The organism is Rubrivivax rivuli (assembly GCF_004016505.1).
GTDB lineage: Bacteria > Pseudomonadota > Gammaproteobacteria > Burkholderiales > Burkholderiaceae_C > Rubrivivax > Rubrivivax rivuli.
Genome location: NZ_SACR01000001.1, coordinates 113,081 through 170,273, shown reverse-complemented (window position 1 = coordinate 170,273; position 57,193 = coordinate 113,081). Strand labels below are relative to the sequence as shown.

Here is a 57,193-nt window from a genome sequence, read left to right as displayed (position 1 = left end):
ACAGCGCCTGGCGGCCCAGGCCGAGCGCTCGCTGCGCACGGCCCAGCTGCAGCAGGAGAACGACCGCCTGCGCGCCCTGCTCGAACTGCGCCAGGCCGTGGCCGTGCGCTCGCGCCCGGCGGAGGTGCTGTACGAGGCGGCCGACCCGTATTCGCGCAAGGTGATCATCGACCGCGGCGCCACGCAGGGCGTCGTGCTGGGCGCGCCCGTCATCAACGAAGCCGGCGTGCTGGGCCAGGTGACGCGCCTGTACCCGCTGACGGCCGAGGTCACGCTGCTGGCCGACAAGGACGCGGCCATCCCGGTGCTGAACGTGCGCACGCAGCAGCGCAACGCGGCTTTCGGCGGTGCGGCCGGGGGCATGGAGCTGCGTTACGCCTCGGCCAACGCCGACGTGAAGGTGGGCGACGAACTGCAGACCAGCGGGCTCGACGGGGTGTACCCGCCGGGCTTGCCCGTGGCGCGCGTGGCCAACGTCGAGCGGCGCGTGGAATCGGGTTTTGCGCGCGTGCTGCTCACGCCCGTGGCGCAGGCCGACGGCGTTCGCCACGTGCTGGTGCTGGAGCCGGTGGCCGCGCAACTGCCTGCCCGCCCCGAGCCCGAGGCCGTCGAGAAGACCGGCCGGCCCGACCACCAGCTGAAGACGCCGCGACGCGCGGCGAGCACGCCATGAATGCGCGCCTGCAGGAGCTGGCCCGATGATCATGCCGCGCGGTTCCGACCAGCTGCTGCTGCCGGTCAACCCCTTCTTCATTGCCTTCACGCTGGCCGTGGCGGCGGCCTTCAACATGCTGCCGCTGGGCCGCGTGCCGGCCATGCCCGACCTGCTGGCCGTGGTGCTGGTGTTCTGGAGCGTGCACCAGCCGCGCCGCGTGGGTGTGGGCCTTGCGTTCCTCTTCGGGTTGCTGATGGACGTGCACCAGGGCGCGTTGCTCGGCCAGCATGCGCTGGCCTACACCTTGCTCGGTTTCGCCGGCATCAGCATCCACCGGCGCTTGCTGTGGTTCGGGGTGGTGGAGCAGGCGCTGCAGATCCTGCCGGTGTTCGTGCTCGCGCACGCGGTCTCGCTGGCCGTGCGCATGGCCGCCGGCGACATGTTCCCGGGCTGGAGCCTGCTGTTGGCGCCCGTGTTCGAGGCGCTGCTGTGGCCGGTGGCCACGCTGCTGCTGCTGGCACCGCAGCGCCGCGCGCCCGACCCCGATCAGAATAGGCCGCTGTGATGACCATCCTGCGCGATGTCGAGGAGGAAGTCGGTCGCTTCCGCGGCCGGCTGCTCGCCGCCGCGGCCTTCGTGCTGCTGGCCTTCGCGCTGCTGGCCGCGCGGCTGATCTACCTGCAGGTCATCCGTCACGACGAACTGGCCACGCAGGCCGAGGCCAACCGCATCGCGGTGGTACCCATCGTGCCCAACCGCGGCCTCATCGTCGACCGCAATGGCGTGGTGCTGGCCACCAACTACTCGGCCTACACGCTGGAGATCTCGCCGCAGCGCGGGCGGTCTTCGGCCGCCGAGCTCGATGCGCTGATGGACGAGCTGGCCGAGGTGGTGACCATCGAGCCGCGCGACCGCCGCCGCTTCAGGCGCCTGCAGGAAGAACTCAAGGGCGCCGAGAGCCTGCCCATCCGCACCAAGCTGAGCGACGAAGAGGTGGCGCGCTTCATGGCGCAGCGTTTCCGCTTCCCCGGCGTGGAGGTCAAGGCGCGGCTCTTCCGAAGCTACCCGCTGGGAGAGACGGGCAGCCACCTGCTGGGCTACATCGGCCGCATCAACCAGGCCGAGAAGAAGGCCATGGAAGAGTGGGACGAAGAGGCCCAGGGCAACTACAAGGGCACCGAGTACATCGGCAAGCTGGGCCTGGAGCAGGCGTACGAGAGCGTGCTGCACGGCACCGCCGGCTTCGAAGAGGTGGAGACCAGCGCCGGCGGTCGCGCCGTGCGGCGCCTGAAGAGCCACCCGCCCACGCCGGGCGACAAGCTCGTGCTCAGCATCGACATCAAGCTGCAGGCGCTGGTGGAGCAGCTCTTCGGTGACCGTCGCGGCGCGCTGGTGGCGCTCGACCCGCGCACGGGCGAGGTGCTGGCCTTCGTGAGCAAGCCCACCTTCGACCCCAACCTCTTCGTCGACGGCATCGATGTGGAGAGCTGGCGCGAACTGAATGAAAGCATCGACAAGCCGCTGCTGAACCGGGCCCTGCGCGGCACCTACCCGCCGGGCAGCACCTTCAAGCCTTTCATGGCGATGGCCGCGCTCACCTCGGGCAAGCGCAGCGCCAGCACCGTCATCCAGGACGGCGGTACCTTCCAGTTCGGCAACCACACCTTCCGCAGCCACGGCGACAAGGGCCTGGGGCCGGTGGACATGCACCGCAGCATCGTCAAGAGCAGCAACGTCTACTACTACTCGCTGGCCAACGAGATGGGCGTGGACCTGATGCACGAGCAGCTTTCGCCCTTTGGTTTTGGCGTGCGAACGGGCATCGACCTGGAGAACGAAGTGGCCGGCGTGCTGCCTTCCACCGATTGGAAACGCCGCTACTACAAGAAACCCGAGCAGCAGCGATGGTACGCCGGCGAAACCATCTCGCTGGGCATCGGCCAGGGCTACAACAACTTCACCATGCTGCAGCTGGCCAGCGCCACCGCCACGCTGGTCAGCGGCGGCCAGCGCTACCAGCCGCGCCTGGTGCGCGAGGTGGAGAACGTGCTGAGCGGCGAGCGCAAGCCCGTCGCCGGCCAGGCGCTGCCGCCGCTGGCGCTGAAGCCCGAGCACGTGGAGATCATCCGCCGCGCGCTGGCCGGCGTGACGACCGAGGGCACCTCCACACGCAGCTTTGCCGGGGCGTCCTATGCCAGCGGCGGCAAGACCGGCACCGCGCAGGCCGTGGGCGTGCGCCAGAACGAGAAATACAACGCCGCCAAGCTGGAAGAGCACAAGCGCGACCACGCGCTCTACATGGCCGCTGCGCCCATCGATGCGCCCACCGTGGCCCTGGCCGTGGTGGTGGAGAACGCCGGCTTTGGCGGTGACGCCGCGGCTCCCATCGCGCGGCGCGTGTTCGATTACCTGCTGCTGGGCCTGTACCCGAGCGAAGAAGATCTCGCCGGCGTGCGCGAAGGCCGCGTGCTCACGCCCATCGGCACGCCGCGCCGTGCGGTGGACGTGCCGCTGCCAGGCCAGCAGGCCGCACCGCTGCCGCCCGTCGCAGCGGCCTCGGCGCCCGCGGCCCCTGCCGTGCCCGGCGCGCCGGCTGCGCCGGCTTCGGCGCCGCAGCGTGTGGCCGCCCTGCCGCCGTTGCTGGTGAACACAGCGGTCCAGCGGCGATGAACGCCGTCTTCCAACGCCCCTCGCCCTGGCTGTTGCTGCGCCGGGTGTTCAGCGGCTTCGACGCGGCGCTGGCCGTGGCGATTGCGCTGCTGGCCGCCATCGGCCTGGTGGCCATGTACTCCGCGGGCTACGACCACGGCACGCGTTTCGTCGACCACGGCCGCAACATGCTGCTGGCGCTGGCGGTGCTGTTCGTGGTGGCCCAGGTGCCGCCGCAGAAGCTGCAGCAGCTGGCGGTGCCGCTGTACGTGGCGGGGCTGGTGCTGCTGGTGGCCACGGCCATGTTCGGCATCACGCGCAAGGGCGCCGAGCGCTGGCTGAACATCGGCTTCATGGTCATCCAGCCCAGCGAGATCATGAAGATCGCGATGCCGCTGATGATGGCGTGGTGGTTCCAGAAGCGCGAAGGCCAGCTCCGCGTGCCCGATTTCGTCATCGCGGGCCTGCTGGTGGGGGTGCCGGTGCTGATCGTGGCCAAGCAGCCCGACCTGGGCACCTCGCTGCTGATCCTGGGCAGCGGCCTTTACGTGATGTTCTTCGCCGGCCTGAGCTGGAAGCTGGTGATCCCGGCGCTGGTGGTCGGCGCCCTGGGTCTGCTGGCCATCGTGCTGACGGGCGACACCATCTGCCAGCCCGGCGTGGAATGGCCGGTGCTGCGCGAGTACCAGCGCAACCGCGTCTGCACGCTGCTCGACCCCACGCGCGATCCGCTGGGCAAGGGCTTCCACATCATCCAGGGCATGATCGCGATCGGCTCTGGCGGGCTCGGTGGCAAGGGCTTCATGCAGGGTACGCAGACGCACCTCGAGTTCATCCCCGAACGCACCACCGACTTCATCTTTGCGGCGTTCAGTGAAGAGTTCGGCCTGGCGGGCGTGCTGATCCTGTTGGCGGCCTTCACCTTCCTGATCTTCCGTGGCTTGATGATCGCGGCGGAGGCGCCCACCGTCTTCACGCGGCTGCTGGCCGGCGCGGTGAGCTTGAGCTTCTTCACCTACGCCTTCGTCAACATGGGCATGGTCAGCGGCATCCTGCCCGTGGTGGGCGTGCCCTTGCCCTTCGTCAGCTATGGCGGTACGGCCATGGTCTCGCTGGGGCTGGGGCTGGGCATCCTGATGTCCATCGCCCGCAGCCGCCGCCTGATGCAGAGCTGAAGCCCCCAGGCTCGCTGGCGCTCGCCACCCCGACCCTGACGAGGGCCCCTGCTTGGCCTAGGGGCCGTCCGCGAGCGGCCCGGCAGCGCCGGTTCCGCCGCGGGAAGCTGGGTCCGAAGCATTCGTCGCCGCCAGAGGGAAGCGCACCGTGAACAACGCGCCAGGCGTGGTGCCTGGCGCGCCGCCCATGCTGGGGCGCGGGCGGGCGTCGGTGACGGTGATGTCGGCGCCGTGGCGCTGCGCCACCTCGGCGACGATGGCCAGGCCCAGGCCGCTGCCATCCACCTGCGTGCCCAGGGCGCGGTAGAAGGGCCGGAAGATCGCTTCGCGCTCGCCCGGCGCAATGCCGGGGCCTGTGTCTTCCACCTGCAGCACCACCACCTGGCCGAAGGGGTCGGTGAGCACGCGCGCCGTGACGGTGCCCCCCTGCGGTGTGTACTGCAGCGCGTTGTCGACGAGGTTGCGCACCATCTCGCTCAGCAGCACCGGTTCTGCGCGCAGGCGGGTGGAGACCGGTCGGGTGTCGCGGTCGCCGCTGGTGTCGGCCGGGCCTTCATAGCCGAGGTCGATGCGCCGCTCGATGGCGCGCGGCACGAAGTCGCGCACCACGGCGCGCGTGATGGCCGCGAGGTCCACGTCCTGGTGGCGCGCCGCCTGGCCGGTGTCTTCGGCGCGCGCCATGGCCAGCAACTGGTTGACCATGTGCGCTGCGCGCTGCGTGCTCAGCGCGATCTGGCGCAACGTGTGCTTCATCGAGGCCGGGTCGCCGCGACCGCTGTCGATCTCGCGCGCGGCCAGTTCCGCCTGCATGCGCAGGCCGGCCAGCGGCGTCTTCAGCTGGTGCGCCGCGTCGGCGAGGAAGTGGCGCTGCGTGGCGATGGTCTTGTCCAGTCGCTGCAGCAGGTCGTTGATCGCGCCCACCAGGGGCGCCACCTCGTCGGGCACGTCGCCATCGGGAATGGGAGACAGATCGGTGCTTTCGCGCCTGCGTATGCGCTGCTGCAACTCGGCCAGGGGGCGGATGCCGCGGGTGAGGGCGAACCACACCAGCAGCACCGCCAGCGGCAGGATCACGAACTGCGGCAGGATCACGCCCTTGATGATCTCGGTGGCCAGCTTGCTGCGTTTGCCCAGGGTCTCGGCCACCTGCACCAGCGCTTCGCTGCGCGTGTCGCCAGGCGCGGGTGGCAGCCAGAGGTAGGCCACGCGCACAGGTTCGTCGCCGATGGTGTCGTCACGGAAGCGCACGCCACCTTCCGGCATCGGGGTGGTCTCGCCGCCGGGCTCGGTGGGCACGGCCAGCGCGGCCTCGCCGGCCAGCAGTTCGCCGCGGCGGCCCAGCACCTGGTAGTAGCTGCGGTCGTCGTCGTCATCGCGCTTGAGCGTGGCGGCTGCACGCTCCAGCTCGGCCCGCACGCTGCCCACTGGCAGGTCGACGGTGGAGGTCTGCACCGTGGCCTGGCGGGCCAGGGCGCGCGCGGCATCGGCCAGTTCGCGGTCGTAGGGGCGGGCGGCGATGGACTGCGCCACCACCCAGGTCAAGCCCAGGCTCATGGACCACAGCAGCAGCAGCGGCGCCAGCATCCAGTCGAGGATTTCGCCGAACAGCGAGCGCTGTTCGCGGTAGGGGGCTGTGGCCGGAGTGGCCGCCGGCCGCGCTTCGAGCGCAGCGGTGCTGGTGGCGGGCGGGGCGGCTTCGGCCAAGTCAGGCCGCGATCTTTTCCAGGCAGTAGCCCAGGCCTCGCACGGTGGCGATGCGCACCGGCCCCTGCTCGATCTTCTTGCGCAGGCGGTGGATGTACACCTCGATGGCGTTGTTGCTGACCTCTTCGCCCCACTCGCACAGGCGCTCCACCAGCTGGTCCTTGCTGACCAGCCGGCCGGCGCGCTGCAGCAGCACCTCCAGCAGGCTGAGTTCACGCGCGCTCAGTTCGACCATCTGGTCGTTGAGGTAGGCCACGCGGCCGGTGGCGTCGAAGGTCAGCGGGCCGTGCTTGAGCACGCTGCTGGCGGTGCCCAGGCCGCGGCGCGTGAGCGCGCGCACCCGCGCCTCCAGCTCCTGCAGCGAGAAGGGCTTGGCCATGTAGTCGTCGGCGCCCAGGTCCAGGCCCTTGACGCGCTGCTCCACGCTGTCGGCCGCTGTGAGGATGAGCACTGGCACGCTGCTGCCGCGCGCGCGCATCTTGCGCAGCACTTCGAAGCCGTGCATCTTGGGCAGGCCCAGATCGAGGATCACGAGGTCGAACTCGTGCCCGGCGATGGCGGCATCGGCTTCGCTGCCCGTGCCCACCTGGTCCACCGCGTAGCCCCCGGCCCGCAACGAACGCAAGAGGCCGTCGGCCAACACCTGGTCGTCTTCGGCAATGAGGATGCGCATGAGCCTGTCTCCTTTGCGGCACGTGAACCGTGCCTGTGGCCGGCAGCGTGCCCGGCGGTCCGGAAATTCTAGGCAGGCCGTCGGGCCCCGCCTTGATCAGCGTCTATGCTGCGGTTCCCTCGGCCGGGTGCCCCCACGGGGTTACCCCAAAAGGACTGTACGCATATCCAGTCTTCGCGGCATAATCGCTGCCAACCGAGGAGAACCCAGCATGGACGCACCCGTGAAAGCACTGAACACCGAGAAAGCCAAGGCCCTGCAGGCGGCGCTGGCCCAGATTGAAAAGCAGTTCGGCAAGGGCTCGATCATGCGCCTGGGCGAAGGCGAGGTGATCGAAGACATCCAGGTCGTCTCCACCGGCAGCCTGGGCCTGGACATCGCTTTAGGCGTCGGCGGCCTGCCGCGCGGCCGCGTCGTCGAGATCTACGGCCCTGAAAGCTCGGGCAAGACCACGCTCACGCTGCAGGTCATCGCCGAGATGCAGAAGCAGGGCGGCACCGCCGCCTTCATCGATGCCGAACACGCGCTCGACATCCAGTATGCGCAGAAGCTGGGCGTCAACCTGCAAGATCTGCTGATCAGCCAGCCCGACACCGGCGAGCAGGCGCTCGAAATCGTCGATGCCCTGGTGCGCAGCGGCAGCATCGACCTCATCGTCGTCGACTCGGTGGCCGCGCTCACGCCCAAGGCCGAACTCGAAGGCGAGATGGGCGACAGCCTGCCCGGCCTGCAGGCCCGCCTGATGAGCCAGGCGCTGCGCAAGCTCACCGCCACGATCAAGAAGACCAACACCATGGTCATCTTCATCAACCAGATCCGCATGAAGATCGGCGTGATGTTCGGCAACCCCGAAACCACCACCGGCGGCAATGCGCTGAAGTTCTACGCCAGCGTCCGCCTGGACATCCGCCGCACCGGCAACATCAAGAAGGGCGAAGAGGTCATCGGTTCCGAGACCAAGGTCAAGGTCGTCAAGAACAAGGTGAGCCCGCCCTTCAAGACCGCCGAGTTCGACATCCTCTACGGTGAAGGCATCAGCCGCGAAGGCGAGATCATCGACATGGGTGTCGAAGCCCGCGTGCTCGAGAAGAGCGGCGCCTGGTACGCCTACAACGGCGAGAAGATCGGCCAGGGCAAGGACAACGCCCGCGAGTTCCTGCGCGAGAACAGCGACGTGGCCCGCGAGATCGAGAACAAGGTGCGTGAGCACATGGGCATCCCGCTGCTCAACGCCGAAGCGTCCGAGTAAGGCACGGGCGGCGGCCCGCGGTGGGCTTCGGCGCGCTGTCGGTCAAGGGCCGCGCGCTGCGCCACTTGGCGCAGCGCGAGCACTCGCGTGCCGAGCTGGAGCGCAAGCTCGGTCGGTTCGTGCAAGACACCGAGGACGTCACCGCAGCCGCACAAATCGCCGCTGCGCTGGACGAGCTGGCTGCCAAGGGGCTGCTGAGCGAAGTGCGCACGGCCGAGTCCGTGCTCCAGGGCCAGGGTCGCCGACATGGTGTGCGGCGCCTCAAGCAGATCTTGCAGCACAAGGGCCTCGCGCCGGCGCTGGTGGCCAGCACGCTGCAGCAGGCCCGGGCCACCGAGTACGAGCGCGCGCTGGAGGTCTGGCGGCGGCGTTTCGGCGAGCCGCCCGCCGACGCCACCGAGCGCGCGAAGCAGATGCGCTTCCTCGCCGGCCGCGGCTTCGAGGGCGATGTCATCCAGCGCGTGGTGCGCGGCGGTGGTGACGAGACCGAGGGCTGATTCCCGCGCACTTTCTTCCCGCACGATCGTGCACTTCGGGCTTCGCTGTAAGTTTTTGCTGCAGCGCCACATGCTAAATTCGCCGCCGCGCTGCCCCAGCGCCCTGCAGCGTCTGCCTCCGAAGTCCCCCCATGACCCTTCCGCAAGCGGCGGCCCAACGCCAGCTGAAGCACCGCCGTCAGATCGACGTGCAGGTGTATGCGCGTGGTGATGGCTTGTGGGAAGTGGATGCCACGCTCACCGACACCAAGACCCGCACGACGCAGCTTGGCAGCGGTCCCCGGCCCGCTGGCGTGCCCATCCACGACATGCTGCTGCGCCTGGTGGTGAACGAGAAGCTCGACATCCTCGAGGCCGGCTCCGAGACCCGCTGGATGCCTTACACGGGCCAGTGCAACGACCACGGCGACATCTACGCGCGCCTGGCTGGCCTGAACCTCATGGACCACTTCCGCCTGCGCCTGCGCGAACGCGTGGGCGGTGTGCTGGGCTGCACCCACATCACCGAGCTGGCGCAGGTGCTGCCTACCGCGGTGGTGCAGGCTTTCGCGGGCGAAGTGATCGACACCCGCGGTGACACCGAGGGCGCCAGCCGGCCCTTCCAGATCGACCGCTGTCACGCATTGCGCAGCAATGGCGCCGTGGTGGCCCGTTTCTATCCCCGCTGGGCGCAAGCCGCACCCAGCGCCTGACCCATTCCCGACGACACACCGCACGAGCGAAGAGGAGCCCTCCCGATGAAGATCCACGAATACCAGGCCAAGGAGCTGCTGCGCGCCCATGGCGTGCCGGTGCCGCGCGGTTATGCCGCCTTCACCGTGCGCGAAGCGCAGGAAGCCGCGCAGAAGCTCGGCGGCAGCGTCTGGGTGGTGAAGGCGCAGATCCACGCCGGCGGCCGCGGCAAGGGCGGTGGCGTGAAGCTGGCGCGCAGCCTGGCCGAAGTGGAAACGCTGGCCGGTCAGATCCTGGGCATGCAGCTCAAGACGCACCAGACCGGCCCTGAAGGTCAGAAGGTTCGCCGCCTCTACATCGAAGAAGGCGCCGACATCCAGAAGGAGTACTACGTCTCGCTGGTGACCGACCGTGCGACGCAGAAGGTGGCCTTCATCGCCAGCAGCGAAGGCGGCATGGACATCGAGGAAGTGGCGCACAGCACGCCCGAGAAGATCATCACCGAGTTCATCGACCCGCTGACCGGCCTGGGCGCCGAGCAGGCCAAGAAGATTGCCGACAGCATCGGTCTGCCCGCCAACAGCACGGCGCAGGCCATCGACCTGTTCCAGAAGCTCTACACCTGCTACATGGCCACCGACGCCAGCCTGGTGGAAATCAACCCGCTGAACCGCGACAGCCAGGGCAACCTGATCGCGCTGGACGCCAAGTTCAACTTCGACAGCAACGCGCTCTTCCGCCACCCCGAGATCGTGGCCTACCGCGACCTGGACGAAGAAGACCCGGCCGAGGTGGAAGCGAGCAAGTTCGACCTGGCCTACATCAGCCTGGACGGCAACATCGGTTGCCTCGTCAACGGCGCCGGCCTGGCCATGGCCACGATGGACACCATCAAGCTCTTCGGCGGCGAGCCGGCGAACTTCCTGGACGTGGGCGGTGGCGCCACGGCCGAGAAGGTCACCGAGGCCTTCAAGATCATGCTGAAGAACCCCGAGGTCAAAGGCATCCTCGTCAACATCTTCGGCGGCATCATGAAGTGCGACACCATCGCCGAGGGCGTGATCACCGCCTGCAAGGCCGTGAACCTGAGCGTGCCGCTGGTGGTGCGCATGAAGGGCACCAACGAAGACCTGGGCAAGAAGATGCTGGCCGACAGCGGCCTGCCCATCATTGCCGCCGACACGATGGCCGAAGCCGCCACCAAGATCGTCGCCGCCGTTGCCTGACCCGGAGAACAAGACATGTCCATCTTCATCAACAAAGACACCCGCGTCATCACGCAAGGCATCACCGGCAAGACCGGCCAGTTCCACACCCTGGGCTGCCAGGCCTATGCCAACGGCAAGGCTGCGTTCGTGGCTGGCGTGAACCCGAAGAAGGCCGGCGAGAAGTTCAGCGACATCCCCATCTACGCCAGCGTCAAGGAAGCCAAGAGCGAGACCGGCGCCACCGTCAGCGTGATCTACGTGCCGCCCGCCGGCGCGGCAGCTGCCATCTGGGAAGCCGTGGAAGCCGACCTCGACCTGGCCATCTGCATCACCGAAGGCATCCCCGTGCGCGACATGCTGGATGTGCGCAACAAGATGAAGGCCAAGGAAGCGGCCGGCGGCAAGAAGACGCTGCTGCTGGGCCCGAACTGCCCCGGCCTGATCACGCCTGAAGAGATCAAGATCGGCATCATGCCGGGCCACATCCACCGCAAGGGTCGCATCGGTGTCGTCAGCCGCTCGGGCACGCTCACCTATGAAGCCGTGGCGCAGCTCACCGAGATCGGCCTGGGCCAGAGCAGCGCGGTCGGCATCGGCGGCGACCCTATCAACGGCCTCAAGCACATCGACGTGATGAAGGCCTTCAACGACGACCCGGACACCGACGCCGTCATCATGATCGGCGAGATCGGCGGCCCTGACGAAGCCGACGCCGCCCGCTGGGTGAAGGCGAACATGAAGAAGCCGGTGGTGGGCTTCATCGCGGGCGTGACCGCGCCTCCCGGCAAGCGCATGGGCCACGCTGGCGCGCTGATCAGTGGCGGTGCCGACACCGCCGATGCCAAGCTCGCCATCATGGAAGAGTGCGGCTTCACCGTCACGCGCAACCCCAGCGAGATGGCGCGCCTGCTCAAGGCCTTGCTCTGATCTAGCGGGCCTCGGCGGCCCGCGCGGGCGGTCGTAATTTCCACAGTCGGCGCCCCTGGGGCGCCGACTACACTTTTGGGCCTATCCGGGCTGGGCTTTTTCGCCCGCGCCACCGTTTCCCTGCTGAAAGCGCCCACCCTCTCATGGACATGTTCACTGACCCCGCGTTCTGGATCGCCGTCGGCCAGATCATCATGATCGACATCCTGCTCGGGGGTGACAACGCCGTGGTCATTGCCCTGGCCTGCCGCAAGCTGCCGCCAGCGCAGCGCACCAAGGGCATCATCTGGGGCACCGCGGGCGCCATCGTCCTGCGCGTCATCCTGATCTTCTTCGCGCTGACGTTGCTGGCCATTCCTTTCCTCAAGCTGGTGGGCGCGGCGCTGCTGGTGTGGATCGGCGTCAAGCTGCTGGCGCCCGATGAAGAGGGCCATGGCGACATCAACGCCTCCGACAAGCTCTGGGCCGCCGTGAAGACCATCATCGTGGCCGACCTCGTGATGAGCGTGGACAACGTCATTGCCATCGCCGGCGCCGCGCAAAGCGCGGGTGAGCACCAGATGGCGCTGGTGATCTTCGGCCTGGTCGTCAGCATTCCCATCATCGTCTGGGGCAGCCAGCTCGTGATCAAGCTCATGGACCGCTTCCCGATGATCATCACCGCCGGCGGCATGCTGCTGGGATGGATTGCCGGCACGATGGCCGTCACCGACCCGGCCATCGTCGGCCACATGCCTCTGGCCAGCGAGCTGGTGGAAGGCAAGCTCCCTGAGGTCGTGGCCAGCGTGAAGTACAGCGCCGGCGTTGCGGGTGCGCTGCTCGTGCTGGCGATCGGCGTGCTGGTGAAGCGCAAGCGCGCCAGCGCTGCGGCCTGACCGCCCTCTGATGCAAGAAGGCTGGCGCCTCGGCCAGACGGTCGCCGGCTTCCGCTTGCAGCGGCTGCTGGGGCGGGGCGCCAGCGGCGAGGTCTACCTGGCCGAAGGTGCTGGCGGGCCCCCTGTGGCCCTCAAGTTGTCGACCGTGCCAACGGGCGACGCCGCAGCCGGATGGAAAGAAGGATTCGTCGCGGCTGCGCGCAACGCGCAGCGACTCGTGCATCCGGACATCGTGGCTGTGCATGGCGCCGGGATCGAAGGCCGCCTCGCGTGGCTGGCGATGGAGTTGGTGCCGGGCGACGACCTGTCCCGCTACACCAGCCACAACCGCCTGCTGCCGGAGGCGCTGGTGCTGGCCTTGGCCAGCCGCATGGCGGCGGCCGTGGCACACGCGCACCGCCACGGCGTCATGCACCGCGACCTGAAGCCAGCGAACGTGCTGGTGCATCTGCCGGGCAATGTCGTCAAGCTGGCCGACTTCGGCATCGCCCGCGCCGCCGACGCCGCGCAGACCGGCACTGGTGTCGTGATGGGCACACCGGCTTACATGGCGCCAGAGCAACTGGCAGGCAATCCGCCCACCCCTGCCACCGATCTTTACGCGCTGGGCGTGATCCTGTTCCAGCTGTTGAGTGGACGCCTGCCGCACGAAGCCAGTTCGATGGGTGAACTGCTGCGCGACGTGGCGTCCACGCCGGCCCCCGACCTGCGAACGCTGGTGCCTGGCGTCTCGGCGGCCACGGCCGAGCTGGTGGCACGGCTGCTGGCCAAACAGCCCTCTCAACGTCCGGCCTCCTGCGAGCTGCTGGTGGCCGAGCTTCAGGCGGTCATGGTGCAGCTGCCGGGGCCTGAACCCGGGCATGGGGGGGCGCAGCAGGCTCCGCGTTCCGATGCACAATCCCAGGGCACTTCACTCCGCGCGACGCCGACCTTCCCCGTGCCCATGACGATCGAACTCTTTGCTGCGGTGGACCCCGGCCGGGCGCGCAGCAACAACGAGGATTCGGTGGCCACCGACGACGGCGTCGCGCTGGCCGTGCTGGCCGATGGCATGGGCGGCTACAACGCCGGTGAGGTGGCCAGCAGCATGGCCACTTCGTTCATCCGCACCGAGCTCGGTCGCTGGCTGCGTGAGGCCAGCAAGCAGGCCAGCGATGCCGAAGTGCGCCGGGCAATGGACATCTGCGTGGACAACGCCAACCGCGCCATCTTCAACGCCTCGACTTCCAACCCGCAGTACGCGGGCATGGGCACCACGCTGGTGGTGGCTGTCTTCCGAGATGACCGCGTGCTGCTCGGCCACGTCGGCGATTCACGCTGCTACCGGCTGCGCGCAGGCAAGCTGCAGCAGGTCACGCGCGACCACTCACTGCTGCAGGAGCAACTCGACGCCGGCCTCATCACGCCCGAGCAGGCTGCCTTCTCTTCGAACAAGAACCTCGTCACGCGTGCCGTCGGCGTGGAGGATTCGGTGCTGCTGGAGACCCACCAGCACGACGTGTTGCCGGGCGATGTGTTCCTGCTGTGCTCGGACGGCCTGTCCGACATGCTGGACGACGCCGGCATTGCCCAGGTGTTGCTGGCGCACGACTCGCTGGAAACAAGGGGGAAGGCGCTGATCGACGCGGCCAATGATGCGGGGGGAAAGGATAATATCTCTGTCATCCTGGCGCGCGCTTCAGGCGGCGCGAGCGCTCCGGCGCGGTCTTGGTGGCCTTTCAGGCGCTGAGCCGCGAGCCGGTGGGCCAGGGAAGACACAGACGCCGCAGGCGCATTGAGGCAGCTGCGGTCGGCAGCGGATTGAATCGAGGGTAGGCATGGGCAAGCTGGTGGTTTCGCTCGACGGTGTGGTCATCAAGGAAGTCCAGATCACGAAGGACAAGACCACGCTCGGCCGCCGGCCCTACAACGACATCGTCATCGACAACCTCGCTGTCAGCGGCGAGCACGCCGTGTTGCAGATGGTGGGGGCCGACGTCTTCATCGAAGACCTTAACAGCACCAACGGCACCTACATCAACGGCAAGGCGATCAAGAAGCAGCTGCTCACGCACAACGACACGGTCGAGATCGGCAAGTACAAGATCAAGTTCCTGGTCGACGAGAGCGGCGAGTACGAAAAGACCATGATCATGCGGCCGGGCAGCAGCAGCGCCTCGGCCGGGCACAGCGTGCCGCCCACGCAGCCGGCGCCCACCTATGCGAGCACGCCGTCCAGCTTTGGCGGCCTGGGCACGTTGCCGCCAGCGCCGCCCCCCGTGCCCACGCAGCCGGCCTCGATCAAGGTGCTGAACGGCGCCGCCGCCGGCCGCGAGGTCTCGCTGACGAAGGTGGTCACCACCGTGGGCAAGCCGGGCGTGCAGGTGGCTTCCATCACCAAGCGCCCGAACGGTTACGCCTTCGCCCACGTCGAAGGCGCCACCCGGCCGAGCATCAACGGTGTGCCCCTGGTGGGTGACTCGGTGCCACTGCGCAATGGCGACGTGATCGAACTCGCCGGCACGCAGATGCAGTTCATCTACCGCTGAGCCAGCACAAAGGCCGCGGGCGCGCCTGCGCTCGAGGCGAGTGCTCAGCGTGACGGGCTTCACGCCGGCCTTGCACTGCCCGCGCGGACAGGCCACAAAGCTGTCACCTTGCCTTGCCGGAGATCGCCGGCCCGATCAGCATGCGGGCCTTGCCTGCAGTGCCGCGGGTCCACGCTTCACCCTTCCATGCAGATCCGCGTCCTCGGTTGCTCGGGTTCGATTGCCGCTGGCAACCGCACCACGTCCTTCCTGCTCGACGACGACGTGCTCGTCGACGCCGGTACCGGCGTGGGCGACCTCACGCTCGACGAAATGGCGCGCGTGGACCACATCCTCGTCACCCACTCGCATCTCGACCACGTGCTCGCCATCGGCCTGCTGGCCGACAGCGTGACGCGCCGGCGCCATGCGGCGCAGCGCCCGCCCGTGGTGGTTCATGCCTTGCAAGACACCATCGCCGCCCTGCGCACGCACGTGTTCAACGGCGTGATCTGGCCCGACTTCACCCGCCTGCCCGACACCGTGAACCCGGTGCTGGCCTTCCAACCGCTGGCCGTGGGCGAGGTGCTTTCGCTGGGCCGCCACCGCATCGAGGTGCTGCCGGCCAGCCACACGGTGCCGGCGGTGGGTTATGCCGTGCACGGCAGCCAAGGCGCCTGGGTGTTCACGGGCGACACCGGGCCAAACCCTGCGCTGTGGGCGCGGCTGCGCAGCCTGCCGGTGGCCGTGCTGGTCATCGAGACCGCCTTCCGGGATGACGAACATGCGCTGGCCACCATCAGCCAGCACCTGTGCCCGTCGCAACTGCAGCGCGAACTCGAGGGCTTCGAGCAGGGCGCCGAGGTCTACATCACCCACATCAAGCCTGGCGAACTGGATGCGGTGATGACCGAAGTGGGCGCTCAGGCCGGACGGCACCGCATCCAGGCGCTCACGACCGGCCAAGTGCTGTCGCTGGCTGACTGACAGGAATTGTCAACACAGGCGCTTGCGAGCGTGGCGCGGACAGGCCGGGTGACAAATCTCGTCAATGGCTGTGCGAAAACACCGCCTGCAGAGCCACCGCATCGCTGGCACGCACCCTGCATCCAAGGGGGATGTCCGTCCACCCCCCCTTCTTTGCCCCACAGGAGTTCCTGACATGAAGCGCGTCCAACAAGGTTTCACCCTGATCGAACTGATGATCGTCGTGGCGATCATCGGCATCCTGGCTGCCGTGGCCTTGCCGGCTTACCAGGACTACACCGTCAAGGCCAAGGTTTCCGAGGTCGTCCTGGCCGCGTCGACTTGCCGTACCGCCATCACCGAGACCGTGCAGACCTCGCCGTCCGCCAGCCTGCCGGGCGACAACGAGTGGGGTTGCGAGTCGGCCTCGTCGACATCGCGGTATGTCGCTTCCATCGCCACGAAGGGCACCACCGGCAAGGTGAAGGTCACGACGCAAGGCCTGCCCATTGCTGGCGACGTCATTCTCGAGCCGACGATCGCCAGCGGTCGCGTCGAGTCGTGGAAGTGCGGCACCAGCGTGAGCGACTTCAAGAAGTACCTGCCGGGTTCCTGCAAGGAAACCATGACGTTCTGAGCCCCCAGGGCTCTGGCAAAGGCAGCCCCGTGCTGCCTTTTTTGCTTTTGGCACCGGTGTGATCAAGCTCTTCGCGGTCCTGTTGCCGTTTGCGTGGCTGCTGCCCAACCACTACCCGCCCTGGCTGTCGGCGTGGCAGGACGGTTGGGCGCTGGCGATGCTCGCGTTGGGGCTGCTCTTCCTGCGAAGTCGCCCGGTGGTGCCGCTGCCTTGGCTGCTGGCCCTTGGCCTGGCGGGCAGCAGCGTGATGCTGCAACAGGGGCTGGGTCTCCTCCCCTTCTCCGGCGATGCGGTGATGGTGGCGCTCTACCTTGCCGCAACGGCAGGAGCCATCGTCTGGGGCCGTGAACTGGTGTCGGCCACGACCCAGCCGGCATGGGACGGGGTGTGCGCCTTCGCCGCGGGCATTCTGGTCGCCGCCACACTGTCGGTCGGCATCGCCCTGGTTCAATGGACCCAGGTGTTTTCGCTCGGCATCTACGGCGTCGAGATGCCTGCTCTCGGCCGCCCCTTCGGCAATCTTGCCCAGGCGAACCATCTGAGCACGGTCACCTTCCTGGGGCTGTGCGCATTGGCCGTACTGCGCGAGCAGGGGCGGTTCAGCGCTGTCGGGTTCGCGTTCGCCGGCCTTTTTCTCATCCTAGGCATGGCTGCCACGGTCTCGCGTACGGCCTGGGTCCAGTGGCTGTTGTTGCTTGCCGCGATGACGTGGGTCGCGCGCGGGAACGGGGCGCGTGGCCAGGTGCGCTGGTTGCATGTGGTCGCAGGTGGCGGCGCCTTCGCGCTGCTGACGGCCTGCTGGCCTGCCATCAACGCCGGGCTCGCGCTGGACGAAGGTCGCCCCCCTCTGGCCTCGATCGAGGGCGGCAATGGTCGGCTGCCGCTCTGGGGCGCGCTGCTGCAGGCGGTTGGCCGGTCGCCGCTCGGCGGCTATGGCTGGTTGCAGACCTCACAGGCGCAGGCTGCGGCGTCGGCAGACCTTCCCCCGCTGCACGCGCATTACGAGTACAGCCACAACCTGCTGATCGATCTGATGGTCTGGGTGGGTGTGCCCCTGGCCGTTGTGCTGATCGCGCTGATGGCCTGGGGTTTTCTGCAACTGTGGGTGAAGGCTGCGCACGAACCTGATCGTCGTGCCTTCTGGCTCTTCATGATGGTGTTGGCTTTCGGTGCGCACGCGATGCTGGAGATGCCGCACGCCTATGCCTATTTTCTGTTGCCGGTGGGCGTGGCCATCGGTGCAGTGCATGCCCTGGGCAGAGCGCCCGCCCGGTTGATGAAGTTCCAGGCCGTCTGGGCCTCGCTCGTCTTGGGCGCATTGGGCCTGCTGGGTGTCATCGCCGGCGACTACCTGAGCGCCGAGCAGAGCCACCGCCTGCTGCGCTTGGAGTCGGCCAAGATCGGCGATCGGACGTCCAGCAGCACCGCGCCTGAGTTGCGAGTCTTGGATCAACTCGAATCCTTCCTTCTCTTCGCGCGGACGCCGCCGAGCCCGGCGATGACCGGAGCTCAGATGGAGTTGATGCGCCGGGTCTCCGACCGCTACGCCTACCCTTCGGTGATGTACCGGTACGCCTTGGCCGCGGGGCTCAACGGGCAACCGGACAGCGCCGAAAGGATGCTGCGGGCCCTTTGCAGCATGCACACGCCCCGGCGTTGCGACGAGGCCCGGGAAGCGTGGCAGGCCGCACAACTGCGTTACCCTGCGCTCGCGTCGATACGGTTCCCCGGGCCTTGACCTGAGCGAGGCTGCGGCGCCGCTGGCCAGCCTTGGCTCGCCATCACTGAAACAAGAGGGTTGTCCTTGCTTACCGAGAAGCTCGATCACCGATTCGTGATCACCGCTGGAGCGGCCGCTGCCATCCTCCCCGCCCTGCTCGCCTACAACGTCAGCCCCTCCCCCACCTACCTCAACCAGGCCCTGGCCTTCCTGCTGTGGGCAGGTTTCGTGGCCGTCAGTGCCCCTGCGCGGCCGGGCCGGGGGCCTTGGGCGGTGTGGGCTGTACTGGCCGTGTTGGCCGGTGCGGCACTGTGGTCCTGGGGCCCGGGCTCGCTGCCGTCCAGCCTGGCGATGTCGGCGCTGGCCACGCTTTTCGCGGCCGCGGTGGTGCTGGCCGGCGGTGCAGGCGCGCGGGCCCGGCCCGAGGGCGTGGCGCTGTTCACCGCCTTCGCCTGGGCCTGGGTCGCCGCCGGTGTGTTCAACATCGCCATCGCGCTGGTGCAGGTCTTCGCCCCCGGCGTGCCCGATGGTGAATGGCTTGCCGCCTCGGGAATCCCCGGCCGCGCGGTGGGCAACCTGCGCCAGCCCAACCACCTCAGCAGCCTGCTGCTGTGGCACTGCATCGCCGTGGTTGCGCTGTTCGAGTTGGGCCGCCTGCGCCGCGTGTGGGCAGGCGTGCTGCTGGCGCTGGGCGTCTTCGCGGTGGTGCTCACGGCCTCGCGCACGGGCCTGGTCAGCGTATTGCTGCTGGCCTGCTGGGGCCTTCTGGACAGGCGCCTCTCGCGCACGGCCCGCGTGCTGCTGCTGGCGGCGCCGCTGGTCTACGCGCTGTCGTGGCTGGGCATGGCGCAATGGGCGGCGCTCACGCAGCACACCTTCGGCGGTGCGCAGCGCCTGGCCGAGGCCGACGTGGGCGGCTCGCGCGTGGCCATCTGGCGCGACACGCTGACGATGATCGCCCAGCAGCCCTGGGCGGGCGTGGGCTTCGGCGAGTTCAACCTCGCCTGGACCCTGACCCCGCTGCCGCAGCGCCCCCTGGCCTTCTTCGACCACACGCACAACCTGCCGTTGCAGTTGGCGGTGGAACTGGGCCTGCCATTGGCGGTGCTGGTGACGGGCCTGTTGCTGTGGGCGTTGTGGGCCGCCGGCCGGGCCGCATGGCGCGCAAGCGGCGATGCTGGCACTGCGCAGCGCGCCGCCGTGCTGATGGTGGTGATGATCGGCCTGCACAGCCTGCTGGAGTATCCGCTCTGGTACAGCTACTTCCTGCTGCCGGCGGCCTGGGCCTGGGGCTACGCGCTGCAGCCTGCTGCCAAGCCTGTATCGGCATCGCTATCTGGGCCTGCATCGGCTGCCGCGGTGGTGGCGCAGCGGTTGGCGCCACCTTCGCGCGCGCTGGCTGCTGCGGCTGCGCTGGTGGCTGCCGGGGCCGTGTTCTCCGTGGTCGACTACCTGCGCGTGGCCGCAATCTTCAGCGCTTCGGCCGGCAGCAAGCCCCTGGCCGTGCGCGTGGCCGAAGGGCAGCAGAGCGTCTTCTTCGCCCACCACGCCGACTACGCCGCCGTCACCGCCGGCCTGCCGGTGCCCGATCCCGAGCGCGCCTTCGCACGGGCCGTTCACTTCCTGCTGGATGCGCGCCTCATGATGGCCTGGGCCGACTCGCTGGCCAAACGCGGCAAGCTCGACGAAGCCAGCCACATTGCCGAACGCCTGCGCGAGTTCCGCAGAACCGACGCCGAGGAATTCTTCGCCGTGTGCGAAACCGCAGCCTCGGCGCCTGCCGCGCCGATGCCGGCGGCCTCCACCTTCGCCTGCCGCCCGCCGACCCGGGCGCTGGGCTGGCGCGCCTTCACCGCAGCCGATTGACGGCGAAGGGCGCGGCCCTCAGACCGCCGCCACCCACTCGCCGCTCTTGCCGCCGCGCTTTTCCAGCACGCGGATGTTGGTCATCACCATGCCGCGGTCGGCGGCCTTGCACATGTCGTACACGGTGAGCAGGCCCACCTGCACGGCCGTCAGCGCTTCCATCTCCACGCCGGTGCGCCCCAGCGTTTCCACTTGGGCCCTGCAGTGCACGGTGCTCGTGGCGCGGTCGAGTTCGAAGTCCACCGCCACGCGGGTGATGGGCAGCGGGTGGCACAGCGGGATCAGCTCGGCCGTGCGCTTGGCGCCCTGGATGGCGGCGATGCGCGCAATGCCGATGACGTCGCCCTTCTTGGCCTGGCCGCTGGCGATGAGTTCGAAAGTGGCCGGCTGCATGCGGATGCTGCCGGCGGCACGCGCCACGCGGTGGGTCTCGGCCTTGGCGGCCACGTCCACCATGTGGGCCTGGCCCTGGGCGTCGAAATGCGTCAGCGGGCCGGCGGTGTTGGCATCGTTCGTGGGGGCACTCATGGCAGCAGGGTCGGCAGGCGGCTTCACGTTCAGCAACAGGGCGGTGTCATGATAGCCAGAGGGAACGCTGCGCCCCTCGCGCGGCTCCAAGGCCCTCCCGCCGCCTGCCGAGACACCGCTTGCCCATCACCCGCCCCTCTCACGCCGCCCCGGTGAACCCCGGGGCCGCCCCCCAGGCCCTGCCCCGCTGGCGGCGGCACATGGCCGCTGCGCTGGCCGCCGCGATGCTGTTGCCCGCCCTGAACCTGCCCGCGCACGCGCAGGTGCGCTTGCCGGCGCTGGGCGAGAGCGCCTCGCGCGACCTGAGCGTGGGCGACGAGCGCCGGCTTGGCGAGCAGATCATGCGCGAGGCCCGGCGCGACCCGGTCTACCTCGACGACCCGGTGCTGCTGGAGTACCTGCAGTCGATCTGGAACCCGCTGGTGGCCGCCGCGCGCCAGATCGGCCAGATCGACGCCGACACCGACCAGCTCTTCGCCTGGGAAACCTTCCTGGTGCGTGACCGCAGCGTCAACGCCTTCGCGCTGCCGGGGGGCTTCGTCGGCGCGCACCTCGGCTTGATCGCCATCACCACCACGCGCGACCAGCTCGCCAGCGTGATGGCGCACGAGCTCAGCCACGTCACGCAGCGCCACATCGCCCGCAGCATCGCGCCGCAGCAGCAGGCCTCGCTGATCGCGGTGGCCACCATCCTGCTGGGCATCCTGGCGGCCAGCCGCGCCAACAACGTCGACCTCGCCAACGCCGCCATCATGGGCGGGCAGGGCGCGGCCATCCAGTCACAGCTGAACTTCTCGCGCGACATGGAGCGCGAGGCCGACCGCATCGGCTACGGCCTGCTCGGGCTGGCGGGTTTTGCGCCGGCGGGCCAGGCGCAGATGTTCGACCGCATGGACGCGGCCACGCGGCTGTCCGACAACGGCGGGTTCCCCTACCTGCGCAGCCATCCACTCACCATCGACCGCATCAGCGAGGCGCGCAGCCGCACGCTGCTGGGCGACAACCGCGCCTCGCAGCCCACGCTGCAGCACGCGCTGATGCAGATGCGCTCGCGTGTGTTGATGGATGAAAGCGTCACCGGCCTGCAGCGCCTGAGCGGCACCACGTCCTCGCCCGCGCTCACCGACCGCGTGGCCGCGCTCTACGGCGGCGCGATGGCGGCATCGCTGCTGAAGGAGCACGACCGCGCCGAACGGCAGGTGGCGCTGGCGCTGCAACTGGCGGCCACGGCCGTGCCGCGCGAGCCCGCGGCCGAACGCGCGCTGCGCCTGCTGCAGGCGCAGGTGCTGCTGAACGCAGGTGATGCTGCGGGCGCCCTGCAGGTGCTGGACACGCTGGGCGCGGCCCACGAACGCCCGGCGCTGCTGCTGCGCACACAGGCTGCGCTGCGCCTGCACGACAGCAAGCCCGACGCGGCGGCCGAGCCGCTGCGACGCAGCGTCGAGAACCTGCAGACCTGGGTCTCCGAACAGAAGAACGACGCCGCCGCCTGGGAACTGCTGGCCAGCGGCAGCGAAGCCCTGGGCCTGAAGTTGCGCGCCCTGCGCGCAGGTGCCGAGGCCCGCGCCGCGGTAGGCGACCTCACGGGGGCCATCGACCGCCTGCGCCGGGCGCAGGCTGCCTCGCGCGGGCCCGGCCCCACCGACTTCATCGAAGCCTCGGTCATCGACGCACGCCTGCGCCAGGTGCTGCAGCAGCGCCGCGAGATCGCGGCCGAGATGCGCGGCGAGGGCCGTGGCGGCCCGCCGCCGGGCGAAGGGCCGAACTGATCAGCTGGGGCTGCGCGTGAACAGGCGCTCCACGGCCACGTCGATGACCATGCCGCACAGGCTGTAGAGCAGCGAGCCGATCAGCGCGGCGCTGAAGCCGGTGACGTTGAAGCCGTCCAGCACGCTGGCCGAGGCCCAGAACATCAGCGCGTTGATGACGAAGAGGAACAGCCCCAGCGTCAGCAATGTCACCGGCAGTGTCAGCAGCACCAGCAGCGGTCGCACCAGCGTGTTGAACAAACCGAGCACGAATGCGGCGACGAGGGCTGCGGTGAAACTGGCCACCTGCACGCCGCTGTAGAGGTGGGCCACCAGCAGCAGCGCTGCGGCCAGGAGCAACCAACGCACGATGATCTTCATGCACCCAGCATAACGCGGCGCAAATCGTGGTGCGAAAGCAGCTTTTGCCTGGGAAAACCGCTTCTCAGTGCCAAACAGGCGCATTACCATCGCGCCTGCACGTTTCCCAGGAAAGACAGGCCCGCGCACGAAGGTGATGCAGGGCTTGCGCGGCAAGCGGCATCCCTCATCCACTGATGGAGAACATCCAAATGGCAACTGCGAAAAAAGCCCCGGCGAAAGCCCCTGCGAAAACGGCCGCGAAGAAGGCCGCTCCGGCCAAGAAGGCCGCTGCTCACGCGAAGAAGGCCGCTCCGGCCAAGAAGGCGGCAGCGCCCGCGAAGAAGGCGGCTCCGGCGAAGAAGGCGGCCGCTCCGGCCAAGAAGGCCGCGGCCCCCGCGAAGAAGCGCACCCCCAGCGCCGCCTTCATGAAGCCCCTGACCCCCAGCGCCGCGCTGGCCGGCATCATCGGTTCGGCGGCCCTGCCGCGCACCGAGGTGACCAAGAAGGTCTGGGAGTACATCAAGAAGAACGGCCTGCAGGACAAGGCCAAGAAGACCCTGATCAACGCCGACGCCAAGCTCAAGGAAGTGCTGGGCAAGGCGCAGGTCTCGATGTTCGAGATGACCAAGCTGATCAGCAGCCACCTCAAGTGAAACGGGCTTCGGCCTGTTGAACGCCAAAGGCCCCTCGGGGCCTTTTTTCATGGCCTGCCCGTCGGGGCCTTTTCATGGGCTGCTGCGGCGCGGGGCGCGCGCGGCTTACGATGCGCGCCCCGCGCCGCCAACCGCCCTGGAGGGCCCATGCTGATCCGCCTGATCTACGCCAGCCGCAGCGCCGGCATGCTCTCACCCGTGGAGGTGAAGGACATCGTGCGCAGCTCGCAGCGCAACAACGGCCCGCTGGGCGTGACGGGCGCGCTGATCCTCAGCAATGGCATCTTCCTGCAGTGCTTGGAGGGCGACCACCGCGTCGTGAACGCGCTGTACCACCGCATCCTGCTCGACCCGCGCCACCGCGAGCCGGCCATCCTGTCGTACAAGGAAATCGACCAGCGTCTCTATGGCGCCTGGGCCATGGGCCTGGTCAGCACCACCGAGGCCCACCGTGCCATCTTCCTGAAGTACGGCGCGCAGGCCGAGTTCGACCCCTACGAGATGCGGCCCGCCGCGCTGGAACTGCTGTTCACCGACATGGTGGAACACGCGCGGCCCATCACGGCCTGAGCACCGCGCCCTCAGGCCTCGTCGAGCAGCGCCTTGAGGAAGCGGCCGGTGTGGCTCTCTGCGCAGGCCGCCACCTCTTCCGGCGTGCCGGCCACCACCACGCGGCCACCACCGCTGCCGCCCTCCGGCCCCATGTCCACCAACCAGTCGGCCGTCTTGATGACGTCGAGGTTGTGCTCGATGACGACGATGGTGTTGCCCGCGTCGCGCAGCTGGTGCAGCACCTTCAGCAGCAGCCGCACGTCGTGGAAGTGCAGGCCCGTGGTGGGTTCATCCAGGATGTAGAGCGTGCGGCCGGTGTCGCGCTTGCTCAGTTCCAGCGCCAGCTTCACGCGCTGCGCCTCGCCCCCGCTGAGCGTGGTGGCGGCCTGGCCCAGGCGGATGTAGCCGAGGCCCACGTCGAGCAGCGTCTGCAGCTTGCGCGCGATGTTGGGCACGGCGCTGAAGAAGCCGTGCGCGTCTTCCACCGTCAGTTCCAGCACCTGGGTGATGTTCTTGCCCTTGTACAGAACCTCCAGCGTCTCGCGGTTGTAGCGCGCGCCATGGCAAACGTCGCAGGGCACGTAGACATCGGGCAGGAAGTGCATTTCCACCTTGATGACGCCGTCGCCCTCGCAGGCCTCGCAGCGCCCGCCGCCTGAAGAGGCGCTGACGTTGAAGCTGAAGCGGCCCGCGCCGTAGCCGCGCTCGCGCGCCATGGGCACTTCCGCGAAGAGCTCGCGGATGGGCGTGAACAGGCCCGTGTAGGTGGCCGGGTTGCTGCGCGGCGTGCGGCCGATGGGGCTCTGGTCGACGTTGATGACCTTGTCGAAATGCTCCAGGCCTTCGATGCGGTCGTGCGTCGCCGGCTCGGCATGGCTCTGGTAGAGCTTGCGCGCCACCGCGGCGTAGAGCGTGTCGTTGATCAGCGTGCTCTTGCCGCTGCCGCTGACACCCGTCACGCAGGTCAGCAGGCCCACCGGGATGTCGACGTTCACGCCCTGGCCGTCGGGTCCGCGCAGGTTGTTGCCGCGCGCATTGACGATGCTCAAGCGAAAGGGCGCCGCGCCGAAGCCGCTGGCCGGCCGGCGCTTCTTCGGCACCTCGATGCGCAGCGCGCGGCCCAGGTACTGGCCGGTCAGCGAATCGGGGTGGTCGGCGACCTCGCGCGGCGTGCCTTGCGCCATCACGCGGCCGCCGTGCACGCCAGCGCCCGGGCCCATGTCCACCACGTGGTCGGCGGCCCAGATCATGTCCTCGTCGTGTTCCACCACCAGCACGCTGTTGCCCAGGTCGCGCAGGTGCAGCAGCGTGCCGATGAGGCGTTCGTTGTCGCGCTGGTGCAGGCCGATGCTGGGTTCGTCCAGCACGTACATCACGCCCGAGAGGCCGCTGCCGATCTGGCTGGCCAGGCGGATGCGCTGAGCCTCGCCGCCGCTGAGCGTGTCGGCACCGCGGTCCAGGCTGAGGTAGTTCAGGCCCACGTCGTTCAGGAAGCGCAGCCGGCTGCGGATCTCGCGCACGATCTTCTCGGCGATCTCGGCCTTGGCGCCCTGCAGCTTCAGGCTCTCGAAGGTGGCCAGCGCGCGCGCCAGCGTGGCGTGCTCCACCTCGTAGATGGGCGGGCCCTTGTCGCCGTTGGCGTGCTGCAGGAACACATGCCGCGCCTCGCGGCGCAGGCGCGAGCCTTCGCACTGCGGGCAGGCGCGCGAGGCCTGGTAACGCGCCAGCTCTTCGCGCACGGCAGCCGAGTCGGTTTCGCGGAAGCGGCGCTCGAAGTTCGGGATGATCCCTTCGAAGGGGTGGCTGCGCTTCACGGCACGCGGCTTGCGGCCGCCCTTGCCAGCGCTCTCGGCCTCGTAGATGAACTCGATCTCTTCGCTGCCACTGCCGTACAGCAGCACCTGGCGCGCGCGCTCGGGCAGTTGCTCGAAGGGCGTGTCGATGTCGAAGCCCAGGTGCTTGGCCACGGCCTCCAGCATCGAGTGCGTGTAGGCGTTGCGCCGGTCCCAGCCCTTCACCGCGCCCGAGGCCAGGCTCAGGCTGGGGAAGGCGACCACGCGCTCGGGGTCCATCACCGTCACCTGGCCCAGGCCGTCGCAGGCCGGGCAGGCGCCCACGGGGCTGTTGAAGCTGAAGAGGCGCGGCTCCAGTTCGCTCAGCGAGTAGCTGCACACCGGGCAGCCGAACCTGCTGCTGAAGAGGTGTTCGCGGCCGGTGTCCATCTCCAGCGCGATGGCGCGGCCGTCGGCGATCCGAAGGCTGGCCTCGAAGCTCTCGGCCAGGCGTTGCTTGACGTCGGGCTTGGTCTTCAGCCGGTCGATGACGACGTCGATGTCGTGCTTGTCGTTCTTCTTCAGCGTGGGCAGGGCCTCGGCCTCCACCACCTGGCCACCCACGCGGAAGCGCACGTAGCCGCGCGCCTGCATGTCGGCGAAGAGGTCCTCGAACTCGCCCTTGCGGTCGCGCACCACCGGCGCCAGCACCATGAGCTTGGTGTCTTCGGGCAAGGCCAGCACGGCATCGACCATCTGGCTCACGCTCTGCGCCTGCAACGGCAGGCCGTGGTCGGGGCAGTAGGGCGTGCCGGCGCGCGCGTAGAGCAGGCGCAGGTAGTCGTGGATCTCGGTGATGGTGCCGACCGTGCTGCGCGGGTTGTGGCTGGTGGCCTTCTGCTCGATGCTGATGGCCGGGCTCAGGCCTTCGATGACATCGACATCGGGCTTGTCCATCAGCTGCAGGAACTGCCGCGCATAAGCCGACAGGCTTTCCACGTACCGGCGCTGGCCCTCGGCATACAGCGTGTCGAAGGCCAGGCTGCTCTTGCCCGAACCGCTGAGCCCCGTGATCACCACCAGCGCGTGCTTGGGGATGTCGAGGTCGATGTTCTTCAGGTTGTGGGTGCGTGCGCCGCGCACCTTCAGAAAGCGGCTTTCCTGCGCTCGCTCTTGCGGTGCGCGGGGCGGGGCAGGTTGATCGTCTGGAGGCTGGGGCATGGCGGCGGCTGAGGGCAACCGGCCATGATAGCCATGCGGGCCGTTTTCAGCCCTGAGGCGCACCCGGCAGCCGCACCGTGACCGTCGTGCCTTCGCCCGGTGCGCTGGTCAGCGTGATCTGCCCGCCCATCAGCTCGATGAAGCGGCGGCTGACAAAGAGGCCCATGCCCGAACCCTCGATGCCCGAGCTTTCGGCGCCCACGCGGTTGAAAGGCTGGAACAGCTCGGCCTGCTGGGCGGCGCTGAGACCCACGCCAGTGTCGGCCACGTGAAGCAGCACCTTTTCTTCCTGCAGTTCGATGCTGCAGTCGACCCGCCCGCCCGGCACGTTGTACTTGATGGCGTTGGAAACCAGGTTGATGAGCACCTCGCGCAACCTCAGGCCGTCGGCCATCACCCAGCAGGCGCTTCCCTGTCCGGCCTGGTCGTCGAGCTGCACACCCAGGCGCTCGGCCAGGCCCTGCACCATGGGCAGGGCTTCGGTGAGGCAGCGGCGCAGGTCGACAGGGGCCAGTTGCACGGCCACCCTGCCGGCCTCGATGCGCGAGACGTCGAGCACCTCATTGACCAGCTCCAGCAGGTGTCGCGCGGCGTTTTCGATCAGCGTCACGCGGTGGGGCTTGAGCACCAGATCGCCGGCCTGCGCTTCCAGACGCATCAGCTGCGCGAAGCCAAGGATGGCGTTCAGCGGCGTGCGCAGTTCGTGACTCATGCGCGAAAGGAAGGCGCTCTTGGCCTGGTTGGCGCTTTCGGCGGCCTCTTTCGCCGCCAGCAGGCGCAAGGCCTCGTGTTCGGGGCTGCTGTCCCAGGCGCAGCCGATCACGCGCTGCACGCGGCCCTGGGCATCGGCATGGGCGCGGCCGGTCACGTGCAGCCAGCGCTCGGCGCCCGCCTCGTCGGCGCGCTGCAACTCCACGTTGAGCGGCTCCAGGCGGCTCAGCGCCACGCCCAGCGCGGCGTGCAGGTGGTCGCGTTCGTGCGGCAGCAAGAGCGGCGCCAGGGCGTCCAGCAGCGTGCCAGACGGCGTGGCCCGCACGCCCAGCAGTTCGCAGAGGCGTGCGTCGAAATCCAGCGTGCCGTCGGCGAGGTTCCAGTCCCAGACGCCGATGCCGCCGGCCTCGTTGGCGATGGCCAGGCGTTCGGTCAGGTCGCCGAGTTGCCGGCGCACGTGATGCTGGCTGGTGATGTCCTGCAGCGCACCGCTGACCCGCAGCACCTGGCCGTCGGCGATGTGGGCCGAGCCCACGGCCAGCACGCGCAACGCACGATGCTGCGCCGTGAGCATGTCGATCTCGATCTCGAAGGGCTGGCCCAGCTCGGCCCGCGCCACCGCACCGGCGAAACTCTTGCGGTCGTAGGGCGCGCACAGCGCCAGCGTGGCTTCCAGCGAGGCCGGCGCGTCGGCCGGCAGCTCCAGCATCTGTCGCAGCTGGGCCGACCAGCGCAGCGTGTGCGGCCGCAGCGTGAGTTCCCAGCCGCCCACGCGCGCCAGGCGCGCCGATTCGGCCAGGAAGGCCTCGCTCTGGCGCAGCGCTTCTTCCGAGGCTTCGAGTGCGCGCAGGTCCTGCAGGTGCTCGGTGCGGTCGATCACGGCGCAGACGTACTGGCCAGGGTCGTCGGCGGGCGTGCCGGCGGTGCCGGGCAGGCGCGAGATGTAGAGATCGCCGCTGAAGCGCCGGCCGCCTTCGCCGAAGAAGCCGACGTTGTCCAGCGCGCTGGCGCCGGTGGCCTGGGCTTCGTGCAGGGCGGGTCGCACGCGATCCTGGTAGTCGGCGCTGTCCAGCAGGCGGTGCAGAAAAACCGATCCGGTCTGCCGGTTCGGCAGCTTCAGCAGCCGCGTGGCCAGCTCGTTGCACTCGAGCAGCTCGCCATTGAAGGTGACGAGGATGCAGGCCACGGGCATGCCCGCGAACAGCGTCGCGAAACGTTCGGCCAGGGCCTCGGTGCGGGCCTGGCTGGCCTGCAGCTCATCGGCCTGTGCGTGAAGCTCGGCCTGGTAGATGCGCAGGTTCTCGGTCAGCTCGCCCAGCTTCGCATCGTGGCGGCGTGCTGCCTCTTCGATCAGACCCAGCTCGCCGCGGGCCACCGCGCCCAGCAGTTGCTCGTTGAGCAGTTGCCCAACGCTTTCGGCCTGCATGAGCAGGCGGTCGCGCGCTTCGACGCGCTGCTTCAGGCCGTGCACGCTCATCGGGCAGGGTCCTCCAGGGGGGTGCCCGTGCCGGGCTGGAGCTGGGCGTCCACCCAGGCCGTGATCTCGATGTGGCTGACCACTGCCCCGCCGCCCGCGTGAGCCACGGGTGCGGCATGCATCAGGAACCACAGGCGCTGGCCTTTGCTGTCACAGGGGTACTGCATCGTGAAGCGGGGCAGGTGGCCACGCAGCACGGCAGTCACGCCTTCGTGGGCGCGGCGGGCGTCGGGGTCGACGAGCGCCGCGCTGGCGCAGGCGCTGAGGTAGTTGTGGCCGGGGCCGCTGTGCCGCAGGTCGGGGTCGCCGTTGTCGGCCGCGAAGCGCCGCCAGGCCTCGTTCACGCGCACGATGTTGCCCTGCGCATCCAGCACGGCCAGGTGCTCGGCCAGCGAGTCCAGGATGGACTGCATGCGCTGGCTGTCCTTCAGCGAAGTGACGTTGACGAAGCTCATCACCGCCTTGGTGCTGCCCGGCACACGCGCTGCGTAGGGCTGCATGCGCGCCAGCCACCACTGGCCGTCGCGGCTTCTCACCTCGCGCTCGTTGACCACCTTGTCGGCCATCGTGCGGCGCAGGTCGTTGAAGAGTTCGGGGTAATCCAGCAGGTTCGCGAAGTCTTCCAGCGAACGGCCGCGGTCGCCTTCGCGCACCTTGAACAGCTGCATCAGCTCGGGCGTGAAGCGCAGCAGGCGCAACTGCTCGTCGACGAAGAGCGTGGGCGTGGCCGTGGCCTTGGCGACGTTCTCCAGGTCGGCGTTCACCGAGTTCAGCACGTCCACCTTCTCCTGGTACTCGGAGTTCACGGTGTACAGCTCTTCGTTGACCGACTGCAGCTCTTCGTTGGTGCTCTGCAGCTCCTCGTTGCTGGCCATCAGCTCCTCGTTGGTGGCCTGCAGTTCCTCGTTGGCGGTTTCGAGCTCTTCGATGGTGGCCTGCAGGCTCTCGTGCGTGAGATCGAGTTCGCGTTCGAGGGCCTCGACACGCTTGCGCTGCTCTTCATCGAGTTCGGCGGCCTGCGCTGCGCCCAGCATGGGCAGTTCCAACGGCTCGAAGCTCAGCAGCGTGACAGGGGCGCCGCCGGCATCGGCCGTGCCGCTGGTCTCGCCCATGCGGCGCGCCACCACGCGCAGCTGGCGCGCACCTTCGCCCTGGCCCAGCCGCACCGGCGCGGAACTCTCGGCGCGGTCTTCAGTGGCCACGGCCTGCAGCAGCAGGCCGGCAGCCCAGGACAGCTCGCGCGGCAGCAGCTTCAGCACGTCCAGCGTCATCTGGCCTTCGCTGATCTGCAGCAGCTCGCTGGCGCTGCCATACACGTGCAGCAGCTCGCGCGAGGGGCCCACCAGCAGCGAGGGTGGCAAGTAGACCTGCTGCAGCTGGCGCTCGCCCTGGGTCACCCAGGCCTGCGCCGACGGCGGTGCCACCTCGGGCGGGCGGCGCCGCGTCGCGCGGCGCTGCGACGAAGTCTCGTGGCGCGAGTTGCTGTCGAGCTGCAGGCCCAGGCGATCGCGCCGGAGCAGGCGGTAGATCTTGCCGCGGCCCGGCAGCGCCGCGAAGTCGCGGTGCAGCACGCCCAGCGACTCGCTGGGCCCCAGCAACAGGTGGCCACCGGGCTGCAGCGCGTATTGCAGCCGCCGCATCGCCCGCTCTTGCGCGCCGGGCTGGAAGTAGATCAGCGCGTTGCGGCAGGTCACGAGGTCCATGCGCGTGAAGGGCGGGTCGGCCACGAGGTTGTGCCGCGCGAAGATCACCATCTGGCGGATCTCGGGCCGCACCGTCCAGCCGCCGTCGCGCTCCATGAACCAGCGCTCCAGGCGCTGGCCCGAAACCTCGGCGGCGATGGTGTCGGGGTAGTGGCCGGCGCCGGCCTGGTCGAGGTAGTGCTGCTCGACGTCGGTGGCGAAGATCTTCACCGGCCGCATGCGGCCCAGGCGCTGGAAGGCCTCCGCGAAGAGGATGGCGATGGAATAGGCCTCTTCGCCGGTGGCGCAGCAGGCCACCCACACGCGGATGGGCTCCATCGTGGCTTCGCGGCCGACCAGCGGCCCGATCACCTGCTCGGCCAGGTGCTCGAAGACATCGGCATCGCGGAAGAAGCGCGTCACCGGGATCAGCAGCTCGCGCCGCAGCACGGCCTGTTCCTCGACCGACCCGGCCAGGGCCTCGCGGTAGGCCGGCAACGAGGCCGTGCGCTGCACCTGCATGCGGCGCTCGATGCGGCGCAGCACCGTGGTGGGCTTGTAATCGCGGAAATCGATGCCGCTGCTGCCCAGCAGCAGTTCGAGGATGCCTTCCAGCGGCTCGGCCACGCCCGGTGGCGGGCTGCCGGCCAGCAGTCGCATCGAGGCGTGCCGCGGTGCGCGCAAGTGCGTGCTCAGGCGCTCGGCCAAAGCCTCGGCCGGGGCCACCACGTCGGCCAGCCCGGTGCCCACGGCGCTGCGCGGCATGCCGTCGAACTTGGCATCGGCGGGCTCCTGCACGAAGACGAAGCCGCCGGCGGCGTTGACGGCCGGGATGCCGCGCGAGCCGTCGCTGCCGGTGCCGGAGAGCACCACCGCGATGCCGCGGTCGGCGCACTGCTCGGCCATGCTCGTGAAGAACACGTCGATGGGCAGGGAGAGCCCGTGCTCCGGCTTGGGTGTGAGCAGCAGCCGGTCGCCGGCGATGCGCATGCTCTTGGCCGGCGGGATCAGGAACACCGCGTTGGGCGCCAGCGGCATGTCGTGGCCGGCCACCTGCACCGGCATCGCGGTGTAGCGCGCCAGCAGGTTGTCCATCATCGACTTGTGATCGGGCGACAGGTGCTGGATCACCACGAAGGCGGCGCCGGTGTCCACCGGCAGCGCGCCGAACAGGCGCTCCAGCGCGTCCAGCCCGCCGGCCGAGGCGCCTATGGCCACGACGAAACCACCAAAGGTGAGGGGCTGCTCGCCGATGACGGTGTCTGCCAACCCCGCTTCGGGCAGCAGGACAGGGTCCACAGCGTCGCCAGATGGCGCGTCAGGCATAGGCGGCAAGTTGGTGCTGCTCCTGGCCGTCCCGGCATGCCCGGGCACAGAGGCTCACCGTCGTGAGCGACCGGCGGAGTATGCCCCCGTCGACCCGCCCATTGCTTAGATTTTGCGTGCCGCCGACATAAATGAGGAGGCCTCAGCCGCCCAGCACCCGCAGGATCTCGGCGCCGTAGGCCTCCAGCTTCTTGGCGCCCACGCCGCTGATGCCGGCCAGCGCGTCCAGCGAGGCCGGCTGCGCGCGCGCCATCTCGGCCAGCGTGGCGTCGTGGAACACCACGTAGGCCGGCAGGTTGTGCTCGCGCGCGACCTCGGCCCGCCAGGCCTTCAGGGCCGCAAAACGCTCGGTCGCGGCCTCGTCCAGCGGCAGGGGCGGTGGCTTGCCCGCGGCACCCCGGCTGCTGCTGCGGTCGCCGCGCGGGCCCTTGCCCCGCGCCTTGGTCTCGGTGGGCACGCGCAGGCGCACCGGCACCTCGCCGCGCAGCACCTCGCGGGCGCTCTCGGCCAGGGCCAGGGTGTTGTATTCGCCCTCGGCTTCCACATGGCCCAGCGCGATGAGCTGGCGCAGCACCAGGCGCCACTGGGCCTCGCTGACGTCGGCACCCACGCCGAAGGTCGACAGGCCCTGGTGCCCATGCTGCGTGACCTTCTCCGTGGTCTTGCCGCGCAGCACGTCGATGAGGTGCCCGGCACCGTAGCGCTGACCCCCCGCCTGGCGGAACCGGTAGATGCCGCTGAGCGCCTTGCGCGCGGCTTCGGTGGCGTCCCAGGTCTCGGGGGTTTCGAGGCAGTTGTCGCAATTGCCGCAGGGCGTGCTCGGCTGGCCAAAATAGCCCAGCAGCCGCACGCGCCGGCAGTCGATGGCCTCGCACAGCGCCAGCAGCGCGTCGAGCTTGCTGCGCTGCAGGCGCTTGAAGTCTTCGCCGGCTTCGCTCTCGTCGATCATGCGGCGCTGGTTGACGACGTCGGCCAGACCGTAGGCCATCCAGGCGTTGGCCGGCAGGCCGTCGCGGCCGGCGCGGCCGGTCTCCTGGTAGTAGGCCTCGATGTTCTTGGGCAGGTCGAGGTGGGCGACGAAGCGCACGTCGGGTTTGTCGATGCCCATGCCGAAGGCGATGGTGGCCACCACGACGATGCCGTCCTCGCGCAGGAAGCGGTCTTGGTGGCGGCGGCGCACCTCGGCGTCCAGGCCCGCGTGGTAGGGCAGGGCGTTGATGCCTTCGGTCTGCAGCCAGCCGGCGGTTTCTTCCACTCGTCTGCGGCTCTGGCAGTAGACGACGCCCGCGTCGCCCTCGTGCTCGTCGCGGATGAAGCGCAGCAGCTGCTTCTTCGGCTCGTCCTTCTCGACGATGGTGTAGCGGATGTTGGGCCGGTCGAAGCTGGCGACAAACAGCCGCGCTTCCTGCAGCTGCAGGCGCTCGACGATGTCGGCGCGCGTGTGGCTGTCGGCCGTGGCCGTGAGCGCCACCCTCGGCACGCCCGGGAACTGCTCGTGCAGCGCGGAGAGGCCCAGGTACTCCTCGCGGAAGTCGTGGCCCCACTGGCTGACGCAGTGCGCCTCGTCGATGGCGAACAGGCTCAGCAGCCCGCGTTCGTGCAGGCTCTGCAGCATGGCCAGGAAACGCGGCGTGAGGATCCGCTCGGGCGCGGCGTACAGCAGCACCAGCTGGCCGCTCATCAGCTCGCGTTCGATGCGGCGCGCCTCGTCGCCTTCCAGCGAGGAGTTCAGGTAGGCCGCGGCCACGCCGGCTTCGTGCAGCGCGCCCACCTGGTCGTGCATCAGCGCGATGAGCGGGCTGACGACGATGGCCACGCCCTGGCCGGCGCGGTGGCGCACGATGGCCGGCACCTGGTAGCACAGGCTCTTGCCGCCGCCGGTGGGCATGAGCACCAGCGCGTCGCCGCCGGCGGTGACGTGATCGACGATCTCCTGCTGCGCGCCGCGGAAGGCGGCGTAGCCGAAAACCTGCTGCAGCATCTGCAGCGGGCGGGGGTCGGGCGGGGCCGAGGCAGCAGCGGCGGCTTGGGGTTTCGTCGGGGTGTCCATGGCAGGGTCGGGATCGTAGCCCGGCCCTGGCCGCAGGCCACCCGCGTGCGGGGGCCCCGGTGGGCGGGGGCCCGCCTGGCAAGGCCTGCCGGCCCGGCGGGCGCGCGCTCAGCCTGCGGGGCCCGCGGCCTCTTCGAGCGCCTGGCCGAGATCGGCGAGGCTCAGCGCCGCGGCCGCCTGCCGCGCCGCGGCGGCTTCGGCCTCGCTGGGGCGCAGCAGGCTCCACAGCCGCGCGCCTTCGCGGCGGTCAGCGTCCCATTGCGCGGGTTGCTGCTGCTGCCAGGCCAGCCAGGCCAGCGCACGGGCGCGCTGCCCGGCCGCCGCCCAGGCCTGCACCGCGCCCAGCACCAGGCCGAGCTGCAGCGGCTGCAGGCCCAGCGCCACGGCATCGCGCCAGCCGGCCTGCAGCGGTGCCCAGGCTTCGAGCGGGTCGCCATGGCGCGCGTGCAGCAGGGCCTCGGCCTGGCGCAGCGCCACGCGCAGCGCGGCCTCACCGGCCGGCAGCGCGGCCTGCAGGCGGGGCAGCAGGGCCCGCAGCGCGGCCACGGCTTCCGCGTCGCCGATCTCCAGCAGCGCACCGGCCAGGTTGGCCAGCACATGGGGCACCAGCGAATGCAGGCCGTGGGCGTCCAGCAGCGCCAGGGCCGCCTGCAGCGCCTCACGCGCGGCGCGCCCGCGGCCGGCGGGGTGCAGCAGCGAGCCCAGGTTCAGCAGCGCCAGCGCCTGCAGGCGCACCGAGCCGCGGGCCTGCGCCAGCTGCGCCACGCGGCGGTAGCCGCGCTCGGCCTCGGCTTCGCGGCCGGCCATGTGGTCCACCAGGGCCAGGTTGTTGATGGCCTCGGGCACGAGGTCGTCGCAGCCGTGTTCGACGGCCAGCGCATGGGCGCGTTCGAAGGCCCGCCGCGCCGCGGGCAGTTCGCCACGCCCCCAGTGCACCAGGCCCACCGTGCGGGCCGCGGTGGCACGTTCACGCGGGGCGGCACGCGCCAGGCCGCGGGCGAGCAGCAGCGCTGCTTCGTGGTGGCCGGCGCGGTAGCACAGCAGCGCGCGGGCCGACTGCAGCGGCGCGCGCACCGCCCCTCGGCGGCCGGCCGGTGCCGCGGCCAGGCGCGCGGCCACATCGGCCAGCAGCGCCAGGCCTTCATTGCGGCGGCCGCGCAGCTCGAACAGCGCTGCCAGCGCCCGCACCAGCGCGGCCAGCGCCTCGGCGTCGGCCCGGGCCACGGCCAGGTCCAGCGCCAGGCGCAGCATCGGCAGCTCGATCTCCAGGCGGTCGAGCGCGCCGGGGCGGTCGGTGCCGCCCGGCGCCAGCAGGCTTTGCAGCTCGGCCATCACCGCGGCCGCCGCGGCCTGCTGCGCGGCAGCGGCCGTGGCGGCATCGGCGGCGTGGTGGCGCCGCAGCCAGGCGCGCAGCAGCGGGTGCAGGCGCCAGCGTGTGGGGGCGGCGTCGGGGCGGCCTGCGGCGGTGCCATCGTCAGTGGTGGGGTGGGGCGCCGCGGCCCCGTCACTCGCCGGCTCGGGCTCTAGCCAGGAACGCAGCACGATGGCCTGCAGCCGCTCGGGCCGCAGCCCACCACCGGCCAGCAGCGCGGCGCGCGACAGGCTCGCCGGCAGCACCGCCACACGCACCAGCGCGGCCTGCAAGGGCGGGGGCAGCGTGCGCCAGGCGGCGGCGAGCAGGGCCTCCAGCGCCGCGGGGGCGTCGCCAGCCTCGGCCTCGGCGGCCAGGGTGGCGGCGGGGGTGCTGCGCAGCTGCGCCGCCACCAGCTCCAGCGCCAGCGGGTGGCCCGCCAGGGCCCGCGCCAGCCGGCCCAGCCCGGCGGCCTGCGGCCGCGCCTCGAAGCCCGGCTGCAGCGCGCTGGCGCGGGCCACCAGCAGCCGCACGGCGGCGCTGCGCAGCACGGCGCCCGGTGGGTCGGCAGGGTCGGGCAGGTCCAGCCCGCCGACGGCGACGTCGTGCACACCGTCCAGCGCCGCGGCCTGGCGCGAGGTGATCAGCCAGCGCACCTCGGGGGCGGCACTCGCCAGGGCCTGCAGCGCCGCCGTGAAGCCTGAGGCCGCAGCGCTCGCCGGTTCGCGGTCCGGCGCTTCCAGCAGGTGCTCGGCGTTGTCGGCCACCACCAGCGTGGGGCGGCGGCGCAGCGCGGCGGCCAGTGCTGCGATCTCGGCGCCCGGCGGGCCCAGGTCGGCCCCCAGTTCGGCGGCCAGGCGGCCGAGCGCGGCGGCGGTGCTGTCGGCCTCGGCCAAGGGCCACCACACCAGCGCCAGCCCGAAGCGGGCGGCCTGCCGCGCCAGCTCGGCCGCCAGGCGCGTCTTGCCGACACCGCCGGGCCCGCGCAGCTGCAGACGCAGACCCGGGCGGGCCAGCAACGGCTGCAGGCGTTCGAGTTCGTCGTCGCGGCCGATGAAGCCGGGCGTAGCCGCCGCGGGCGGGGCGCGGCGGTCGTCGGGCGCCGGGCCGGGGTCGGCCGGCAACGCCGTGCAGCGCGTGCCTTGGGCCGCCTGCAGGCGTTGTTCATGCAGGCGCCGCTCGCGCAACCAGGCTTCGCGCCGCCCGGCGGCGGCCAGCCGTTCGAGGTGGGCGCGCAGCAGCGGTTCGTCCAGCGGGTCCAGCGCCCGCAGGCGTTCGAGTTCGGCCTCGGCGCGCGCGGCGTCCAGCGTCGGCAGCGCCGCGAGCAGCACGCGCCGCCACCGCGCCAGGGCCTGATCGCGGGCCGCCTGCAGCCAGGGCGGCGCGGCTTCGTCGGCGCAGAGGCCTTCGGCCAAGGGCCCGTGCAGCCGGCCCAGCGCCTCGGCGGCACGGCCCTCCCGCAGTGCGGCTTCGATGGCGGCCACGTCGGTGGCGGCCAGCAGCTGCAGGCGCGAGGGCTCGGCCGCCAGGGGCGCATCGCCGTGCTGCTGGCGCAGCCGGTGCAGCGTCTTGCGCAGGTTGCGCAGGCGCGCGGCCTCGTCCAGCGCCGGCCACAGCTGCGCGGCCGCTTCGTGGCGCGGCAGCACCCCGCCGCGGCAGGCCAGCAGCACCAGCAGCTGCGTCGGGCGCTCGTCGGGCAGCACGCGCCCGGCCAGGCGCACCGGGCCGTGCAAGGCCAGCTCGGGGGCAGGGCGAAGGGGGCTCTGGAGCAGCACGGCCGGCAGCGAGGTCTACGCGGGGATGAAGGCGGAACGGCGCTCGCGCCAGTGTAGGCAAGGGCCAGGGAACGGCCAGGGAACGCGGCCCCTCGGCGGAGGGAGCCCCGCTCGCGCAGCGCCTGCCCAGACTGACCCGGTCGTAGCCCCCTTTGGAGATCCACGCCATGTCTGTCTTGCACCGGGGCCTGCCTTGGCGGGCCTGCTTCCTCCCCTCATCTCTCTGGATGGCGCTGGCCGTGCCCATGGCCCAGGCCACCGCGGCCCCACCCGGGGCGGACCCCGCGGCAGCCCCGGCCGCCGTGATCGTCAACGGCCGCGTGCTGGCCCCCGCGCAGCGCCAGGCCCTCGAAAGCCGCACGGGCGTGCCGCTGCAGCCCGGGCGCTGGTGGTACGACCCGCGCTCGGGCCTGTGGGGCGCCGAAGGCCACGGCGCCGCGGGCTTCGCGCCCGCGGGGCTGGACGTGGGGGCGCCGTTGCCACCCCAGGTTTCGGGCGGCCGGGCCGGCGTGTTCTTCAACGGCCGCAACCTCGCCGACGCCGAGATCACCTGGCTGCGCACCCTGGGCCCGGTGTGGCCCGGCCGCTACTGGCTGGACGCCAGCGGCAACGTCGGCCTGGAGGGCCAGCCGCGGCCCTTCGCCAACCTGTGGCTGCTGGCCCAGGCGCGCGGCGCGGGCGGCAACGCCAGCAGCACCACGCCCAGCGGCACCTGGATTGCCAGCAGCGGCGGTTGTGTCGCCATCAGTGCGAAGTCGTCCAGCGGCATCGGTTCCTTCGGTGCTTCCAACTGCTGAGGTGGCCATGAACCCACGCATCCTCGTCACCCTGTTCGGCGCGTTGCCGTTGGCCGGCTGCATCTTCGGCAGCGGTGCCCCCGATGCCGAAGATCCCTACCCCCGCAAGGCCAGCATCACCACCAGCTGGCAGGCCGCCACGCTCCCTCGCGGGGGCACCGTGAGCGGGCGGCTGGTGCATTGCCCCGAGGTCATCTTGCAGCGCGCCGCCAACCGCTACGTCTACGTCAGTGGCCGCTACCGGCTGAACCTCGCCGACTTGCCGGCGGGCGTGAGCATCAGTTTCCCCGAGGGCGACACCGTGGATGTGCCCTCGCCCGAACAACCGGCCTACGCCACCGTGCCTTCGCCGCTGAACCTGAACGAGCGCTTTTGCCAGTCGCGCGCCTTCACGCTGTCGCGCGCCGTCGGCAGCGATTTCGGGGCCGTGGCCCTGGTCGCGCCCACGGCCCAGCACGAGGTGGAGTCGGCCCTGCTGCGGGGCGAGCAGGTGCGGCTGAACGATGCCCCCGTGGCCGTGCCACCGCCGGCGGTGGCGGGCGCCTGCGCCGTGGGCCGCTGGACGGCCGCCAGCACGCCCGTGCAGTCGCTGGTCAGCACGCTGGAGTTCGACCTCGCGCTGGACAAGGTGGAGCCCGACCGGGTGACCCTGGCGCGCGCCACCGAACGCAGCATCCTGGTCGACGAAGACTTCGGCGGCTGGCGCCAGAGCGTCATCGCCACCGCGGCGACCCCCGAGAACGTGCGCGTGGCGCGCAGCCCCGCCCAGGGCCTGCTCAACCGCACGCTGGTGGCCTGGCGCGAAACCGACTTCAGGCGTCCGCTCACCGAACAGACGCGCGTGATGCTCGCCTGGGAAACCGGCAGCGCCGGCTGGCAGCCCGAGATGATGGCCGCGGACCAGGCGGCGAACCTGCGCGGCCTGCAGCTCGCCACCTCGCAGAGCGAGGCGGTGGTGGGCTGGGTGGGCGATGCCGGCCCCCGCCTGCGCACCGCCGATGTCCTGACGCGCACGCTTGGCGATCTGGCGCTGCCGGCCGACCTGCCTGCCAGCGGCAGCGTGCGTGTGATGCGCCTGGCCACCGACCCGCTGGACCAGAGCCTGCTGCTGGCGCTGGCCGTGCGCGAAGCCGATGGCGTGACGCGCTTGCGCGTGTGGCGCCGCGCCCTGCCCGGCGCCGGCTGGGTGCCGCTGCAGGTGCTGGACGCCGGTGTGCCCGGCGCCGACGTGACGCTGGGCGACACCGCGCTCACCGCCGCCAACGGCGAGGTGCTGCTGGCCTGGAGCTGGGGGCAGACCGCGTTCTCCAGCAGCAATGCGCGCCAGCAGCTGCAGCTGCAGCGCTGGACCCCCGCCACCGGTTGGCGGGCGGTGGCCGACACCGGCCTGCTGGCCGATGCCGCCAGGCGCTACGCGCTGCAGCCGCAGTCGCTGCAGGTGGGGGCCGGCTGCGGCGGTGCTGCCTTCCTGGCCTGGGGCGAACCGGCCGACTACCCCCGCGGGGCGGTGTTCGGTGCCGTGGCCGCCGAGAACCGCTGGGACACCTTCGGCCGCGACAACCTGGCCCCGCTGCCGGATGGCACCGGCGCCTTCGCGAGCCAGGTGCGGCTGCGGGTGGGCGAGGACGGGCGCCCCGTGCTGGCCGTGCTGCTGGCGTCGCCCAACGGCGGGCCGCCGCCCGTGGTGCTGTTGCGCTACACGCCCTGAAGGTGGCCCCCGGCAGCGGGGTGCCCCGGGCCGCCACCCGGTGGACGCCCTGCGGGGGTGGGGCGCGGCGGGGGCTGGGCGGATAATCTGCGTTCATTCCCCACCCGTCTTTCCCCTGTCCCCCAGCCCGGAGCCCCGCCATGGCCAGCGTCAACAAAGTCATCCTCGTCGGCAACTGCGGCCGCGACCCCGAAGTGCGCTACGCGCCCAGCGGCGCGGCCATCGCCAACGTCAGCATCGCCACCAGCAGCCGGCGCAAGGACAAGAACACCGGCGAAAGCGTCGAAGAGACGCAGTGGCACCGCGTCACCTTCTACGACCGCCTGGCCGAGATCGCCGGCGAGTACCTGAAGAAGGGCCGTCCGGTCTACATCGAAGGCCGCCTGAAGTACGGCAAGTACACCGACAAGGACGGCATCGAGCGCAACACCGTCGACATCGTCGCCAACGAGATGCAGCTGCTCGGCGGCCGTGAGGGCGGCGGCATGGGCGGTGGCATGGGTGGCGACGACATGGGCGAGCCGCCCGCGCGCGCCCCGCGCAGCGCGCCGCCGGCCCGCAGCGCCGCCCCCGCGCCGGCCCAGCGCCCCGCGCCCAAGGCCAGCACGGGCTTTGACGACATGGACGACGACATCCCCTTCTGACCGCGCCCGTTCCCTTGACGGCCCCCCACCGCCCCGGCCCGGCCGGGGCCCCCCACTACCTCGCCGGTGTCGACGGCGGCGGCACCGGCACCCGCGTGCGCCTGCAAGACGCCGCCGGCCGCACCCTGGGCCAGGGCGAAGCCGGGCCCTCGGGCCTGGGCCAGGGGGTCGAGCAGGCCTGGCGCCACGTACAGCAGGCTTTGCTGGCGGCTTTCCAGGCCGCTGGGCTGGCGCCGGCCGTGCCGGCCGAAGTGGCCCTGGGCCTGGGCCTGGCCGGCGCAGGCGTCGCGGCGCAGCGCGCCGCCTTCCTGCAGGCCGACCCGGGTTTTGCCCGCTGCGTGCTCGACAACGACGGCGTCACGCAGCTGCTGGGCGCCTTCGGTGGCGGCCCGGGCATCGTGCTGGCCGCCGGCACCGGCAGCGTGGCCGCCAGCCGCGACGAAGCCGGGCGCGTGCGCCAGTGCGGCGGCTGGGGCTTCCCGGTGGGGGACGAAGGCAGCGGCGCCTGGCTGGGCCTGCGTGCCATGGCCCACGCCCACGCCGTGCTGGACGGCCGCGCGGATGCCAGCGCGCTGTCGGCGGCCGTGTTCAAGACCGCAGGCGCCGATGCCCCGGCGCTGCTGGCCTGGTGCGCCGGCGCGGGTGCGCGGCGCTATGCCGAGCTCGCGCCCTGGGTCTTTGCCAGTGCCGACGGCGGCTGTCGCACAGCCCAGGCGCTGCTGCAGTCGGCGGCCGACGCGCTGGCGGCGATGGTGGCCGCGCTGCAGCCCGAGGGCGCCGCAGCGCCCTGGCCCGTGGTGGCCAGCGGCAGCATCGGCACGCGCCTGGCGCGGCTCTGGCCGCCGGCCCTGCAGGCGCACCTGGTGCCCGCGGCCGGCGACAGCATGGACGGCGCGCTGCAGCTCTTGCGCGCGGCCCTGGCCGCCGATGCGCACCCGGCCTGAGCGGCCGCGACGCTTCCTTCCTCTCATCCCGCGATCCCGCTTCCCATGACCCTCCACGGCCACCTGCTCACCCCCGAAGGCTTCGTGCGCGGCACGCTCGCGCACGCAGGCGGCCGCATCACCGTGCTGCAGGGCACGCCGGTCAGCGAAGCCGCGGTGCGTGCCGACACGGCCACGCCCGTCTTCCTGCCCGGCTTCATCGACCTGCACGTGCACGGCGGCGGCGGCGCCGACACCATGGAAGCCGGCGAAGCGGTGGCCACGCTGGCGCGCCTGCACGCGCAGCACGGCACCACCTCGCTGCTGGCCACCACGATGACGGCACCGCTGGCCGACATCGAGGCCGCGCTGCACGCGCTGGCGCCGGCGGTGGCGCAGCGTCTGCCCGGAGCGGCGCGCGTGCTGGGTGTGCATCTCGAAGGGCCCTACATCAGCCCCGACAAGCTCGGTGCGCAGCCGCCTTTCGCGCGGCCGCCTTCGCTGGCCGAGATCCTGGCACTGCACGCCATCGCGCCCATCCGCCTGGTGACGGTGGCGCCCGAGGTGGCCGGCAACCTGGCGCTGATCCCGCAGCTGGTGCAGGCCGGCATGCGCGTGCAACTCGGCCACACCTCGGCCACCTACGAGCAGGCCTGCGAGGCGCTGCAGCACGGCGCCAGCGGCTTCACGCACCTCTTCAATGCCATGAGCGCGCTGCACCACCGCGCGCCGGGCGTCACCGGCGCGGCGCTGGCGCATGGCGAACATGCCGAGCTGATTCCTGATCTGCTGCACGTGCACCCTGGCGCCATCCGCGCGGCCTTGCGGGCCATCCCCGGGCTCTTCTGCGTGAGCGACGCCACCGCCGCGGCCGGCATGCCCGATGGCGACTACCGCCTCGGCCGCCAGACCGTCACCAAGTGCCTGGGCGGGGTGCGCCTGCCCGACGGCACGCTGGCCGGCAGCACGCTGACGCTGGACCAGGCGCTGCGCAATCTGGTCAGCATCGGCCTGCCGCTGGCCGAAGCCGCGGCGCGCTGCAGCACGCACGCCGCGAACTACCTCGGCCTGGCCGACCGCGGCCGCCTGCAGCCCGGGGCCTGGGCCGACGTGCTGCAGCTCGACGCCGAGACGCTGCAACTCCAGGCCGTGTGGGTGGAAGGCGAGCCCGTGGCGCGCTGAAGGCAGGGCCGCCGTACAGTGCGGCCTTCCAACGCGGCGCCGGCCGCCCTTGAGGAGACGCCATGAGCCAGCCCACGCCCCGCCTCACCGCGGCCGACTTCCAGCCCGAGGTCTTGCGCCTGTTCGACCAGTACGTGCACGGCGACTTGAGCCGGCGCGGCTTCCTGGACAAGGCCGCGCTGTTCGCCGGCAGCCCCGCCGCGGCCGCCGGCCTGCTGGCCGCCTTGAGCCCGCAGTTCGCTGCGGCGCAGGTGGTCAAGCCCGACGACCCGCGCATCGCCACGCGGCGCGCCAGCTTCCCTTCGCCCGAAGGCCACGGCACCGTGCAGGGCCTGCTCGCCCGGCCCATGCAACCCGCAGGCAAGCTGCCGGCGGTGCTGGTGGTGCACGAGAACCGGGGCCTGAACCCGCACATCGAGGACATCACGCGCCGCCTGGCCGTCGACGGTTTCCTCGCCTTCGCGCCCGACGCGCTGGCGTCCTACGGCGGCTACCCGGGCAACGAGGACGAGGCGCGCGCCGCCTTCGCCAAGGTCGACCAGCCCAAGGCCCGCGCCGATTTCATCGCCGCCGCGCGGGCCCTGCGGGCGCTGCCCGAGAGCACCGGCAAGCTGGGCGTGGTGGGCTTCTGCTACGGCGGCGGCATGGCCAACTACCTGGCCACGCAGCTGCCCGAGCTGAACGCCGCCGTGCCCTTCTACGGCGGCCACGCGCCGGCGGCCGAGGTGCCGAAGATCACGGCGCCGCTGCTCATCCACTTCGCCAGCGACGACCCGCGCATCAACGCCGGCTGGCCCGCGTATGAAGAAGCGCTGAAGGCCGCCGGCAAACGCTACGAGGCGCACATCTACCCCAACACCCAGCACGGCTTCAACAACGACACCACGCCGCGTTTCGACGCCGCCGCGGCGAAGCTGGCCTGGGACCGCACGCTGGCCTTCTTCCGCCAGCACCTGGCCTGATGCCGGCGCAGCAGCGGCGGGCTGCCTTCCGGTGCGCCGTCCGGCGCGCCTGCCTGGGGGCCGGCCTGGCTTTGGCGCTCGCGCTGGGTGCGGCCGCACCCGCCGCGCTGGCGCAGGCGAAGAAGGACACCGCGGTGCTCGCGATGTCGCTCGAGCCGCCGGGCCTCGATCCCACGGCCGGCGCGGCCTCGGCCATCGGCGAGGTGGTGCTCTACAACGTCTTCGAGACGCTGTTCAAGATCCAGAGCGACGGCAGCACGGTGCCGCTGCTGGCCACGGCCGGCACGCCCTCGGCCGATCTCAAGACCTGGACCTTCACGCTGCGCCGCGGCGTGAAGTTCCACAACGGCGCGGCCTTCGACGGCCAGGCCGTGAAGTTCAGCTTCGAGCGCGCCGCCGCACCGGGCAGCCTGAACAAGGACCGCGCCACCTTCGCCAACATCGAGCGCATCACGCTGCCCGACGCCCACACCGTGGTGCTGCAGCTGAAGAACCCGAACGCCGACCTGCTGTTCCAGCTGGGCCAGGCCACGTCCGTCATCGTGGAGCCGGGCAGCGCCGCCAGCAACGCCACGCAGCCCGTGGGCACCGGCCCCTACCGGCTGGAGAGCTGGGCGCGCGGCTCGGCGGTGACGCTGACCCGCTGGCCCGAGCACCGCGACGCCGCGCGCGTGGCCTTGCGCCGGGTGCAGATCCGCTTCATCAACGAGCCGGCGGCGCAGGTGGCGGCGCTGCTGTCGGGCGATGTCGACGCCTTCCCGCGCGTCTCTGCCGCGCGCAGCCTGAAGCAGTTCCAGAACCCGCAGCGCTTCCAGCTGCTGGTGGGCGCCAGCCGTGCCAAGACCATCCTGGCGATGAACCACCAGCGCAAGCCGCTGGACGACGTGCGCGTGCGCCGCGCCATCGCGATGGCCATCGACCGCGCCGCCGTCATCGAAGGCAGCGCCGAGGGCTACGGCGTGCCCATCGGCAGCTACTACGTGCCCGGGGCGCCGGGTTATGTCGACACCACGGCGATCAACGCCTACAACCCGGCGCAGGCGCGTGCGCTGCTCAAGGAGGCCGGCGTGGCCACGCCCTTGCAGCTGACGATGAAGCTGCCGCCCGTGCCCTACGCGCGCCAGGGCGGCGAGGTGATCGCGGCGATGCTGGCGCAGGTGGGCATCACGGCGAAGATCGAGAACATCGAGTGGGCGCAGTGGCTCAGCGGCGTCTACGGCCAGAAAGCCTACGACCTCACCGTCATCAGCCACGTCGAACCGCTGGACTTCGGCAATTTCGCGCGGCCCAACTACTACTGGGGCTACGAATCGGCCGAGTTCAAGGCGCTGTGGGCCCGCATCCAGGCCACGGCGCAGCCGGCCGAGCGCCACAAGCTGCTGGCCGAGGCGCAGCGCCTGGTGGCGCGCGACGCGGTGGCCGCCTACCTCTACCAGCCCACCTGGCTGACGGTGGCCCACGCCCGGCTGCAGGGGCTGTGGAAAGACGCGCCCATCCTCGCCAACGACCTTTCGGCGCTGCGCTGGCAGTGAGCCCGCCGGCCCCGGGGCCGTGAATGGGTGGTGCCGGTCTTCCGGAGCGGCCGGTATGCTCCGTGAGATACATCATGAAACATGTGCTCCCGCTCGCTTGCGTCTGGCTGGCGGCTGCCGTTGGCAGCGCGCCAGCGTCTGCGCAGGCGCTCGCCTCGCCGGCGGAACTGCTGGCGCTGGTGAACGCGCAGCGCGCCGCTGGCGCTGTGTGCGGGGGTGAACCGCAGCCGCCCGCGCCCCCGCTGCAGTGGCACGCGGCCCCCGAGGCTGCGGCCACCGACCACCTGCTCGACGTGGCGCAGCAGGCCACGCTCACGCACGACGGCAGCGACGGCAGCACCGTCGGCGGCCGCCTGCGCCGCCACGGCTATGTCTGGGGCGGTGTGGGTGAAAACGTGGCGGCCGGCCACACCAGTGCCGCGTTGACGCTGCAGCAGTGGCTCAAGAGCCCGGCGCACTGCCGCACGCTGATGCAGGCCAACTACCGCCATGGCGCGGTGGTGGGCCGGCTCGTGCCGGGCAGCAAGCACGGCGCCTATTGGGTGATGGTGCTGGCGCGGCCCTTGAGCTGAGGCGTCGGCCGCCTTCAGTCGGCCTCGGCCAGGCCGGCCAGGTGCGCGGCGTCGCCCCAGGCCTCGATCTGCAGCGCACCGCCCGCCCAGCGCAGGCGGTTGAGGCCGGTGTTGGGGATGGCGCAGGCGCGCAGCCCCGTCAGCGGCAGGCCGTGCACGGTGCGCCACAGCATGTCGAGCACGCCGCCGTGTGTGACCACCACCAGGCGCCGTGCCGCAGTGCTTTCGGCCAGCTCGCGCACGGCCGTGATCACACGGGTGTGGAACTGGCGCTGGCTCTCGCCGCCCGGCGGTGCGAAATCGGCGTCCTGCTGCAGCCACAGGCGCCACAGGTCGGGGTGGCGCGCCTGGATGGTGGGCGCGTCCAGGCCTTCCAGGATGCCGAAGCCCTGTTCGCGCAGGCCCGGCACCAGGCCCGGTGTCATCTGCCAGGCCGCGGCCAGCGGCGCGGCGGTCTGGCGCGCGCGCAGCAGGTCGCTGCTGTAGAGCGCGTCGTGGCGTTCCGCCGCCAGCCGCTGCGCCAGGCGCGCGGCCTGCAGCTCGCCGTGGCCGTTCAGCGGCACGTCGATCTGGCCCTGGAAGCGCTGCTGGCGGTTCCAGTCGGTCTGGCCGTGGCGGATGAAGAGCAGCTCGGTCACGCGGCCGCCGCGCTCATTTGGCGAAGAGCTGGCCGATGTCCTTGAAGGCCTTGAACTCCAGCGCGTTGCCGGAAGGGTCCTTGAAGAACATCGTGGCCTGCTCGCCCACCTGGCCGGCGAAGCGGATGTAGGGCTCGATCACGAACTTCACGCCCTGCGCACGCAGGCGCTCGGCGAAGGCGTGGAACTGGTCCCATTCGAGCACGACGCCGAAGTGCGGCACGGGCACGTCGTGACCGTCGACTTCGTTGTGGTGCGCGCGCGTTTGCTGCGGCGCGAGGTGGGCCACGATCTGGTGGCCGAAGAGGTCGTAGTCGATCCACTCGGCACTGCTGCGGCCTTCGGGGCAGCCCAGCACCCCGCCATAGAAGGCGCGTGTGCTGTCGAGGTCGGCGACGGGGAAGGCGAGGTGGAAGGGGGCGATGCGCATGCCGCCATTCTCCGCCGGGACGCTGATGACAGGCCGGCGACAGCCCGGGCGCCTCCCCCCGAAGCGCGGCGGTGCGTGCGGGGTGTCACGCCGCGTTCATCGAGGCTGCCTACCGTCGGCGCCAGCGTTGAACCGGCCGTGCCGGCACCCAGCGCCTCCACCACCGCCAGGAGCCTGCCATGTCCGACCCCGTCCACAACCCGTTCCGCCGCGGCCTGCTGCTGGGCATCGGCGCCGCCGTGGCCGCCGCCTTCGGCGCGCCCATCGCCGCGCTGGCCGCACGCTCGGCCGAAGCCAGCAGCACGCTGCGCGCCACGCGCAGCGTGCCCGGTGCGCAATGCACGCCGGCCGATGCCTCGCTGCTGGTCGACAGCCCCTACGGCCCGACCGCGCCCGTCAACGACCTCAGCACCGGCCTGCCGCTGATCGAGCTGCCCGCCGGCTTCACGTACAAGAGCTACGGCTGGCGCGGCGACGTGATGAGCGACGGCCTCGTCACCCCCGCTGCGCACGACGGCATGGGCGTGGTGCGCACGCGCCGCATCGGCCGCAGCACCGAGATCGTGCTCGTGCGCAACCACGAGCAGAGCACCAGCACCAACGCCAACAACATCATCGGCGCCGGCCGCGACACGGTGGCCAAGTACGACACCGGCCTCACCGGCACCGGCTACCAGATCGGCGGCAACACCAACCTGGTCTGGCGCGACGGCAACTGGGTCGCCAGCTACGCCACCTTCGGCGGCCTCAACCGCCCCTGCGCCGGCGGCGCCACCACCTGGGGCAGCTGGCTCAGCAACGAAGAGATCCGCAGCAACAACGTCAGCAGCACCGGCAAGAAGCACGGCTACATCTTCGAGATCCCGGCCGACACCAGCCTGAACGCCGCCAGCACCGCGCCCATCGTCGACATGGGCCGCTTCGCGCACGAGGCCAGCGCCATCGACCCGGCCACGGGCTATTGGTACCTCACCGAAGACCAGGGCAGCGCGAACACGCTGTACCGCTTCCTGCCCAATAACCTGAGTGGCGGCCTGAACTCGCTGCATGCAGGTGGCCGGCTGCAGGGCCTGAAGGTGCGCGGCGTGATGAACGCCGACCTGCGCTTCCCCGCGCTGTGCCAGACCTTCGACTGCGAGTGGGTCGACATCGCCAACCCCGACGCCGACGGCGCCACGCTCGCCAGCGTGGTGGGCAACGTCTCGGCCAGCGGCCCCTACCTGCAGGCCTACGCCAACGGCGCGGCCATCTTCGGCGCCAACGAAGGCTGCTGGGTCGCCAACAACGTGGTCTTCTTCACCGACAAGGCCACCGGCACCACGCCCGTGGCGCGCGCCGGCGTGATCTGGGCGCTGGACCTCGGCACGCTGGTGCTCAAGGCCATCTTCGTCAGCCGCGACCGCGTGGTGGGCAACTCGCCTGACAACATCTGCATCAGCCCGCGCGGCGGCCTGCTGTTCAACGAAGACGGCGGCAACAGCAGCCCCACCAGCGCCACCATCGAATCGCAGCACCTCAAGGTGCTCTCGCCCACGGGCAACAGCTACATCTTCGCCAAGCACAACTACAACTTCACCGCCGCGCAGCTGGCCGGGGCCGGCAAGCCCAACGCCACCAGCGGCAACCAGCGCAACACCGAGTGGGCCGGCAGCGTGTTCAGCCCCGACGGCCGCGTGCTCTTCGTGAACCTGTACTGCGGCGTCACGCTGGCCATCACCGGCCCTTTCGAGAACGGTCACCTGTGAACGTTGCCGCGCCCATCACTTCCACCCTTCAGGACATCCCCATGAAAAAGCTTCTGCTTGCCGCCGCCCTGGCTGCCGCTTTCGCGCTGCCCGCCCAGGCCCTGACCTTCGAAGGCGCCATCACCCAGGGTGGCACCACGGTCACCGACTACAGCGGCGTGAGCCTGCTGTCCTTCGACATCGACTTCGCGAACACGCTGCCGGTGCAGATGGAGTTCCGCGTCAGCGCCGAAGACCTGCTGCAACCCATCAACTTCAACGCCGTGCTGCGCAACTTCAGCGGCACCGGGATCGGCGGCTACCAGTTCACGCTGGACCGCGGCGTCTTCGCCACCGTGGGCACGGTGACGCGCCAGTTCGAGGGCAGCACCCTGGTCAGCGCCAGCGGGGGCAGCGCCACGCTGAGCTTCAGCTCGCTGGAGTTTCTGGACGTGGAGATCGGCAACGCGCTGGGCACCACGGCCGGCGCCGCCAACTGGACGCTCACCGGCCTGCAGGCCGGCGACCGCATCAGCTTCAGCGTGAGCGCGGTGCCGGAGCCCGGCACCTATGCGCTGATGCTGGCCGGCCTGGCGGCGGTGGGCTTCATCGCGCGCCGACAGCGCCGCGGCTGATCACAGGCTGGCGCCTCCGGCGCGCGGCTGTCTCACGCTGGGGTGCGTGCTCACCACACGCACCGTGTAGCCGCGGCCGGCCGCGTGGTCGGCCACGCACTGCAGCACCAGCGGGCTGCGGTGGCGCGCAGCGCTCTCGCGCACCTCGGCCAGCGTCATCCACAGCGTGCGCACGATGCCGCTGTCCAGTGTGCGGCCGGGCAGTTCATCGCCCACCGTGCCGCTGTAGGCGAAACGCACATAGGTGATGTCTTCTTCGGCTGCGCCTTCGTGGCCCGGCCGCTGGAAGCGCGCGAGGTACACGCCCAGCAGTGCCGTGGGGCTGAAGACACGGGCCGTTTCTTCCAGGGCCTCGCGCACCACGCCTTGTTCGGGCGATTCACCCGGCTCCAGGTGGCCTGCCGGGTTGTTGAGCTTCAGGCCCTCGGGCGTTTGCTCCTCCACCAGCAGGTAGCGCGCGGGTGCGCCGCCGTCGCAGATGACGGCGGCCACGGTGACGCTGGGGCGCCAGCGCTCTTCGCTCATGGCTGCGCCCCTGGTGCCGGCTGGTCCATCAGGCACCGGCCTTCACCTTCAGGCGCCAGGCGTGCAACAGCGGCTCGGTGTAGCCGCTGGGCTGGGCCTCGCCCTTGAACACCAGGTCGCTGGCGGCCTGGAAGGCGGCGCTCTCCTTGAAGCGGCCGGCCATGGGCCGGTAGGCCTTGTCGCCTGCGTTCTGCTTGTCCACCACCTTGGCCATGCGCTTGAGCGTGGCCTTCACTTCCGCCTTGGTGACGACGCCATGGCGCAGCCAGTTGGCCATGTGCTGGCTGCTGATGCGCAGCGTGGCGCGGTCTTCCATCAGGCCCACGTTGTGGATGTCGGGCACCTTGCTGCAGCCCACACCCTGGTCGACCCAGCGCACCACGTAGCCGAGGATGCCCTGGGCGTTGTTGTCGAGCTCCTGCTGCTTCTCGGCGTCGGTCCACTTGGCCTTCTTCACCACGGGGATGGTCAGCAGGCCGGTGAGGAGCGCTTCGCGTTCGGCATCGGCATCCACCTTCTCCAGGCTCTTCTGCACCTTGGCCACGTCCACCTGGTGGTAGTGCAGCGCGTGCAGGGTGGCGGCGGTGGGGCTGGGCACCCAGGCGGTGTTGGCGCCGGCCAGCGGGTGCGCGATCTTCTGCTGCAGCATCGCGCCCATCATGTCGGGCATGGCCCACATGCCCTTGCCGATCTGCGCCTTGCCGCGCAGGCCGCACTGCAGGCCCACCAGCACGTTGTTGCGCTCGTAGGCGGCGATCCACTCGCTGGTCTTCATGTCGCCCTTGCGGCGCATCGGGCCGGCGCGCATGGCGGTGTGCATCTCGTCGCCGGTGCGGTCGAGGAAGCCGGTGTTGATGAAGGCCACGCGGCTGGCCGCGGCGGCGATGCAGGCCTTCAGGTTCACGCTGGTGCGGCGCTCTTCGTCCATGATGCCCAGCTTCACGGTGCTGTCGGGCAGGCCCAGCAGCTTCTCCACGCGGCCGAAGAGCTCGGCCGCGAAGGCCACCTCGGCCGGGCCGTGCATCTTGGGCTTGACGATGTAGACGCTGCCCTTGCGGCTGTTGACGATGTTCCGGGCGCCAGCAGCGCCCTCGGACGATTTCTCGCCGTTGCGCTTCAGGTCGTGCAGCGCGATGGCGGTGGTGATCACCGCGTCCATCAGGCCTTCCGGAATCTCCTGCGCCTGCTCGCCCCACAGGATGGCGGGGTTGGTCATCAGGTGGCCCACGTTGCGCAGGAAGAGCAGGCTGCGGCCGTGCAGCACCACCGGCTCGCCCTTGGGGCCGGTGTACGTGCGGTCGGCGTTGAGGCCGCGCGTGAAGGTCTTGCCGCCCTTGCTGACCGGCTCGGTCAGCGTGCCTTTCAGGATGCCCAGCCAGTTGCGGTAGGCCAGCACCTTGTCGTCGGCGTCGACCACGGCCACCGAGTCTTCGAGGTCGAGGATGGTGGACAGCGCGGCTTCCAGCACGAGGTCGCTCACGCCGGCGGCGTCGCTGGCGCCGATGGCGGTGCTGCGGTCGATGCGGATCTCCAGGTGCAGGCCGTGGTGCACCAGCAGCACCGCGCTGGGCGCGGCGGCATCGCCCTGGTGGCCTGCGAATTGCGCCGGCGACTTCAGGCCCTGCGTGCTGCCGTCCTTCAGCGTGACCTGCAGCGCGCCGTCCACCACCGCGTAGCCGGTGCTGTGGACGTGCGAGCCCTTCTTCAGCGGCGCGCAGCGGTCGAGCACGTGGCGCGCGTACTCGATGACCTTGGCGCCGCGCACCGGGTTGTAGGCCTCGCCGTTCGGGCCGGCCTTGGTGGCGCCGTCGGTCTCGGGCAGCGCGTCGGTGCCGTAGAGCGCGTCGTAGAGGCTGCCCCAGCGTGCGTTGGCGGCGTTCAGCGCGTAGCGCGCGTTGGTGATGGGCACCACCAGCTGCGGTCCGGCCTGCAGCGCGAGTTCGGCGTCGACGTTCTTCGTGGTGGCCTTCACCTTCTCGGGCACCGGCACCAGGTAGCCGATCTTCTCGAGGAAGGCGCGGTACTTGGCCATGTTCTTGATCGGGCCAGGGTGCTTGGTGTGCCAGGCGTCGAGCTCGGTCTGCAGGCGGTCGCGCTCGGCCAGCAGCGCCGCGTTCTTCGGCGCCAGGTCTTGCACGATCTGGCTGAAGCCGGCCCAGAAGGCCTCGCGGTCCAGGCCGGTGCCGGGCAGGACTTCGTCGTCGATGAAGCGGGCCAGCGGGTCGGCCACTTGCAGGCTGTGGAGGGTGGTGCGCATGGTGAGGTTCAGGGTTCGAGGGAGCAGAAAGGAAAAGCGGATTCAGGGGAAAGCGACGGCCGCCCTGGCGGTGCGTGGCTTGCCCAGGCAGGCCAGCACCTCGCGCAGGCTGCGGCCGGTGAAGTGCGGCGCCGGGCCCAGGCGCTCGGCCGGCGCGCCGCTGCGGTTGACCCACAGCGTGCTGTAGCCGAACCAGGTGGCGCCCAGGGCGTCCCAGGCGTTGCTGCTGACGAAGAGGATCTCGCGCGCCGGGAGGCCCAGTGCGGCCGGGCCCAGGGCGTAGGCCGCGGGGTCGGTCTTGTAGCGGCGCACCGGGTGCACGCTGAGCACGGGCGAAAGCAACTCGGCCAGGCCGGCACTCTTCACGGCCACGGCCAGCATCTCGGGGTCGCCGTTGCTCAGGATGCCGGCCGGGATGCCGCGCGCCTTCAATTCGGCCAGCACTTCGCGGTTCTCGGGGAACAGGCTCAGGTGCCGGTACTCGTTCATCAGCCGTTCTTCGGCCGCCGGCGTGAGGTCCAGACCCAGCCTGTCGGCACCGTGTTGCAGCGCGGCGCGCGTCAGTTCCCAGAAGGGGCGGTAGTGGGCCTCGGGTTGGCCGCTCATCGTGACCAGGCGCGTGTATTCGATCTGCTTCTCGCGCCACAGCTGGCTGAGCGCCGCGCCCTGGCCCGGGAACAGCTGCTCGGCAGCCAGGGCCACGCTGTGCACGTCGAAGAGCGTGCCGTAGGCGTCGAAGAGAACAGCCCGAATTTTCATGCAGGCACTCTATTCGATATGCCCGGCGGCATTAAGCGCATCGAATGTCATGGATTTGTGCGTTGAATGTGCATAATCAGGCGCATGGCCCGTTTGAAGCAGATCGAGTCCTTCGTTGCCGTCGCCACCAAGGGCAGCCTCACGGCGGCCGCCTTGGCCGAGGGTGTGGCGCCGGCGGTCATCGGCCGCCGCATCGATGCGCTGGAAGAGCGTCTGGGCGTGAAGCTGCTGGTGCGCACCACGCGCCGCATCACGCTCACGCACGAGGGCAGCGCCTACCTGGAGGACTGCCAGCGCATCCTGGCCGATCTGGCCAGCGCCGAGGCCAGCGTCAGCGCCGGCGGTGTGAAGGCCAGCGGCCACCTGCGCATCACGGCGCCTGCCGGCTTCGGGCGACGACACGTCGCGCCGCTGGTGCCGCGATTCGTGGCCGAGCACCCCGAGGTCAGCCTCAGCCTGAACCTCAGCGACCGGGTCGTCGACATCGTGAACGAAGGCTTCGACTGCGCCGTGCGCGTGGGCGACCTGCCCGATTCCAGCCTCGTCAGCGTGCGCCTGGCCGACAACCGGCGCCTGTGCGTGGCCACGCCCGAGTACCTGGCCCGGCGCGGCGAGCCCGCCTCGCCCAGTGAATTGATGCGGCACGATTGCCTCACCCTCAGCAGCGACGCCAGCCAGACGCGCGGCTGGGCCTTCCAGGTGGACGGCGAGGTCACGCACCTGCGCCCCAGCGGGCCGCTGGACTGCAGCGACGGCCAGGTGCTGCACCACTGGTGCCTGCAGGGCCTGGGCATCGCCTGGCGCAGCACCTGGGAGGTGGAGCGCGACATCGCCGCCGGCCGCCTGAAGGCGGTGCTGGAGAGCTTTGCCGCGCCGCCCAACGGCATCTACGCCGTGTTTCCGCAGCGCAAGCACCTGCCGCTGCGCGTGCGCCTGTGGATCGATTTCCTCAAGCACAGCTACGGCGACCCGGGCTACTGGTCGGGCGCCACCGGCGCTGGCAGCGCAGCCTGAGCGTGAACCGGCCATGAAAAAGGGCGCCCGCAGGCGCCCCGGTTCATGCGTGGAAGCTGGGTTTCACTTCTTCGGCGCGGCGGCCATGTCGGCCTCGCACTTCTTCATGAAGCTGGTCTTGGCGGCGCCGGCCAGTGCCTTGCCGTTCTTGTCCACGGCCTTGGCTTCGCAGGCGCTGCCGCCCATCTCGCTTTCGCACTTCTTCATGAAGCTGGTCTTGGCGGCACCGGCCAGCGCCTTGCCGTTCTTGTCAACCGCCTTGGCTTCGCAGGCCGCGTTCGCGGCAAAGCTCTGGCTGGCGAACAGCGCGCAGACGGCGAACAGGGCGATGTGCAGGGTCTTCTTCATGCGGGAACTCCTCTTCCGTGTTGAATGGCTTGGCAGGGTGCCGGTGCCCATTTCAACAGCGAAGCGCGCGCCCGGCTACCCGTGAACGCACCAGGGGTGCGGCGGGCCGACCGGCCGCGGGCCCAAGCGGCCGAAAAACCCGCTACAGGATGCGTCGCGGGTGGGCCAGCGCCTCGTGCGCCGCATGCAGCCGCCGCACCAGCACGCCGATGAAGGCCTTGTCGAAGAGGCTGCGCGTGGCCAGCGAAAGCTGGTTCAGCGTCTCGGGGGTGAAGCTGAGCGTGGTGGCCTGCTGTGAGACGAGGATGTCCACCGTGTGCACGCGCAGTTCGCGGTTGGGCGCCAGGTAGGCCATCTCGCCCACGGTGCTGCCTGCGCCGATCTGCGCGGCCAGCTTGCCGTCGCGGTACACCTCCACCTGGCCTTGCGTGACGATGTGGAAGGCGTTGCCTTCGTCACCCTTCCTGAAGAGCGCCTGGCCGTAGGTGTAGCGCTGCCACTTGGCGCGGTGCACCACCTCCCAGATCTCGACGTCGCCGAAGTCGGCGAAGAAGTCGAGCGAGCGCAGCAGCGTGAAGCGCTCGGAATCCAGCACTTCCTGCAGCGGGCCGCGGCTGAACAGCTGGTCCTGGCCCAGCGCCGACAGCGCCTTGGCGAACTCTTCCCAGCTGGCCGGTCGCAGCTCGCGTTCCTTGGCCAGGCTGCGCTCGATCAAGGCCTGCAAGCCCGCAGGCACGCCCTCGCGCAGCGTGCCCAGCGGCGGCGGTGTGCCGTGGTAGATCTGGTGCATGATGGCCTGCTGCTGCTGCGCATCGAAGGGCGGGCGCCCGGCGATGAGGTGGTACAGCACGGCGGCCAGCGAATAGATGTCGGCGCGGCAGTCCAGCGCATCGCCATCCAGCTGCTCGGGCGACATGTAGGCCAGGCTGCCCACACGGTAGATCTGCGTCTGCTCGGCGGTCTGGTTGAAGACGCTGCCGAAGTCGGTCACCTTGATCTGCAGGATCTGGTCGCCGTCCATCTGCGTCAGCAGGTTGGCGGGTTTCACGTCGCGGTGGATCAGGCCCTGGCGGTAGCAGTAGCCCAGCGCCATCGCGCACTTGAAGCCCACTTCCAGCACCTGCGGCAGCGGCAGCAGCGCGTCGGCGCGGCAGAAGCGGCGCAGCGTGCCGCCGGGCACGTACTCCATCACGAGGTAGGGCGCGTCGGTGTCGGCCACGGCGTCGAGGATCTGCACCACGCCCGGGTGGTGCAGCCGGCCCACCAGCGCGGCCTCGGCGGCGAAGAAGCGCTGCTGGAAGTGCGATTCGCGCGAGTTGGGCAGCACGCCCGGGCGCACGCGCTTGATGGCCACCGAGGTGCCGGTGAAGGGGTCGTCGGCGAGGAAGACCTCGCTGGTGGCACCCTCGCCGATCTTGGCCTTCACCAGGTACTTGCCGATGTGGTCCGGCAAGCCGGCCTCCACCGGCCCGGCTGCGTGGGCAGGGTGGGGGGCGATGGTGACGGGCGTGGGCGACATGGCAGGGCGGCATGACACCGGGGCGCCTGCCTGCGTTCATTCTCGGCGGCGGGCTGGGCTGGCGGTGCCGGCATCAGGGCCGGGATTGCCGGCCAAATGCGCAACCAGCGGCGGCCCCGAACAGGCCGAAAAGTAGAATCGGTCGATGATCCAAGCCAAGCAAGAGTTGCAGCAGGCCCTGCAGGCCGCCTTGGGCGAACTGGCCGCAAACGCCGGTGTCGCCGCGCCCGTGGCGGCTTTCGAATCGCCCAAGCAGGCCGCACACGGCGATCTCGCCATCACCGCCGCCATGCCGCTGGCCAAGGCGCTGAAGAAGAACCCGCGCGAGATCGGCGAAGCCCTGGTGCGCGCGCTGAACGCCACGCCCGCCTTCCAGCGCTGGGTGCAGGCGCTGGAGATCGCCGGCCCCGGCTTCATCAACCTGCGCCTGGCGCCCGCCGCCAAGCAGGCCGTGGTGCACGAGGTGCTGGCGGCCGGCACGGCCTACGGCCAGCAGCCCGCGCAGGCGGGCCAGCGCGTGATGGTGGAGTTCGTCTCCGCCAACCCCACCGGCCCGTTGCACGTGGGCCACGGCCGCAACGCGGCCCTGGGCGACACCATCAGCAACCTGCTCGCCACGCAGGGCGCGCAGGTGCAGCGCGAGTTCTATTACAACGATGCCGGCGTGCAGATCAACAACCTGGCGCTGTCCACGCAGGCGCGGCTGAAGGGCTTCAAGCCCGGCGAGCCCGGCTGGCCCGAGAGCGCCTACAACGGCGAGTACATCGCCGACATCGCCGCCGATTTCGCCGCGAAGAAGACGGTGCGTGCCGACGACCGCGAATTCACCGCCAGCGGCGACGTGGACGACCTCGACGGCATCCGCCAGTTCGCGGTGGCCTACCTGCGCCACGAACAAGACCTCGACCTGCAGGCCTTCGGCGTGCGCTTCGACCACTACTTCCTGGAAAGCAGCCTCTACAGCAGCGGCCGCGTGGAAGACACCGTGCAGCGCCTGGTGGCTGCCGGCAAGACCTATGAAGAAGGCGGCGCGCTGTGGCTGCGCACCACCGAGTACGGCGACGACAAGGACCGCGTCATGCGCAAGCAGGACGGCACCTTCACCTACTTCGTGCCCGACGTCGCCTACCACCTCCACAAATGGGAGCGCGGCTTCACGCAGGTCATCAACGTGCAGGGCACCGACCACCACGGCACCGTGGCGCGTGTGCGCGCGGGCTTGCAGGCGGTGGGCTTGGGCATCCCCCAGGGCTACCCTGACTACGCCCTCTACAAGATGATCCTGGTGATGAAGGACGGCCAGGAGGTCAAGCTCTCCAAGCGCGCCGGCAGCTACGTCACGCTGCGCGACCTCATCGAGTGGACCAGCCGCGACGCGGTGCGCTTCTTCCTCATCAGCCGCAAGAGCGACGCCGAGTTCGTGTTCGACATCGACCTGGCGCTGAAGGCCAGCGACGAGAACCCGGTCTTCTACGTGCAGTACGCCCATGCGCGCATCTGCTCGGTGCTGGCGGCCTACGCCGGCGTGCGCGACTTCGCCGCGGCCGACCTCTCGCTGCTGACCGCGCCCACCGAAGCCGCGCTGATGCTCAAGCTGGCCGACTACCCCGCCATGCTCACGCGCGCTGCCGCCGACCTGGCGCCGCACGATGTGACCTTCTACCTGCGCGAGCTGGCCGCGGCCTTCCACAGCTACTACGCGGCCGAGCGCTTCCTCGTCGACGACCCGGCCCTGGCCCGCGCCCGCATGGCGCTGCTGAGCGCCACCGCGCAAGTGCTGCGCAACGCGCTGGCCGTGCTGGGGGTCTCGGCCCCCGAGGCCATGTCGCGTGAGG

Annotated in this window: 47 protein-coding genes and 1 pseudogene (2 of these 48 cut by a window edge); 32 read left to right on the top strand and 16 right to left on the bottom strand. The window is 70.5% G+C overall.

Annotation, left to right across the window (positions count from 1 at the left end; translation table 11 throughout):
- The 4 genes in view from mreC to rodA are tightly spaced (at most 25 nt apart) and all read left to right on the top strand, a layout consistent with a single transcriptional unit that may run on beyond the window.
- Positions 1-673, top strand: partial view of a rod shape-determining protein MreC gene (mreC, locus tag EOE66_RS00720; RefSeq protein WP_128226783.1) — the 3' portion only. 269 nt of this gene lie to the left of the window's left edge; only the last 673 of its 942 coding nucleotides appear in the window; the start codon falls outside the window, past its left edge; it ends in the stop codon at positions 671-673.
- A 25-nt stretch (positions 674-698) separates the two neighbouring features.
- Positions 699-1,220 (top strand): rod shape-determining protein MreD, encoded by a 522-nt coding sequence (gene mreD, locus EOE66_RS00715; RefSeq protein WP_128226782.1) that lies wholly within the window; start codon positions 699-701, stop codon positions 1,218-1,220.
- Positions 1,220-3,325, top strand: coding sequence for a penicillin-binding protein 2 (gene mrdA / locus EOE66_RS00710; RefSeq protein ID WP_128226781.1), 2,106 nt, complete (start codon positions 1,220-1,222; stop codon positions 3,323-3,325). The genes mreD and mrdA overlap by 1 nt, the downstream gene beginning before the upstream one ends.
- Entirely contained in the window at positions 3,322-4,479 is a 1,158-nt protein-coding gene (gene rodA / locus EOE66_RS00705; protein ID WP_128226780.1) for a rod shape-determining protein RodA, read from the top strand. The genes mrdA and rodA overlap by 4 nt, the downstream gene beginning before the upstream one ends.
- Positions 4,480-4,536: 57 nt before the next feature.
- Here the strand turns inward: rodA and EOE66_RS00700 are convergent, their stop codons facing one another.
- Together EOE66_RS00700 and EOE66_RS00695 are read right to left on the bottom strand one after the other, a co-directional pair.
- Positions 4,537-6,063: a sensor histidine kinase gene (locus EOE66_RS00700; protein WP_128227455.1), complete on the bottom strand. Its 1,527-nt coding sequence runs from the start codon at positions 6,061-6,063 to the stop codon at positions 4,537-4,539.
- Positions 6,064-6,184: 121 nt separating this feature from the next.
- Entirely contained in the window at positions 6,185-6,856 is a 672-nt protein-coding gene (locus EOE66_RS00695; protein WP_128226779.1) for a response regulator, read from the bottom strand.
- Positions 6,857-7,067: 211 nt separating this feature from the next.
- Between EOE66_RS00695 and recA the strand changes: the two genes are divergently transcribed.
- The 13 genes and pseudogenes from recA to EOE66_RS00630 all read left to right on the top strand — a co-directional run bounded on the left by recA (position 7,068) and on the right by EOE66_RS00630 (position 19,980).
- Positions 7,068-8,105: a recombinase RecA gene (recA, locus tag EOE66_RS00690; protein ID WP_128226778.1), complete on the top strand. Its 1,038-nt coding sequence runs from the start codon at positions 7,068-7,070 to the stop codon at positions 8,103-8,105.
- Positions 8,106-8,125: 20 nt separating this feature from the next.
- Entirely contained in the window at positions 8,126-8,602 is a 477-nt protein-coding gene (recX, locus tag EOE66_RS00685) for a recombination regulator RecX (protein WP_128226777.1), read from the top strand.
- A gap of 131 nt (positions 8,603-8,733) precedes the next feature.
- Positions 8,734-9,294: a DUF2889 domain-containing protein gene (locus EOE66_RS00680; RefSeq protein WP_128226776.1), complete on the top strand. Its 561-nt coding sequence runs from the start codon at positions 8,734-8,736 to the stop codon at positions 9,292-9,294.
- Between the two features lie 45 nt (positions 9,295-9,339).
- Positions 9,340-10,500: an ADP-forming succinate--CoA ligase subunit beta gene (sucC, locus tag EOE66_RS00675; RefSeq protein ID WP_128226775.1), complete on the top strand. Its 1,161-nt coding sequence runs from the start codon at positions 9,340-9,342 to the stop codon at positions 10,498-10,500.
- 15 nt (positions 10,501-10,515) lie between these two features.
- Positions 10,516-11,409 carry a succinate--CoA ligase subunit alpha gene (gene sucD, locus EOE66_RS00670; RefSeq protein ID WP_054139862.1) on the top strand — a complete coding sequence of 298 codons (894 nt, stop codon included), beginning with the start codon at positions 10,516-10,518 and terminating at the stop codon, positions 11,407-11,409.
- A gap of 143 nt (positions 11,410-11,552) precedes the next feature.
- On the top strand, positions 11,553-12,284 hold the full coding sequence (locus EOE66_RS00665; protein ID WP_128226774.1) for a TerC family protein: 732 nt from the start codon (positions 11,553-11,555) through the stop codon (positions 12,282-12,284).
- Between the two features lie 10 nt (positions 12,285-12,294).
- Positions 12,295-13,080: pseudogene (locus EOE66_RS00660) on the top strand (serine/threonine-protein kinase); the annotation flags it as partial.
- A 147-nt stretch (positions 13,081-13,227) separates the two neighbouring features.
- Positions 13,228-14,013: a Stp1/IreP family PP2C-type Ser/Thr phosphatase gene (locus EOE66_RS00655; RefSeq protein WP_128227454.1), complete on the top strand. Its 786-nt coding sequence runs from the start codon at positions 13,228-13,230 to the stop codon at positions 14,011-14,013.
- Between the two features lie 88 nt (positions 14,014-14,101).
- Positions 14,102-14,812 (top strand): FHA domain-containing protein, encoded by a 711-nt coding sequence (locus EOE66_RS00650; protein WP_128226773.1) that lies wholly within the window; start codon positions 14,102-14,104, stop codon positions 14,810-14,812.
- A gap of 186 nt (positions 14,813-14,998) precedes the next feature.
- Positions 14,999-15,778 (top strand): MBL fold metallo-hydrolase, encoded by a 780-nt coding sequence (locus EOE66_RS00645; protein WP_128226772.1) that lies wholly within the window; start codon positions 14,999-15,001, stop codon positions 15,776-15,778.
- 175 nt (positions 15,779-15,953) lie between these two features.
- Positions 15,954-16,394 (top strand): pilin, encoded by a 441-nt coding sequence (locus tag EOE66_RS00640; protein ID WP_128226771.1) that lies wholly within the window; start codon positions 15,954-15,956, stop codon positions 16,392-16,394.
- A 58-nt stretch (positions 16,395-16,452) separates the two neighbouring features.
- Positions 16,453-18,132 (top strand): PglL family O-oligosaccharyltransferase, encoded by a 1,680-nt coding sequence (locus tag EOE66_RS00635; protein ID WP_128226770.1) that lies wholly within the window; start codon positions 16,453-16,455, stop codon positions 18,130-18,132.
- Positions 18,133-18,198: 66 nt separating this feature from the next.
- Positions 18,199-19,980: a PglL family O-oligosaccharyltransferase gene (locus EOE66_RS00630; protein ID WP_128226769.1), complete on the top strand. Its 1,782-nt coding sequence runs from the start codon at positions 18,199-18,201 to the stop codon at positions 19,978-19,980.
- Positions 19,981-19,998: 18 nt separating this feature from the next.
- Here EOE66_RS00630 and moaC read toward each other — a convergent pair whose 3' ends face one another.
- The gene (gene moaC / locus EOE66_RS00625) at positions 19,999-20,508 is read right to left on the bottom strand and encodes a cyclic pyranopterin monophosphate synthase MoaC (RefSeq protein WP_128226768.1); all 510 of its coding nucleotides are present in this window, start codon (positions 20,506-20,508) and stop codon (positions 19,999-20,001) included.
- Positions 20,509-20,627: 119 nt separating this feature from the next.
- Here moaC and EOE66_RS00620 point away from each other — a divergent pair, with 119 nt between their 5' ends.
- The gene (locus EOE66_RS00620; protein WP_310733079.1) at positions 20,628-22,277 is read left to right on the top strand and encodes a M48 family metalloprotease; all 1,650 of its coding nucleotides are present in this window, start codon (positions 20,628-20,630) and stop codon (positions 22,275-22,277) included.
- Here EOE66_RS00620 and EOE66_RS00615 read toward each other — a convergent pair whose 3' ends face one another.
- Positions 22,278-22,637 (bottom strand): phage holin family protein, encoded by a 360-nt coding sequence (locus EOE66_RS00615; protein ID WP_128226767.1) that lies wholly within the window; start codon positions 22,635-22,637, stop codon positions 22,278-22,280. It lies immediately after the preceding gene.
- Between the two features lie 191 nt (positions 22,638-22,828).
- Between EOE66_RS00615 and EOE66_RS00610 the strand changes: the two genes are divergently transcribed.
- Together EOE66_RS00610 and EOE66_RS00605 are read left to right on the top strand one after the other, a co-directional pair.
- On the top strand, positions 22,829-23,272 hold the full coding sequence (locus EOE66_RS00610) for an SWIB/MDM2 domain-containing protein (RefSeq protein ID WP_128226766.1): 444 nt from the start codon (positions 22,829-22,831) through the stop codon (positions 23,270-23,272).
- 147 nt (positions 23,273-23,419) lie between these two features.
- Entirely contained in the window at positions 23,420-23,842 is a 423-nt protein-coding gene (locus tag EOE66_RS00605; RefSeq protein ID WP_128226765.1) for a BLUF domain-containing protein, read from the top strand.
- An 11-nt stretch (positions 23,843-23,853) separates the two neighbouring features.
- Here EOE66_RS00605 and uvrA read toward each other — a convergent pair whose 3' ends face one another.
- The 5 genes from uvrA to EOE66_RS00580 form a co-directional block, all read right to left on the bottom strand.
- A complete protein-coding gene (gene uvrA, locus EOE66_RS00600) occupies positions 23,854-26,817 on the bottom strand; it encodes an excinuclease ABC subunit UvrA (protein ID WP_128226764.1) in 2,964 nt (987 codons plus the stop codon).
- Between the two features lie 46 nt (positions 26,818-26,863).
- Entirely contained in the window at positions 26,864-29,005 is a 2,142-nt protein-coding gene (locus EOE66_RS00595) for a sensor histidine kinase (RefSeq protein WP_128226763.1), read from the bottom strand.
- Positions 29,002-31,986, bottom strand: a complete 2,985-nt coding sequence (locus EOE66_RS00590) for a chemotaxis protein CheB (RefSeq protein WP_245478844.1) — start codon at positions 31,984-31,986, stop codon at positions 29,002-29,004. Before EOE66_RS00590 ends, EOE66_RS00595 begins: the two co-directional genes overlap by 4 nt.
- A 169-nt stretch (positions 31,987-32,155) precedes the next feature.
- The gene (recQ, locus tag EOE66_RS00585) at positions 32,156-34,063 is read right to left on the bottom strand and encodes a DNA helicase RecQ (RefSeq protein WP_128226761.1); all 1,908 of its coding nucleotides are present in this window, start codon (positions 34,061-34,063) and stop codon (positions 32,156-32,158) included.
- A gap of 108 nt (positions 34,064-34,171) precedes the next feature.
- A complete protein-coding gene (locus EOE66_RS00580; protein ID WP_128226760.1) occupies positions 34,172-37,189 on the bottom strand; it encodes an ATP-binding protein in 3,018 nt (1,005 codons plus the stop codon).
- A 167-nt stretch (positions 37,190-37,356) separates the two neighbouring features.
- Between EOE66_RS00580 and EOE66_RS00575 the strand changes: the two genes are divergently transcribed.
- The 8 genes from EOE66_RS00575 (at position 37,357) to EOE66_RS00540 (ending at position 45,509) form a co-directional block, all read left to right on the top strand.
- Complete coding sequence (locus tag EOE66_RS00575; protein WP_128226759.1) at positions 37,357-37,986, top strand: hypothetical protein; 630 nt, start codon at positions 37,357-37,359, stop codon at positions 37,984-37,986.
- A gap of 7 nt (positions 37,987-37,993) precedes the next feature.
- Complete coding sequence (locus tag EOE66_RS00570) at positions 37,994-39,694, top strand: hypothetical protein (RefSeq protein WP_128226758.1); 1,701 nt, start codon at positions 37,994-37,996, stop codon at positions 39,692-39,694.
- A 140-nt stretch (positions 39,695-39,834) separates the two neighbouring features.
- Positions 39,835-40,338 (top strand): single-stranded DNA-binding protein, encoded by a 504-nt coding sequence (gene ssb, locus EOE66_RS00565; RefSeq protein ID WP_128226757.1) that lies wholly within the window; start codon positions 39,835-39,837, stop codon positions 40,336-40,338.
- Positions 40,339-40,352: 14 nt separating this feature from the next.
- Positions 40,353-41,282 carry a glucosamine kinase nucleotide-binding domain-containing protein gene (locus EOE66_RS00560; protein WP_164884947.1) on the top strand — a complete coding sequence of 310 codons (930 nt, stop codon included), beginning with the start codon at positions 40,353-40,355 and terminating at the stop codon, positions 41,280-41,282.
- Positions 41,283-41,327: 45 nt separating this feature from the next.
- Positions 41,328-42,443: an N-acetylglucosamine-6-phosphate deacetylase gene (gene nagA / locus EOE66_RS00555; protein WP_128226755.1), complete on the top strand. Its 1,116-nt coding sequence runs from the start codon at positions 41,328-41,330 to the stop codon at positions 42,441-42,443.
- Between the two features lie 62 nt (positions 42,444-42,505).
- Positions 42,506-43,405, top strand: a complete 900-nt coding sequence (locus tag EOE66_RS00550; protein ID WP_128226754.1) for a dienelactone hydrolase family protein — start codon at positions 42,506-42,508, stop codon at positions 43,403-43,405.
- A complete protein-coding gene (locus tag EOE66_RS00545) occupies positions 43,405-44,937 on the top strand; it encodes an ABC transporter substrate-binding protein (RefSeq protein WP_128226753.1) in 1,533 nt (510 codons plus the stop codon). The genes EOE66_RS00550 and EOE66_RS00545 overlap by 1 nt, the downstream gene beginning before the upstream one ends.
- Before the next feature lie 74 nt (positions 44,938-45,011).
- Positions 45,012-45,509 (top strand): CAP domain-containing protein, encoded by a 498-nt coding sequence (locus EOE66_RS00540; RefSeq protein WP_164884946.1) that lies wholly within the window; start codon positions 45,012-45,014, stop codon positions 45,507-45,509.
- Between the two features lie 14 nt (positions 45,510-45,523).
- On the opposite strand, the gene EOE66_RS00535 is transcribed toward EOE66_RS00540, so the two are convergent.
- A complete protein-coding gene (locus tag EOE66_RS00535) occupies positions 45,524-46,147 on the bottom strand; it encodes a histidine phosphatase family protein (RefSeq protein WP_128226751.1) in 624 nt (207 codons plus the stop codon).
- Between the two features lie 13 nt (positions 46,148-46,160).
- Positions 46,161-46,577, bottom strand: a complete 417-nt coding sequence (locus EOE66_RS00530) for a VOC family protein (RefSeq protein ID WP_128226750.1) — start codon at positions 46,575-46,577, stop codon at positions 46,161-46,163.
- Positions 46,578-46,756: 179 nt separating this feature from the next.
- On the opposite strand from EOE66_RS00530, the gene EOE66_RS00525 reads away from it, so the two are divergent.
- Positions 46,757-48,322, top strand: coding sequence for an alkaline phosphatase PhoX (locus EOE66_RS00525; protein WP_128226749.1), 1,566 nt, complete (start codon positions 46,757-46,759; stop codon positions 48,320-48,322).
- Positions 48,323-48,363: 41 nt separating this feature from the next.
- Entirely contained in the window at positions 48,364-48,936 is a 573-nt protein-coding gene (locus EOE66_RS00520; protein ID WP_128226748.1) for a PEP-CTERM sorting domain-containing protein, read from the top strand.
- Here EOE66_RS00520 and EOE66_RS00515 read toward each other — a convergent pair whose 3' ends face one another.
- The 3 genes from EOE66_RS00515 to EOE66_RS00505 are packed head-to-tail and all read right to left on the bottom strand — an operon-like array spanning position 48,937 to position 52,477.
- Complete coding sequence (locus tag EOE66_RS00515) at positions 48,937-49,461, bottom strand: NUDIX domain-containing protein (protein ID WP_128226747.1); 525 nt, start codon at positions 49,459-49,461, stop codon at positions 48,937-48,939.
- Between the two features lie 28 nt (positions 49,462-49,489).
- Positions 49,490-51,718, bottom strand: coding sequence for a malate synthase G (locus EOE66_RS00510; RefSeq protein ID WP_128226746.1), 2,229 nt, complete (start codon positions 51,716-51,718; stop codon positions 49,490-49,492).
- A gap of 42 nt (positions 51,719-51,760) precedes the next feature.
- Entirely contained in the window at positions 51,761-52,477 is a 717-nt protein-coding gene (locus EOE66_RS00505; protein WP_128226745.1) for a haloacid dehalogenase type II, read from the bottom strand.
- 84 nt (positions 52,478-52,561) lie between these two features.
- On the opposite strand from EOE66_RS00505, the gene EOE66_RS00500 reads away from it, so the two are divergent.
- Positions 52,562-53,491, top strand: a complete 930-nt coding sequence (locus EOE66_RS00500; protein WP_128226744.1) for a LysR family transcriptional regulator — start codon at positions 52,562-52,564, stop codon at positions 53,489-53,491.
- 63 nt (positions 53,492-53,554) lie between these two features.
- Here EOE66_RS00500 and EOE66_RS00495 read toward each other — a convergent pair whose 3' ends face one another.
- Complete coding sequence (locus tag EOE66_RS00495; RefSeq protein ID WP_128226743.1) at positions 53,555-53,839, bottom strand: hypothetical protein; 285 nt, start codon at positions 53,837-53,839, stop codon at positions 53,555-53,557.
- 142 nt (positions 53,840-53,981) lie between these two features.
- A complete protein-coding gene (locus EOE66_RS00490; protein WP_128226742.1) occupies positions 53,982-55,358 on the bottom strand; it encodes a serine/threonine-protein kinase in 1,377 nt (458 codons plus the stop codon).
- A gap of 145 nt (positions 55,359-55,503) precedes the next feature.
- On the opposite strand from EOE66_RS00490, the gene argS reads away from it, so the two are divergent.
- Positions 55,504-57,193, top strand: partial view of an arginine--tRNA ligase gene (gene argS / locus EOE66_RS00485; protein ID WP_128226741.1) — the 5' portion only. The gene runs 32 nt beyond the window's last position; only the first 1,690 of its 1,722 coding nucleotides appear in the window; it begins with the start codon at positions 55,504-55,506; the stop codon falls past the right edge of the window.

Bases quoted from the DNA above. Each gene is read 5' to 3' on its own strand.
- mreD (WP_128226782.1), top strand. From the start codon at position 699: ATGATCATGCCGCGCGGTTCCGACCAGCTGCTGCTGCCGGTCAACCCC.
- mrdA (WP_128226781.1), top strand. From the start codon at position 1,220: ATGACCATCCTGCGCGATGTCGAGGAGGAAGTCGGTCGCTTCCGCGGC.
- rodA (WP_128226780.1), top strand. From the start codon at position 3,322: ATGAACGCCGTCTTCCAACGCCCCTCGCCCTGGCTGTTGCTGCGCCGG.
- EOE66_RS00700 (WP_128227455.1), bottom strand. From the start codon at position 6,063: ATGCTGGCGCCGCTGCTGCTGCTGTGGTCCATGAGCCTGGGCTTGACC.
- EOE66_RS00695 (WP_128226779.1), bottom strand. From the start codon at position 6,856: ATGCGCATCCTCATTGCCGAAGACGACCAGGTGTTGGCCGACGGCCTC.
- recA (WP_128226778.1), top strand. From the start codon at position 7,068: ATGGACGCACCCGTGAAAGCACTGAACACCGAGAAAGCCAAGGCCCTG.
- EOE66_RS00680 (WP_128226776.1), top strand. From the start codon at position 8,734: ATGACCCTTCCGCAAGCGGCGGCCCAACGCCAGCTGAAGCACCGCCGT.
- sucC (WP_128226775.1), top strand. From the start codon at position 9,340: ATGAAGATCCACGAATACCAGGCCAAGGAGCTGCTGCGCGCCCATGGC.
- sucD (WP_054139862.1), top strand. From the start codon at position 10,516: ATGTCCATCTTCATCAACAAAGACACCCGCGTCATCACGCAAGGCATC.
- EOE66_RS00665 (WP_128226774.1), top strand. From the start codon at position 11,553: ATGGACATGTTCACTGACCCCGCGTTCTGGATCGCCGTCGGCCAGATC.
- EOE66_RS00655 (WP_128227454.1), top strand. From the start codon at position 13,228: ATGACGATCGAACTCTTTGCTGCGGTGGACCCCGGCCGGGCGCGCAGC.
- EOE66_RS00650 (WP_128226773.1), top strand. From the start codon at position 14,102: ATGGGCAAGCTGGTGGTTTCGCTCGACGGTGTGGTCATCAAGGAAGTC.
- EOE66_RS00645 (WP_128226772.1), top strand. From the start codon at position 14,999: ATGCAGATCCGCGTCCTCGGTTGCTCGGGTTCGATTGCCGCTGGCAAC.
- EOE66_RS00640 (WP_128226771.1), top strand. From the start codon at position 15,954: ATGAAGCGCGTCCAACAAGGTTTCACCCTGATCGAACTGATGATCGTC.
- moaC (WP_128226768.1), bottom strand. From the start codon at position 20,508: ATGAGTGCCCCCACGAACGATGCCAACACCGCCGGCCCGCTGACGCAT.
- EOE66_RS00615 (WP_128226767.1), bottom strand. From the start codon at position 22,637: ATGAAGATCATCGTGCGTTGGTTGCTCCTGGCCGCAGCGCTGCTGCTG.
- EOE66_RS00610 (WP_128226766.1), top strand. From the start codon at position 22,829: ATGGCAACTGCGAAAAAAGCCCCGGCGAAAGCCCCTGCGAAAACGGCC.
- EOE66_RS00605 (WP_128226765.1), top strand. From the start codon at position 23,420: ATGCTGATCCGCCTGATCTACGCCAGCCGCAGCGCCGGCATGCTCTCA.
- uvrA (WP_128226764.1), bottom strand. From the start codon at position 26,817: ATGCCCCAGCCTCCAGACGATCAACCTGCCCCGCCCCGCGCACCGCAA.
- EOE66_RS00595 (WP_128226763.1), bottom strand. From the start codon at position 29,005: ATGAGCGTGCACGGCCTGAAGCAGCGCGTCGAAGCGCGCGACCGCCTG.
- recQ (WP_128226761.1), bottom strand. From the start codon at position 34,063: ATGGACACCCCGACGAAACCCCAAGCCGCCGCTGCTGCCTCGGCCCCG.
- EOE66_RS00575 (WP_128226759.1), top strand. From the start codon at position 37,357: ATGTCTGTCTTGCACCGGGGCCTGCCTTGGCGGGCCTGCTTCCTCCCC.
- EOE66_RS00570 (WP_128226758.1), top strand. From the start codon at position 37,994: ATGAACCCACGCATCCTCGTCACCCTGTTCGGCGCGTTGCCGTTGGCC.
- ssb (WP_128226757.1), top strand. From the start codon at position 39,835: ATGGCCAGCGTCAACAAAGTCATCCTCGTCGGCAACTGCGGCCGCGAC.
- nagA (WP_128226755.1), top strand. From the start codon at position 41,328: ATGACCCTCCACGGCCACCTGCTCACCCCCGAAGGCTTCGTGCGCGGC.
- EOE66_RS00550 (WP_128226754.1), top strand. From the start codon at position 42,506: ATGAGCCAGCCCACGCCCCGCCTCACCGCGGCCGACTTCCAGCCCGAG.
- EOE66_RS00545 (WP_128226753.1), top strand. From the start codon at position 43,405: ATGCCGGCGCAGCAGCGGCGGGCTGCCTTCCGGTGCGCCGTCCGGCGC.
- EOE66_RS00540 (WP_164884946.1), top strand. From the start codon at position 45,012: ATGAAACATGTGCTCCCGCTCGCTTGCGTCTGGCTGGCGGCTGCCGTT.
- EOE66_RS00530 (WP_128226750.1), bottom strand. From the start codon at position 46,577: ATGCGCATCGCCCCCTTCCACCTCGCCTTCCCCGTCGCCGACCTCGAC.
- EOE66_RS00525 (WP_128226749.1), top strand. From the start codon at position 46,757: ATGTCCGACCCCGTCCACAACCCGTTCCGCCGCGGCCTGCTGCTGGGC.
- EOE66_RS00520 (WP_128226748.1), top strand. From the start codon at position 48,364: ATGAAAAAGCTTCTGCTTGCCGCCGCCCTGGCTGCCGCTTTCGCGCTG.
- EOE66_RS00515 (WP_128226747.1), bottom strand. From the start codon at position 49,461: ATGAGCGAAGAGCGCTGGCGCCCCAGCGTCACCGTGGCCGCCGTCATC.
- EOE66_RS00510 (WP_128226746.1), bottom strand. From the start codon at position 51,718: ATGCGCACCACCCTCCACAGCCTGCAAGTGGCCGACCCGCTGGCCCGC.
- EOE66_RS00505 (WP_128226745.1), bottom strand. From the start codon at position 52,477: ATGAAAATTCGGGCTGTTCTCTTCGACGCCTACGGCACGCTCTTCGAC.
- EOE66_RS00500 (WP_128226744.1), top strand. From the start codon at position 52,562: ATGGCCCGTTTGAAGCAGATCGAGTCCTTCGTTGCCGTCGCCACCAAG.
- EOE66_RS00495 (WP_128226743.1), bottom strand. From the start codon at position 53,839: ATGAAGAAGACCCTGCACATCGCCCTGTTCGCCGTCTGCGCGCTGTTC.
- EOE66_RS00490 (WP_128226742.1), bottom strand. From the start codon at position 55,358: ATGTCGCCCACGCCCGTCACCATCGCCCCCCACCCTGCCCACGCAGCC.